Raw genomic sequence first — 56,694 nt, 5'->3', positions numbered from 1 at the left:
ACGGAATCCGGCGGCGCGAGCGGCCGCCGAACATGTCGTCCATGCGGGCCATGCCGCTGTCGGGTTCCGGCCGCGGCGCCTGCACCTTCGCCACGCGCTGCGCGAGCAAGGACGCCACGAGCTCGGCTTCCTGCTCCTCCACCGCGGAGTACGTGGTCCGCCCCAGCACGCGGCGGACCAGTTCCGGCGAAAGGTTCGGCATCAGCGCGCGGCTCACGGCAGTGTCGATCGCCGCGCCTTCGGCACCCGCGTCGGACCCGACGTGCCCGCACAGCAGGTGGCCCACCTCGTGCAGCAGGATGTGGCGCCGGTGCAGGGCCGTGGTGTTGGTGGGATAGAGGATGTAGTCGGCGCGCGCGGTGCTCATCAACAGGCCGCAGGGTCCGCCGGACGGCGCGTTCACCGGCATCAGCTCGATGGGCCGGCCGCGGCCGGCGGCGATGCCCGCCACGAACTCGGCGGCGTCGAAGGGCTCGGGCAGCGCCGGCGCCTCGGCCCGGCGACGGCACCGTCGCCAGAGCTCGCGCTGCCGGTCCGCCACCGCTCAGTCCTCCTTCTTCACGCCGCTTCGCGCGGCCTCCCTCCGGGCGATCGCGTCGATCATGTCGCTGATCGTGTCGAGCCCGTCCGGCGAGAGCGTGATGGCCCGCAGTGCCACGTCGCGGACACCGGCGTCGCGCAAGGCGCCGAGCAACGCCAGCTCTTCCGCGATCTTCACGCTCTGCTCGTCGTCGAAGAAGTATGCCGGAGGAACGCCGAAAAACTGCGCGAGCGCCTCGAGATGACGCTTCGTGGGGTTGTCGCGACGCCCGGTGCGCAGCTGCCAGAGGTACGTGGTGGAGAAGCTCTCCCCCGTCGCCTCACGGCACGCGCGGGCGACTTCCTCGTGGCTGTATTGCTCGCGGTCGGGCCGGCGCACGACGTGGAACAGCTGGTCGATCTTGTCGGCCAGTGACGATCTGTCCGGCTCCGTCATCCTGCTCCTCTTCCGCCGCGTTCATCCTAGTTGATCGCCTCGACAGACGCATCAACGCGAGCTGCGGGGCCGCGGCTGGCACTTCGGGCAGGAGTAGGACGACCGGTTCATGAACGGTTCCCGCCGGATCGCCGTTCCGCACCGGCGGCACGGTAGCCCTTCCTGGCCGTATGCGTCGAGAGATCGGGAAAAGTACCCGGATTGCCCGTTTACGTTGACGTACAAGGCATCGAAGGACGTGCCGCCCACGGCCAGCGCGGCGCTCATCACCTCACCGGCGGCGGCCAGCAGCGCGCTCCCCTGGGCGTTGGTGAGCTTGTCGGCGGGCCGGGTGCCGTGCAACTTGGTGCGCCACAAGGCTTCGTCGGCGTAGATGTTGCCGACGCCGGACACGAGGGTCTGGTCCAGCAGCGCGCGCTTGACCTCGGTGCGCCGCGAGCGCAACGCCTTCACGGCGGCGGCCGGGTCGAACCGCGCGTCCATCGGGTCGCGGGCGATGTGGGCGATGGTGGCGGGCAGCAGGTCGCCCTCGACGTCGGCCAGATCGTCGAGCGCGAGGCCGCCGAACGTGCGCTGGTCCACGAACCGCAGCTCCGGACCGTCGTCGTCGAAGCGGATGCGGACGCGCAGGTGCTTCTCGTCGGGCGTGCCTTCCGGCTGCACCAGCATCTGGCCGCTCATGCCGAGGTGCGCGAGCACGGCCTCACCGTGCGACAGCTCGAGCCACAGGTACTTGCCGCGCCGGCGCGCGGCTTCGATCACGACTCCGGCCAGGCGGCCGGTGAAGTCTTCGGCACCGAGGGCGTGCCTGCGGATCGCGCGCGGGTGCAGGACCTCGACCTTGCTGACGGCGCGGCCGGCCACGTGGGCCTCGAGGCCGGCGCGCACGACCTCGACCTCGGGAAGTTCGGGCATGGCGTCCATTCTGCCCGTCCGGTACGACAGTTCCGGACCGGCGCGGCGTCAGCCTTCGGACTTGGCCGAACCGTCGGAGCCGTCACCCAGCTCTTCGGAGAGGGCGCGCCACGCCGTTTCGGCGGCCTTCTGCTCGGCTTCCTTCTTCGTGGTGCCGGCGCCGGTGCCCAGAGGACGGCCCGCGACGAGCACCGTGGCGGTGAACTCCTTGCGGTGGTCCGGACCGGTGTCCTCCACGCGGTACTCGGGCACGCCGAGGCCGGAGGAAGCCGTGAGCTCCTGCAGGCTGGTCTTCCAGTCGAGGCCGGCCCCGCGCAGGGGCGCCTCGGCCAGCAGGCCGTCGAAGAGGTGGTGCACGAGCTTGCGCGCGACCTCGATGCCGTGGGCCAAGTACGTGGCACCGATCACGGCTTCGAGACCGTCGGCGAGGATGCTCGCCTTGTCCCGGCCGCCGGTGAGCTCTTCGCCCTTGCCCAGCAACAGGTGCGCCCCGAGCCCGCCCTCGCCCAGCCCGCGGGCGACGCCCGCCAGCGCGTGCATGTTGACGACGCTGGCGCGCAGCTTCGCGAGCTGGCCTTCCGGCAGGTCCGGGTGCGTGGTGTACAGGTGGTCCGTGACGACCAGGCCGAGCACCGCGTCGCCGAGGAACTCCAGCCTCTCGTTGGGCGGGAGCCCACCGTTCTCGTACGCGTACGAGCGGTGGGTCAGCGAAAGCCGAAGGAGCTCGGGGTCGAATTCGACCCCGAGCGCCTCGAGCAGTGTCGTGGGATCGGCCGCGGGTCCCCCGGCGGACTTACCCCCCATGGTCGGCTGCCCGATCAGGCGGGCTCGACGACCTGGCGGCCGTTGTGCTGGCCGCACGTCGGGCACGCGATGTGCTGCAGCTTCGGCTGACGGCAGGCGCGGTTGGAGCAGGGCACCAGCTGAACCGGAGCCGCCTTCCACTGGCTGCGGCGCGCGCGCGTGTTGGATCGCGACATCTTCCGCTTCGGGACGGCCACGAGTAGATCTCCTTCAGACTGTCTGCCCGCGTTCACGAGCCGAACTGACTTCTCCCGGATCGAGCTGGACGCTCGTCAGGCTTGCTCTCCGGAGCCGTGCGCAGGCTTTTCGCCCGCGTTCTCGTCGAATCGCTCGACCAGCGCGGCCCACCGAGGGTCTATCTTCTCATGCCCGTGTCCGGGCTCGAGATCGGCCCACTTGACGCCGCATTCGGTGCACAGTCCGGCGCAGTCCTCCTCGCACAGCGGCACGAGGGGAAGCGCCAGGACCACGGCGTCGCGGACGATCGGCTCGAGGTCGATCCGGTCGTCGACCAGCCGCGGGATTTCGTCCTCGTCGGTGGTCTCCTCCGTGGCCGAACCGGGGTAGGCGAACAGCTCGGTGAGGTCGACCTCGATCTCCTCGGTGAGGGGGTCGAGGCAGCGCGAGCACGTGCCGGTGGCGGTGGCGCGCGCGGTGCCGCTGACCAGCACACCCTCGACCACGGATTCGAGGAGCAGGTCGAGCTCGAGGACGGAGCCGGCTTCGAGCTCGATGACGTCGGGCACACCGAGGGCGGCCTCGAGCGGCACGCTCCGGCGCACCTCGCGGCTCAGGCCGGCGTGGCGGCCGAGCTCACGGGTGTCGACCACCCACGGGCTCTTGTCGTCGAGCTGTGCGGGGCGGGTGTTCTGGGCGGGGTTCTCTGACATCGCATACCAGGGTACGCAGGGTGCGCCAGTGCTTTCGCGCTGGTGCCGAGCGTCACTCCGGCGGGGGCTCAGACCTGGTAGTCGTACAGCGTCGGGCGGCCGCCGTTGCCGCCCAGGTTCACCGGTGAACGCAGGTGGTTGCGGCCCGAGTCGACGGTGCGCAGCGTGGTCGCGAGCAGCTCCGAGAACTCGGCGAGCTTGCCGTCCACGTACGCGTCGCAGTCCGCGCGCTGGCGGTCGGCCTCGGCGTGGGCCTCGTCGACGATGCGGGCCGACTCGGCGTGCGCGGCCTGGACCACCTCGGTCTGCGAGACGAGCCGCGCCTGCTCGACGCGGGCGTCCTCGATGGCGCGCTCGTAGGCGTCGCGGCCGGCCTGGATCATGCGCTCGGACTCGGCGCGGGAACGGTCGGTGAGGTTCTGGTACTCGGCCTGCCCGGCGGCGACCATGCGCTCGGCCTCGTTGTGGGCGTCGCCCATCATCTGCTCGGCGCGGGCGCGCGCGTCCGCGAGGATCCGCTCGGCCTCCGACGCAGCGTCGGACACCGTGCGCTCGGCCTCTTCGTTGGCGCCGGCCACCGTCTCGCCGGCTTCCTTGCGGGCGGCGTGCAGCAGGTCGTCGCGCTTGTCGAGCACGTCCTGGGCGTCGTCGACCTCGCCGGGCAGCGCGTCGCGGACGTCGTCGAGCAGCTCGAGGACGTCGCCGCGCGGCACGACGCAGCTGGACGTCATGGGCACCCCGCGGGCCTCTTCGACGATCGTGACGAGCTCGTCGAGTGCCTCGAAAACCCGGTACACGGCCACTCCCTCAAGCAGTAATCCCCGTTCGCTACCGATCAGTCTGCCCGCTTGCCGGCCTTAACCGGTGAACGCGCGCCGGACTGGGCGTGTCCTCTTGCGAACGGCTCATGACGCAGCGTGCCGTCCCACCCGGCGCGGGTGGGACGGCACGGGGCGCGTCGGGGAGTTCAGGAGTTGAGGTCGATGCGCTTGAAGGTCGAGTAGCGGTCCGGCGTGTAGGCCAGCTCGCCGCCCTTGCCCTTGATCACGCGGTCGTTCGTGCCCACCGGGAACAGCTGGTAGTAGCCCGCGGCGCAGGCCGGCAGCACGCCCTCGCGGTTCTCGTAGGTCTGGCCGGTCGCACCGCTGCGCACCTGGTTCACGACCGACTTCGCAGCCGAGGACAGGGTGGAGTAGCCGATCTTCGCCAGGCCCGAGAGGTCGCCGCAGGAGCCGGTGTCGCCGCCACCGCCGCCGTTGACGTCGATGACCTTGAAGGTCTCGTAGTGGTCGCCGGTGTAGAAGTACTCGCCGCCCTGGCCGGTGATGATCCGGCGCGTGCCGCGGTTGCTCGCACCCGGCGTGGGCACGGTGTACTCGTGGTAGTAGCCGGAGGAGCAGGACGGCAGGATGCCCTCACGGTTGTCGAAGACGACGCCGTCGTTCTTCGGGTACGGGAAGGGCCCGCCCTTCTGGATCAGGTTGTAGGTCGTCGTCGCCTCCGCGGGGAGCGAGGACAGCGACGTGTGCGAGAAGCCCGACAGGTTGCCGCAGGAGTTCTGCAGCACGGACGCCGGCGCCGCCGGGGCAGCGGGCGCCGCGACCGCGGCGGGGCCCAGCCCGAGGAATCCGACCAGCAACGCGAACAGGACGGTCGCTAAGCGCGAACGGTGGTTGGCCATTTTCGGACCGTAACCCGATCGGATGGTCGCGAGGCTGCCGTCAAGTGAACAGCTTCGAGCGTTCCCCGAAGTCCCGACGATGGTCGCAACCCGTTCGGGCGAATGCGCCGGGTGAACGTGCGAAACCGCTCGGTTGTGGTTCGTCGGCGGACCGGAAACGGGCCCGGCCCGTGCGGAACTCGACGGACCTCGTTAGCGACCCTTGCCCGAAGGCGAACCGGCGCTTGGCCGCGAGCGCCGCAGACCTTGATCAAGTCCGAACGTCCCGTGTCCGGGAACGCACTCAGCCCTGGTGCGGGAACACCTTGCGAAGCCGTTCGAACACCACGGGCGGCACGAGCCGTTCGACGTCGCCACCCAGCGCAGCGACCTCCTTCACCAGCGAGCTGGAGACGAAGCCGTAGGCCGGGTTGTTGGCCATCAGCAGCGTCTCGAGACCGGTGAGCTCGCGGTTCATCTGGGCCATCTGCAGCTCGTAGTCGAAGTCGCTGACCGAGCGCAGGCCCTTGGCGACGGCCGCGATGTCGTTCTCGCGGCAGTAGTCCACGAGCAGGCCCTGCCACGAGTCCACGCGCACATTGGGGAGGTTCGCCGTGATCTCGCGCAGCATCTCCAGCCGTTCCTCGACGCTGAAGAGGCCCTTCTTGCTCTTGTTCACCCCCACTGCGACCACTACCTCGTCGAAGAGGAGGGAGGCCCGCTCGATGATGTCGAGGTGTCCGTTGGTGGCCGGATCGTAGGAACCGGGACAGACCGCACGCCGCATGCGCGGACGCTACCAAGCCGCGACGCTGCGCGCGCACTTCGTGACTGCTGCGTCACACCTGCGATCGACGCGTGTACTCGGCCCAGTGCAGGGCGGTGTCGCCGTACTTCTTGTCGCGCGTGGGCGTGTAGGCGCCGGGCCAGTCGGGCGCGCCGTCGCGAGCCGCGCGTTCGATCACCACCAGGGCGCCGTCGGCGAGCCAGCCGCCTTCGTCGAGCGCGGCCAGCACGGACCCGAGCGCGGCGGCGTCCACGGCGTACGGCGGATCGGCCAGCACCACGTCGAACCGGGCGGGCGCGGGCGCGGCGACCACGGCCTCGACGGGCGCGGCACGGACGGTGCCGCCCAGGCCCAGCGCGCCGACGTTGCCGCGGAGCACCTCGGCCGCGCGGCGGTCGGCCTCCACGAACCAGGCATCGGCGGCGCCGCGGGAGAGGGCTTCGAGGCCGAGGGCGCCGGAGCCGGCGTAGAGGTCGAGCACGCGGGTGCCGTCGAGCTCACCGGCCACTTCGAGCGCGTTGAACAGGGCTTCGCGCACGCGTTCCGACGTCGGGCGGGTCCCCTTGGGTGGCACCTTGAGCCGCCGGCCGCCCGCCTTCCCCGCCACGATCCTCGTCACCCAGCCATCTTCGCCGAACGTCGCGGTGTGGCGTTGGGCAGGACTTGCTGAACCTCGCGCGCGCGGGCGCGTACAGTCGTTCTTCGCCCTCGTGAGGCATCGAGTCGTTTAGGAGCATTGCGTGTCGGAACCCCGGGTGAGACGGGCGGAGATCGCCGTCGAGCAGGCCCACGTGGATCGGGTCTACACCCGGCTCGCCGAGCTGCGGGCACAGGCCGAGGCGATGCGCACCAAGGGCTACGAGCTGGGGCAAGGCGCCCAGCGCGAGGCGATTTTCGAACAGGCCTCGATGCTTTTCGAGCGCGACATGATGGTCTTCCACGCCAACCAGACCCTCCAGACGCTCGACGCCGAGTACGAGGGCCTCGTGTTCGGCCGCCTCGACCACCTCGACCGCGACCACATCTACGTCGGCCGCCTCGGCATCCGCGACAACGAGTTCGACAACCTCGTCACCGACTGGCGCGCGCCCGCCGCCGCGGCGTTCTACCAGGCCACGGCCGAGGAGCCGATGGACGTGGTGCGCCGCCGCGTCATCCGCTGCTCCGGCCAGAACGTGCTCGACGTCGACGACGACGTGCTCATCCCCGACGCCGTCCCCGAGGACATGCAGGTGGTCGGCGAGGGCGCGCTGATGGCCGCGCTCGGCCGTTCCCGCGGCGAGAAGATGCGCGACATCGTCGCCACGATCCAGAAGGAACAGGACGAGGTGATCCGCGCGCCGTGGCGCGGGGTCACCGAGATCACGGGCGGCCCGGGCACGGGCAAGACGGCCGTCGCCCTGCACCGCGCCGCGTACCTGCTCTACCGCCACCGCCGCCAGCTCGGCGGCGCCGGTGTGCTCGTGATCGGGCCGTCCGGGGTGTTCACCACGTACATCTCGCGGGTGTTGCCGTCGATGGGCGAGACGAACGTGGAGCTGCGCGCCCTCGGCGAGGTGCTCGATGGCCTCGCCGCCACGCGTCAGGACACCTCCGAGCTCGCCGCGATCAAGGGCTCGCTGCGCATGCGGAAGGTGCTGCTGCGCGCGCTGCGCGACACGCCGCCGGAATCGCCGCAGGAGATGCGCATCGTCTACCGCGGCGAGGTGCTCAAGCTCTCGGCGCGCGAGCTGGAGAAGGTGCGCCGCAAGGCCCACACCCAGGGCGCCCCGCCGAACCGCGCGCGCGTGCGCACGGCCGAGCTGCTGCTGGGCGCGCTCGCCGACAAGGCCGAGGAGTACGCGAAGGCCGACGGCAAGCAGCTCGACCGCGCGGAGCTGATCAACGACCTCGGCGAGCGCATCGAGTTCCACCGCTTCCTCGTCGTCTGGTGGCCGGTCCTCTACCCCGCGCAGATCCTCAAGTGGCTCGGCGACGAGAAGCGCCTCGCCGCGGCCGCGAAGGGCGTGCTCAACCGCCACGAGATCTCCGTTCTCGCCGCCGACTTCGCCGACCGTTCGCGCGGCTGGTCCGTGGCCGACGTCGCCCTGCTCGACGAGCTGCGCGTCCTCGTCGGCCCCGAGCCCAAGCGGCGCCGTCGCCAAACCGTCCTCGAGGCCGAGCCCGAGCGCGGCACCACCGGCGGCGGCACCCACCGCCCCGAGCACTACGACGAGTACTCCCACGTCGTCGTCGACGAGTCCCAGGACCTGTCCCCCATGCAATGGCGCATGGTCGGCCGCCGTGGCAAGTACGCCAGCTGGACCGTCGTCGGCGACCCCGTCCAGAGCTCCTGGCCCGACCCCGACGAGGCCGCGGCCGCCCGCGACCAGGCCTTCGGCCTGAAGACCACCCGCCGCCGCTTCACGCTGCGCACCAACTACCGCAACTCCGCGGAGATCTTCGACCTCGCCGCCAAGGTCGTCACCGGCCACGCCCAGGCCGACGAGCTCCCCCGGGCCGTCCGCACCACCGGCATCGAACCCGAGGTCCGCCCCGTCGAGGCCGGCGCCCTGGAAGGCGCGACGCAGGCCGCGGTGAAGGAACTCCTCGGCTCCGTCGAAGGCACCGTGGGCGTCATCACGGCCATGGACCGCGTCCCCGAGGTCACCGCCTGGTTCACCGACGAGACCGACGAACGCCTCAAGGTCGTCGGCAGCCTCGACTCCAAGGGCCTCGAATACGACGCCGTCGTCCTCGTCGAGCCGATGGACCTCGTCACCGAGTCCTCCACCGGCCGCCGTGTCCTCTACGTCGCCCTCACCCGGGCGACCCAGCACCTCATCGTCCTGGCCTCCAACCCGGACTGGCTGCCCACCACCTGACCCTCCGCCCCGTCGCCCCTCAGCGGCGACACCCCGCCCGGCCCGAGATCTCGGGCCCGGGCCGTGTGACCGAATCGACCGCACTCTCGGGCCTGCGCCCACCCGCGGCGCGCGGGCCACGCAAGCACTCGCCGGGCCACGCCTCGGCCGGGTTGCGGGCGCCGGTTCGCCGTCGATCGGCGAAATCCGCGCGACCTGGACGCCCAACGCCCTCGCGCCTGCCAAAGGTTCGCGTCCCCCGACCGTGAGGCCGGCCACAAGCTGCCACGCCCCCGCTCGCGCCGACTCGTCCGCGTCCGCACCGTGTCTCCGGGGCCGTGGCCCCGGCGCTTGCGCGGCCCGGATTCGCCACCGAGCGACGAAACCGCCGAGGTGTCCGATCTCGACCGAACACCGGCCACCGGACCTTGAGTCGCCGGGAAGGGAACAGCCGTCGTGTGCGTTACTGCTTCACGTGAGTTCCCTGCCTGACGTCCCGCTGTCCGTGCTCGACCTCTCCCCCGTCTCGGACGGGCACGGGGTCGGCGAAGCGCTGCGCAACACCATCGACCTCGCCCGTCACGCCGAGCGGCTGGGGTATCGCCGCTACTGGCTCGCCGAGCACCACAACATGCCGGGCATCGCCAGCTCGGCGACGGTGGTGCTGATCGGGACCGTCGCCGACGCCACGGAGTCGATCCGTGTGGGGTCGGGCGGCATCATGCTGCCCAACCACGCGCCGCTCGTGGTGGCCGAGCAGTTCGGCACGCTGGAGGCGCTGCACCCGAACCGCATCGACCTCGGTATCGGGCGCGCGCCCGGCACCGACCAGCGCACGGCGCTCGCGCTGCGCGGCCCCGGCGGGCTGTCCGCCGAGAACTTCCCCGAGCAGCTGATGGAGCTGCTCGAGTACTTCGAGCGCGACCCGGCGCGCGGCGTCAACGCCGTGACCGCCGAGGGCAACAAGCCCCCGTTGTGGCTGCTGGGCTCGTCCGGCTTCAGCGCGCAGCTGGCCGGCCGCCTCGGCGTGCCGTTCTCCTTCGCGCACCACTTCGCGGCCGAGAACACGCTGCCGGCCGTGCAGCTCTACCGGGAGAACTTCCGCCCGTCCGAGACGCTGGCCGAGCCGTACGTGATGCTCGGCGTGTCCGTGGTCGCCGCGGAGACCGACGAGCGCGCGCAGTTCCTGGCCGGCCCCAGCGGGCTGACGTTCCTCAGCCTGCGCCGCGGCCGCCCCATCGCGATGCCGACGCCCGAGGAAGCCGCCGAGTACCCGTACACGGAGATGGACCGCGCGTTCCTCGCCGACCGGTTCGGGTCGAGCATCATCGGCTCACCCGAGACCGTCCGAAAGGGACTCGACCAGCTCCTCGCCGACACGGGCGCTGACGAGCTCATGGTCACCACCATGGTCCACGGGCACGAAGACCGCGTGCGCTCCTACGAGATCGTGGCGGACCTCAAGAATTGACGGCACGCAGAAGAGAGATCCCGGCCCAGGTGGCCGGGATTTTTCTTTTCCGCTCCCACCGAGTTCCTCGTCGTCGCTCGACGGCAACGCGGACCGGCGCTGTGCACGACACCCCTCCGTCTTGTACCATGAGCTTGATACAAGACAGGGGACCACCATGCACCTCGACTCCGCGGTCGGCGTCGCGATCGCTTGCGGTCTGCTCGGCCTGGCCATCCTGTTCGTGCTCTGGCCGGGCCAACGCCAGGGCGCGCGCCTGCTCGCCAAATGGGGCCTGCCCGACGCGACCCCGGACCAGGTGTCCGTGGCCGTGCTCTACCTGCGCCGCCGCAGGCTCTGGTATCCGTGGCTCTTCGTGGGCCTCCCGCTCGTCCCCGGCGCGGCGAACTTCGCGAACGCCAACAACCTCAGCACGATCATGCCCGTGCTCCTCCTCGGCGGGTTGATCGCCGAAGTGCTCTCGCAACGCCCATCTCCGAGCTCGCGACGCGAGGCCGTACTGGCGCCGCGCGGCATCCTCGACTTCGCGCCGCTCTGGGCGATCATCGTCAGCGCGCTGGCCGCGCTCGCTGCCGCGGTCCACCTCGCCGTGATCGGCGAATGGCCGTTGTTCGGCATCACCGTCGCGACCACCGGGGTCGCGTGGGGCGTGGTGCTCCTTGCCGTCCGACGGCCGGCTGCGGGTGATCCCGACGTCGACCTCGCGCTGCGTTGCCGCAGCGCACGCGTCGCACTCGGGCTCGCCGCCGGCGCGACCGCCTGGCCCGGCGGCAACTTGCCCTCGTTCCTGGCGTTCGTCGTCACGCTCGCCGCGTTCATCGCGATCGCCACGCCGCCGCGGAAACTGCCCGCGACCGCGGCGGCGAAGTAAATGCCGCTGCGAGTGACGGTCGATGCCGACAGCGGCGTCGCTCCCTGGCGTCAGATCCACGACCAGATCGTCCGCGCGATCGGCACCGGCGCACTGCCTGCCGACGCCCGGCTGCCGCCGATCCGTCAGCTCGCCCGAGACCTCGGGCTCGCTTCCGGCACGGTCGCCCGCGTCTACCGCGAGCTCGAAGCCGCCGGATGGGTGACCACGGCTCGGGCGAAGGGAACAGTCGTCACCGGCTCGGCCGAGCGGCCGGACCGCGCGTCACTGCTCCGCGACGCTGCCACCGAGTACGCCCAGCGCGTCCGGGAGCTGGGTGTCGATCCAAAGGAAGCCATCGACGCCGCGCGTGCGGCCCTCAGCGACGTTCCGCAAGACCAGCAGTAACCCCCGATCCCCGGCCGGCGCACACTTCGCCATTTCGCAGACCATCTCCGGTACGGCTCGGGCACACCTCCTTCTGGCCGTACTCTCTCGTGGTCGCGCACCGGGGCGAAGATCACCGCGGAAGCGGAATCCGCCTGTGGGCAAACGGGTTCAGTCCTGCAGCAGCACCCTCCCCACCGCGGCGATCACGGGCTCGAGAACCTCGAGCTCCGTGCCCACACACTCCGTGATCCCCGCGCCGATGACATCCATTTCGGACAGTGCATCGATCGCCCGGACAAGCTCGCTGACCGTCAGCCCACCGGGCTCCGGGTAGTTGACGCCGCCGAACGACGCCGGGTCCAGCACGTCGAGGTCGAGGTGCAGGTACACCTGCTCGGCGCCGGACTCGCGCAACGTCGCAGCGGCATCGTCGGTGCGCACAGCCAAACCCCGGCCGATGGCCTCTTCCTCCGGGGCGTCGAAAGCCCGTGCTCCGAACAAGGCCACGCGGCCGGCTTCGACGGCCGGGTGGGCCGCGAACTGCTCGTCGCCTTCGCCGAGCAGCGACCGCAGCACCATGCCGTGGAACGCGCCCGAAGGTGACGACGCCGCCGTGTTCAGGTCCGCGTGCGCGTCGAACCAGGCGACGCCGAGCGCCGGCCCGTAGCGGTATCGCGCGACGCCGATCGGCACGAGCTCGACTCCGCAGTCGCCGCCGATCGTCAGGACCGGGCCGCCGGGTGCTTCGAGCGCGGCGAGTTGCGCCCCTCGGTTCGTGCCAGTGAGCACGGCCCGGTTGGCGACGCCCGACACCGCGTCGGAGGTTCCGGGGTCCTGGTGGATGTGGTGCACCGGCAGGCCGAGGACGTGCCCGGCCAGCTCGGAAAGCGCGAGGCAGCCCTCGACCAGTCCCCGTGCCCGGGGGCCGATCGCGCCCTGCCACTGCGGCACCGCGTTGATCAGCATGCGCCCGACGTTAGCGCGGCGACGCCGGTCGAGACGAGCCCGAGACGGCGCGAACGGTCCATTCGCGCCGTGATGGCACGAATGGACCGTTCGCGACGGTCGAAACTGGCGCCGCGGGGCGCTACTCGAGCACGATGAGGAGGTCCCCGCCCTCGACCTGCTGAACGGAGGTGATCGCCAACCGACCGACCTTGCCCGCCGCTGAAGCGGTGATCGAAGCTTCCATCTTCATGGCCTCGATCGTCGCCACGGTCGCGCCGGCCTCCACCTGATCGCCTTCCGCCACCTGCAACGTCACCACACCGGCGAAGGGAGCCGCGATCTGCTTCGGGTTGCCCTTCTCGGCCTTTTCGGTCGCGGGGATGTCCGAGGCGATGGCACGGTCGCGGATCTGGATCGGCCGAAGCTGGCCGTTGAGCGTCGACATCACCGTGCGCACACCGCGCTCGTCGGCCTCACCGATGGCTTCGAGCTCGATGAGCAGCCGGACGCCGGGCTCCAGGTCGACCGCGTACTCCTCACCCGGGCGCAGACCGTAGAAGAAGTCCTTGCTGGACAGCACACTCGTGTCGCCGTAGGCCTCGCGGTGGGCTTCGAACTCCTTCGTCGGGCCGGGGAAGAGCAGCCGGTTCAGGGCGCCGCGCCGGTTTTCGGTGAGGTCCTTGCGGTCCTCTTCGGACAGTTCCGCCGCGGGCTTGGCCGCCGAACGGCCCTCCAGCGCCTTGGTGCGGAACGGCTCCGGCCAGCCACCCGGCGGGTCACCGAGCTCCCCGCGCAGGAAGCCGATCACGGAGTCCGGGATGTCGAACTTGTTGGGCTCGGCCTCGAAGTCCGCGGGTGAGACACCGGCGCCCACGAGGTGCAGCGCGAGGTCGCCGACCACCTTGGACGAAGGCGTGACCTTCACGAGGTGGCCGAGGATCTTGTCGGCCGCGGCGTACATGGCCTCGATGTCCTCGAAGCGATCACCGAGGCCCAGCGCGATGGCCTGCGTGCGCAGGTTGGAGAGCTGGCCGCCCGGGATTTCGTGGTGGTACACGCGCCCGGTGGGCGACGCGAGGCCGGCCTCGAACGGCGCGTAGATCTTGCGCACGCTCTCCCAGTAGGGCTCGAGGTCACCGATCGCCTGCAGGTCGAGGCCCGTGATGCGGTCGGAGTGGTCGGTCGCCGCGACGATCGAGCCGAGCGAGGGCTGCGACGTCGTGCCGGCCATGGACGCCACGGCGCCGTCGACCGCGTCCGCGCCCGCCTGGATGGCGGCGAGGTAGGTGGCCAGCTGGCCGCCCGCGGTGTCGTGCGTGTGGATGTGCACGGGGAGGTCGAACTCCTTGCGCAGCGCCGTCACGAGCTTCGCGGCGGCGGGTGCGCGGAGCAGGCCCGCCATGTCCTTGATGGCCAGGATGTGCGCCCCGGCGCCCACGATCTGCTCGGCCAGCTTGAGGTAGTAGTCGAGCGTGTAGAGGTTTTCGCGGGGATCGGACAGATCGGAGGTGTAGCAGAGCGCCACTTCGGCGACGGCAGTGCCGGTTTCGCGCACGGCTTCGATGGCCGGCCGCATCTGCTCGACGTCGTTGAGGGCGTCGAAGATGCGGAAGATGTCGATGCCGGTGGCCGTCGCCTCTTCGATGAACGCGTGCGTCACCTCGGTGGGGTACGGCGTGTAGCCCACGGTGTTGCGGCCGCGCAGCAGCATCTGCAGGCAGATGTTGGGCACGGCTTCGCGCAGCTGCTCGAGGCGCTCCCACGGGTCCTCGGCCAGGAAGCGCAGGGCGACGTCGTAGGTGGCGCCGCCCCAGCACTCGAGGGACAGCAGCTGTGGCACGGTCGCGGCGACGACCGGAGCGACGGCCAGCAGGTCTTTCGTGCGCACGCGCGTGGCGAGCAGCGACTGGTGGGCGTCGCGGAAGGTCGTGTCGGTGACGCCGAGCATCGGCGACTGCCGCAGCCAGTGGGCGAAGCCGGCCGGGCCCAGCTCGGTGAGCTTCTGCTTCGAGCCGTCCGGCGGGGTCACGTCGGCGGGCAGCTTCGGCAGCTTCGCCGTCGCGTCGAGGGTGCGCGGACGCTCGCCGTGAGGACGGTTCACCGTCTGGTCGGCCAGGTAGGTGAGCAGGCGCGTGCCGCGGTCCGCCGAGTGGCGCGCGGTGAGCAGGTGCGGACGTTCCTCGATGAACGACGTGGTGACGCGGCCTTCGCGGAAGTCCGGGTCGTCGAGCACCGCCTGGAGGAACGGGATGTTCGTGGAGACACCGCGGATGCGGAACTCCGCGACGGCGCGGCGGGCTCGGCCCACGGCGGTCTTGAAGTCGCGGCCACGGCAGGTGAGCTTCACGAGCAGCGAGTCGAAGTGTGCGCTGATCTCCGTGCCGGAGAATGCGGTACCGCCGTCGAGCCGGATGCCGGAGCCGCCCGGTGAGCGGTAGGCGCTGATCATGCCGGTGTCGGGGCGGAAGCCGTTGGCCGGGTCTTCCGTGGTGATGCGGCACTGCAGCGCGGCGCCGCGCAGGTAGATCTTGTCCTGCGAGAGGCCGAGGTCGGCCAGCGTTTCGCCGGAGGCGATGCGCAGCTGGGACTGCACGAGGTCGACGTCGGTGACCTCCTCGGTCACCGTGTGCTCGACCTGGATCCGCGGGTTCATCTCGATGAACACGTGGTTGCCCTCGCGGTCGAGCAGGAACTCGACGGTGCCGGCGTTGCGGTAGCCGATCTGGCGCGCGAAGCGCACGGCGTCGGCACAGATGCGGTCGCGCAGTTCGGGGTCGAGGTTCGGCGCGGGCGCGAGCTCGACCACCTTCTGGTGGCGGCGCTGCACGGAGCAGTCGCGCTCGTAGAGGTGGATGACGTTGCCCTCGCCGTCGGCGAGGATCTGCACCTCGATGTGCCGCGGTTCGACCACGGCCTTCTCGAGGAACACCGTCGGGTCGCCGAACGCCGATTCCGCCTCGCGGGCCGCGGCTTCGATGGACTCGCGCAGCATCGCCGGGTCCTCGACGCGCCGCATGCCGCGGCCACCACCGCCGGCGACGGCCTTGACGAACACCGGGAAACCGAGGTCTTCGGCTGCGGCCACCAGGGCGTCGACGTCGCTGGAGGGCTCCGACGAACCCAGCACCGGCACGCCGGCCTCGCGCGCGGCCTTCACGGCGCGCGCCTTGTTGCCCGTGAGCTCGAGGATTTCGGCGCTCGGGCCGACAAAGGTGATCCCCGCCTGCTCACAGGCGAGCGCCAAGTCCGGATTCTCCGACAGGAAGCCGTAACCCGGGTAGACCGCGTCGGCACCCGCCTTCTTGGCGGCCTTGACGATCTCCTCGACGGAGAGATAGGCGCGCACCGGGTGGCCGGGCTCCCCGATCTCGTAGGCCTCGTCGGCCTTCAGCCGATGGAGCGAGTTGCGGTCTTCGTGCGGGAACACGGCAACCGTGCCCGCCCCCAGTTCGTAGCCTGCGCGGAACGCTCGGATCGCGATCTCACCGCGGTTGGCCACCAGCACCTTGCGGAACATGCCCGGTCCTTCCCGTTTCGGATCGGTAGTGAAGGCACGTTACCCGGTTCTTCTCGCCCCCCGGGAGCTGAAGTCCAAGTGATGGACATCATGCGCACCGACCTGCGTGCATGATGCGGGGATCTCAGGCTCGCCGCAACAGTCAGGACGTCGGCGCGGCCAAGGTGCAGAGCAGTCGGTTGGCTGTGCCGGACGGCACGTTTTTCAGCACGTCCGGGGTCGCTGCCTGCACCAACGCCTTGGTGACGTCGGCCGGTGCGGCATCCGGGTGCAGGGATCGGTAGACGGCGGCGGCGCCCGCGACGACGGCCGCGGCCATCGACGTACCCGATAACGTGCCGACGTCCGACGAACCCGCGATCGGCGCCGGGATGTCGACGCCCGGTGCGTAGAGGTCGACGGGCGTCCCGAAATCCGAGAAAGTCGCCACCTGGTCCTGCACGTCGCTCGCCGCGACGGTGAGCGCGGCCGGGACCCTCGCCGGCGAAACTTGGCTGTCGTCTTCGCCGCCTTCGCCCGCGGGGACGACGGTGGGCATCACCGCGGCGAGGCCGGCGACGGCGTTGTCCAGCTGCTCATTGGCGACGCCGCCGATGCCGAGTACCGCGACGGCCGGCTGGTGGGCGTTCTGGGCGACCCAGTTGATGCCCGCGATGATGTTGTCGGTGGACCCGCCACCGTCCTTGTCGAGCACACGGACCGGGAAGATCTGCGCGGCCTTGGCGACGCCGTAGCTGCGACCGGCGACGATGCCGGCGACGCGGGTGCCGTGGCCGTTGGTGTCGGAGGTGTCGGTGCCGGTCGTCAGGAAGTCCTTGCCCGGCTGGACACGACCCTGGAACTCGGGGTGCTTGGCGTCGACACCGCTGTCGATGACGTAGACCGTGACGTCAGCGGCGTCGGATTCGTAGCGGTACTTCTGGTCGAGGCCCGTCCGTTGATCGATCCGGTCGAGCGCCCAGCTCGGGGGGTTCACCTGCGTGCCACCGGCCGCGAGCGCGGGCGAGTTTCCCGCCGCCACCAGCAGGAACACCATTGTCGCCGAAAAAAGACCACGAGCCGTTCGGTTCCGCATTCCTGCGTCGTATCCCGGGCGCGCGCCCACGGCAACTCGACGTCACACGATGGGCTGGTCCGTGTTTGGGCCTGAAAAACCGGTTGCCCGCTCGCCGGTGTGCGGCGAAAGTGATCATGGGATCAACCCCGGGGGAACGATGAGCGCCAACGCGTACGTCGCGGTTGTCCTTAACGAGGCAACGAGCGATTCGCCCACGTACGAACCGCTGTACCGCGAGGACTTCGTACTCGTGTACGCCGAGAGCGAAGAAGCCGCGCGCGAAGCCGTGGCCCGGCGCGTCGAAGGCGAAACGGGCAGCCACCGCAACGAGCAGGGCGAGCTGATCACGTTGCGCTGCAAGCAGGTGGTCGACGTCGCGCGCGCCCTCGAGGACGACCTCACGCGCGACGCCGACCTGTACGCCCGGCACTTTCGCGATTTCGCCGCCTATCGGCGATTCGAACCGCTGATGGCGGACTAGACCTCGGTCACGTGGCCGCTGACGGACATCGTCGGCAGGTAGACCAGGGCGTCGAAGGTCTGGACGACATCGACCTGGGTGAACATGTGGGCGTGACGCACGCTCGTCGGGCCCGCCACGCCCTTCACACGGTTGGCACGCAGGTCTACGAGGCAGGCGTCGGAGCCGGCGAGGGTCGCTTCGACGCTGTCGTCGGCCGGCGGCGGGAGTTCCTCGGTGTGGACGCGGAAGCCGAGGCGTTCGCTCTCGTCCGGGGTGAGGCCGCTGGTGGTCCCGGAGCCGGCGGTGACGCCCAGGGTGAAGTAGTCGTCGCCGAACTCCGCGGCCAGGTGCGTGCCGGCCGAGGGGAAGACCATGCCGGGCGCCGCGGCGAAGGGGACGCGCTGGAGGTGTCCGTTGTGGACCATCACGACGATCTTCGCGCCTTCGCCGTGTAACCGGCGAAGCAGCTTCACGGTCGACGCCATGTATGTGTCGCGCGAAGAACTCTGCATCGACGGCGCGACGCCCGCCATCATCGCCGCCAGTTCGCGCAGGTACATGTCGATGCGCAGGGCGCCGAGGGCGTGGTGCTCGGCGATGGCGTGGGCGTCCCGGTCGCGCCGCTGCGAGTAGACGGGTGCCAGCGATTCGAGGTGGGACAGGAGTGCGGTGAAGGCCGCCGTTGCGGCGTCGCGCGCGGGGGCGGCCATCGCCGCGTAACGGCCAGGGGCGACGGCGCTGCTGACGGACGCGTACGGCTCCGAAGCGGTGAGACCGGCCTCGACCAGCGAGACGACGTCGGGGGCGACGTCCTCGAGGTAGCGCTGCACGGCCTTCAGCGCGGGCACGGGTGAGCCGCCCGAGCTCGGGACGTCAAGGCCGGCGTAGCGGACGCCGCCGTGGCCGCGGAGCCAGGTGAGCATGTCGTGCGCCTCGGGTGAGTCGCCGAGCGAGAAGGTGAAGCCGTCTCGCCCGATTTCGGCGACGTCACCGGGAGCGCCGCGCAGCCAGCCGTCCACGAGCTCACCTTCGGCGAACCCCGACTCGAACCCGAGCACGGTGAAGCCACGTTCCTCCACGAGGTGGCGCAGCAGCCGGTTGCGGAGCTCGCCGAACTCGCGGATGTGGTGGTTGTTTTCCCCGATCGCGACGATGCGCGCGTCTCCGACCAGGTCGGCGATCGGCGAAACGTCTTCGGGCGAGAAGGGCGTGCGGAAGTCGAGGTCTGGCATACTGGGCACACTAACGCAACTGGAGTCGCACTTGGCAAGCGAATTGGCCGGAACCCGCCGACCGGGTGGGCGCACGGAGCGCACCCGCCTCGCCGTGCTGCAGGCGACGCTCGACCTGCTCGCGGAGCAGGGCTTCACGAACCTGACGGTGGACGCGGTCGCCGACCGGTCGGGCGTGCACAAGACCACGATCTACCGCCGCTGGGAGTCGACGGACGGGCTCGTGGCCGCCGCGCTGCGCCTGGGCACCGAACAACCGTGGACGGCGCCCGACACCGGTTCGCTGGCGGGCGACCTGGCGGAGACGCTGCTGGAACTCGTGCAGTACTTCACCGAGCCCGGCCTGCGCGAGCTGCCGACGGCGTCGGTGCTGGCGGCCTTCCACTCCCCGCGGGCGGCGGAGGCGCTGCACGGGTTCTACGAGGACCGCCACGGGCGCTCGGCCGTGATGGTCACCCGGGCGATCGCGCGAGGCGAGGTACCGGCCGGGACCGATGCGGCGGAAGTGGTGCGCGTGGCGAGCGGGCCGATCTTCTACCGGCTGTTCATCTCGCGCGAGCCGCTGACGGCGGCTGATGCACGGGTGGCCGCGGAGGCCGCTGCGGCGGCGGCGCGGGCTGGGGTGTTCGTGCGGGAATCGACGGGCGGAGGCGCAGCGCTGGAGGCTTGACCTCTCCCGGCGGACGCAGCTGCGGCGGTGCGGGCTGGGGTGTTCGTGCGTCACTCGGCGAGTGGAGCGCAGCACTGGAGGCTTGACCTCTCGCGGCGGAGGCGGGATCTCGTGCGGAAGTCGGCGGGAACTGCGGCTCGACCTCGGTGTCGCCGGTGAGTGGCGACGAGTTGTGGGGCGACCGGAGTGCGGGCCGGACGTGGACCCCGAGCTGTTCGAGGTACTGGACACGAAGCCGGCGTTCCTGTTCGTGCGGGCGTTGAAGTCCGGAGCCGGTGGGTGAAACCGCAGTTGCCGTTGAGGGGCGAAAGGGTCAGCCGCGAGGTGAGGTGCGGTAGCGGACTTCCTCGAGGGCGACCGTGCCGTTCGCGAGGGATTCGACCTTGGTGCGGCCGTCGAGGGTCCAGCCGGTGCGTTCGTAGAAGGTGCGGGCGCGGGTGTTGCCCGCGAGGACCCAGAGGGTGGCGGTGGAGAAGTCGGTGGCCAGGGCGGTGAGGGCGTGGGCGTGGAGGGCGCGGCCGTAGCCCTGGCTCCAGAACTCGGGCAGCAGGTAGATCGCGGCGAGTTCGCCGGTGTCCGGGGTGGCGTCGTCGTCGCGGCTGGGGCTGGAGGCGGCGAAGCCGGCGATGGTGCCGTCGGGGGTTTCGGCGACGAGGACGGTGTGGTGGGGCGCCGGGGAGGCCAGGCTTTCCGCCCAGAAGGCTTCGCGGCGGGACACCGAGAGGCCGGCGAGGAAGTCGGCCGGGAGGAGGCCCGAGTAGGCGGCCTGCCAGGAGCCGACGTGGACGCGGGCGATGCCGGGCGCATCCGCGACGACGGCGGGGCGGACGGTGGCAGCCGAACCCGGGACAGTCAGCGGGGCTGTGGCAGTCGCAGCGAAAGAGTCCGAGGCAGAGCTGGAGCCCGAGCCGGCCGAATGGCCTGAAGCAGGCACGGCGCCGGCCCCGCGATCAGCCAGACGGCCTGAAGCAGGCACAGCGCCGGAGCCGGAATCAGCCGGGCGGCCCGAAGGCTCCACAGCAGGCACAGAGCCCGAACGCGAAACTGAGCCAGAGTCGCCCGCAGCCGTCCGAGCCAAAGACACCGAGTGCTCCGAACCAGTCAACTCTTCTCCAGGTACTCCGCGCGTTCCATGTCCACCACATCGGACACCATCTGGGCCAGGCCAGGGTACGAAGAGAGCGTCGGGTCGCGCAGCACGATTTCCTGGGACTGGGCGCGCGCCTCGGTGATCACGTCTTCGTCGCGCAGGAGCGAGAGCAGTTTCAGGCCCGAGCGTTTCCCGGACTGGGCCGCGCCGAGGATGTCGCCCTCGCGGCGGAGTTCGAGGTCCAGGCGGGAGAGTTCGAAGCCGTCGGTGGTGGACTCGACGGCGGCGAGGCGTTCGCGGGTGGAGGTGCCGTCCAGGGTCTCCGTCACCAGCAGGCACAGGCCCGGCACGCTGCCCCGGCCGACGCGGCCGCGCAGCTGGTGCAGCTGGCTCACGCCGAAGCGGTCGGCGTCGAGGATGACCATGGCGGTGGCGTTGGGGACGTTCACGCCGACCTCGACGACGGTGGTCGCCACGAGGACGTCGATCTGGCCGGCGCCGAAGGCCTGCATCACGGCGTCCTTCTCGTCCGCGGGCATGCGGCCGTGCAGTGCCGCAACGCGAAGGCCCTTCAACGGCCCGCCGGCCAGCTCCGGCGCCACGTCCAGCACGGCGAGCGGCGGTCGCTTGTCGCTCTTGTCCGACGGGGGCTCGTCGCCGATACGCGGACACACGACGTACGCCTGGTGCCCCTTCGAGACCTCCTCGCGCACGCGCTCCCACGCCCGGTCGAGCCACGCGGGCTTCTCCGCCACCGGCACCACGCTCGTCTTGATCGGCGAGCGCCCGACGGGCATCTCGCGCAGCGCGGACGTCTCCAGGTCGCCGTAGACGGTCATCGCGACCGTGCGCGGGATCGGCGTCGCGGTCATCACCAGCACGTGCGGCGACGTGGAGTCCGAACCGCGCGAACGCAGGGCGTCGCGCTGCTCCACGCCGAAGCGGTGCTGCTCGTCGACCACGACGAACCCGAGGTCGGCGAACTGCACGGTGTCCTGGATCAGCGCGTGCGTGCCGACGACGATGCCCGCCTCGCCGCTCACCGTCTCCAGCAGCGACTTCTTGCGTTCCTTCGCGCCCATCGAGCCGGTGAGCAACGTCACACGCGTGGCCTTCTCCGCGGCCCCCAGCTCCCCCGCCATGCCGAGCTCGCCGAGCATCTCCCGCAGCGAACGCGCGTGCTGCGCCGCCAGCACCTCCGTGGGCGCGAGCATCGCCGACTGCCGCCCCGAGTCGACGATCTGCAGCATCGCCCGCAGCGCGACCACGGTCTTGCCCGAACCCACCTCGCCCTGCAACAAGCGGTTCATCGGGTGCTCGGTCGCCAGGTCCGCCGCGATCTCGTCGCCGATCGCGCGCTGGCCGGCGGTGAGGTCGAACGGCAGGCGCTTGTCGAACGCGTCGAGCAGCCCGCCGTCGGTGTGCGGGCTGGCCTTGGCCGGGCGCGACACCGCGGAATGGCGCCGCTGCGCGAAAATCAGCTGCACGGCCATCGCCTCGTCCCACTTGAGACGGTGGCGCGAGGTCTCCAGGTGCGCCCAGTCCTCGGGCCGGTGGATGCCGCGCAACGCCCGTTCGAGACCGGGCAGCCCGTGCTGCTTCAGCACGTCGGCGGGCATCGGATCGGCGTCGACCTCCAGCACGTCGAGGACCTGGCGCACGCACTTCGCGATCGACCACGTCGGCATGCCCTGCGCCGCCGGGTAGACGGGGATGATCTCGGCCAGGAAGTTGTCGACGGCCTCGGCTTCGCGTTCGGCGTCGAGCAGCTCGTACTCCGGGTTGGCCAGCTGCAGGGTGTCGCGAAACGCCGTGACCTTGCCCGCGAACAGGCCGGTCTTGCCCGGCGCCAGTTCCTTCTCGCGCCACGCCTGGTTGAAGAACGCGCAGGCCAGCCGGCGTTTCCCGTCGGTGATGACCATGTCGAGGATCGTGCCGTTGCGCGACTTCATCCGCCGCTTGCTGATCTTCTCGATCCGCGCCAGCACGGTCGCGTGTTCGCCCAGCTCCAGGCCGGCGATATCGGTGAGCTCGCCGCGCTCGGCGTAGCGGCGCGGGTAGTGGCGCAGCAGGTCGGAGACGGTCTCGATGTCGAGCGCACCCGACAGCGCTTTGGCCGTCTTCGCGCCCAGCAGCAGCGGCAGCTTTTCGCGCAGCCCGGCCATTTCTATTCGACCCCCATCAGCAGCACGGCTCCGGCCTGGCCACTGGCATAACTCGTCAACTCCACTTCGGGGTGCTCCAGCCGCAGCTGCTCGGCGAGCTCCGCGGTCACGCCCGGCGGGGCGGCGGCCCCGCTCAGCACGGTGACCAGCTCGCCGCCGAGCGTCAGCATCCGGTTGAGCACGCTCATCGCGGTCGCGACGAGGTTCGTCTCCGAGGCCGGCGCCGGTTCGATCAGCACCACCTCGTCGTCGACCAGGCCGATCACGTCGCCGGACTGGGCCCGGCCCACCCAGGTTAGCGACTCCTCGCCCGCGATCCGCACCTCGCCACGCCTGGTCGCCGCGGCGGCCTCGGCCATGGCGACGACGTCGTCGTTCACGCGCCGGCGCTCGTCGTGCACGGCGAGGGCGGCCAGCACCTGCACCGGCGACGTGCAGGGGATCACCACGACGTCGCGGTCGCCCGCCATCGCGTGGCCCGCCGCCGCGTCGGCCGCGGCCGTGAGGTCGAGCCCGCCCGGCAGCACCGTCACGTGCCGGCCCGCGGCCTCGTTGAACAGCCCGATCATGTCCTCGACGCCGGGTTTCCCGCCGTCCGGCACGGCCAGCACGGCCACGCCCTCGGCCCGCAGCAGCTCGGCCAGCCCCGCGCCGTGGACCACGGCCACGACCGACCGGTCCAGCCCGCCACCCGGCTCGATCGGCGTCGGCGTGACCAGCGGTTCGACGCGGATGCAGCGCGGGCGGCCCAGCTCCAGTCCCGCCTCGATGGCCGCGCCGATGTCGGCGCAGTGGACGTGCACGGCGTGGCTGCCCGACCCGTCGCCGGCCACCGTGACGCTGTCGCCGAAGCCGCTCAGCTCCTTGCGCAACGCCGGCAACCGCGCTTCCTCGACGCCGTCCAGCAGGTACATGACCTCCCACGCGTACGGCGCGGGCTCAGCGGCCGCAGGGGCTCCGACGGTGGTCGTGAGCTCGTGCTCGGGCTCGGTGGCGGTGCCGCTGATCACGCCGGCCAGCGCGTCGAGCACGGCGACGAGCCCGCGCCCGCCAGCGTCGACGACCCCCGCTTTCGCGAGGGCCGGCAGCTGCTTGGGCGTCTCCTCCAACGCGGCCGCGGCGGTCGCGGCGACGGTGGCCGCGACCTCGGCCAGCGGACGGGCGTCCCCGTGCACCGCCGCGGCCACGGAGTGCAGGACGGTCAGCATCGTCCCGGCGACGGGCCGGCTCACCGCGCCCGTCGCGATCCGGTCGGCGTGCGCCAGCGCGGCCGCGAGACCGGCGCCGTCGAGGTCGCCGCCGTCGGCCGTCCAGTCGGCGATCCCGCGCACGACCTGGGAGATGATCACGCCGGAGTTGCCGCGCGCGGCGGCCACGGCGCCCTTGGCCAGCACGGTCAGCGCCTCGGCCACGTCGGACGGCTCCACCGCGGCCAACGCGTCGCGCGCGCCGGTCATGGTGTGCAGGAGGTTCGAACCCGTGTCGGAGTCCGCGACGGGGTACACGTTGATGCCGTTGATCGCCGGGCGCAGCACCTCCAGGCTGTGCACGCACGCCGCCGACCAGGCCGACACCGCCACCACGTCCAGCACCCGCACCCCGTAACCTCCTCGCTGGTTCCCGCGAGCGTATCGACCCCGCGGCGACCCGCCCGAGACGAGTAGTTACTATGGACGAGTTGCCCAGCTGGTCTGGGCGCCATTCTTTGTCCCATATCCAGAGGAGTTCGACGTGGCTGCCGTGTGCGACGTCTGTGGCAAGGGACCCGGCTTCGGCAAGTCGGTCTCGCACTCCCACCGGCGTACCAACCGCCGGTGGAACCCGAACATCCAGACTGTGCACGCCAAGATCGGCGTGTCCCAGCACAAGCGCCTCAACGTGTGCACCTCGTGCATCAAGGCGGGCAAGGTCGTCCGCGGTTGAGGTTGCCGGTGCTCGCATAGAGCGCCTGGAACCACGAAATGGCGAGTGCTCGGTGAGCACTCGCCATTTTTGTCACCTCAGGAAGTCGGTCAGCACCGCGCGCACTGATTCGGGCGCGTTCAGCACACCGTGGTCCTGCCCGGGAATCGACTCGTAACGGGCGTGCGGCACGGTCTCGGCGACGGCCCGAGCCGCTTCGCCCATCCACGCTTCCCCGGCGCCGCCCGACAGCACGAGCACGGGGACGGCGATGGCGGCCAGACGGTCCACGGGCAACCGCGCGCCGGGACCGGTCACGGCGATGTCGTAGGGCAGCGTGTGCGCGTAGCCGGTGAACCAGTCCCACACGGGCTGGGTCTTCATCGCGGCCACGCCCTCGGCCGGCACCGCGACGCCTTCGGTCAGGAAGAGCTCCACGGCGCCGTCGCGATCGTCCGCGGCGATCAACGCGCCGAGCCGGTCCGCGAGGTCCTCACCAGGGCGTGGCCGCTGACCGTCCACGATGAACGGCGGCTCGTACACGGCCAGCTTCGTGATCGGCAGCCCCCGCGCCGCCGCTTCGAGGGCCAGGATCGCGCCCGAAGAGTGGCCGAACACGGCCGCCGCGCCCCCGACCGCGTCGATCACGGCCGACAGATCGTCGAGCTCGCGCTCCACCGAGTACACGGGCCCGTCCCCGCTCTCACCACGGCCTCGCCGATCAACGGCAACACCCTGGAACCCGGCCTCGGCCAGCACGGCGGCAAGCGCGGCCACGGTCGTCCGGTCGTTCACGGCGCCACCGACGAGCAGCACCGGCGACCCCGTGCCGTAGATGTCGAACGCGATCGGCGTGCCGTCGGCGGAAGTGACGGTGGTGGTCATGGCTGTCCTCCTGGGTGTCGTTCTCACCTTGGAGGTCGAAGCCGCCGGCCGCGACCGGACCGGCTCAGGGAAGTTTCCACTCCACCGGCGCCGCGCCCTGGTCGGCCAGCAGCTGGTTCGCGCGGCTGAACGGCCGCGAGCCGAAGAAGCCGTTGTGGGCCGAAAGTGGGCTCGGGTGCGCCGACTCGATGCACGGGATGTCACCCAGCATCGGCCGCAGGTTGCGGGCGTTGCGACCCCAGAGGATCGCCACCATCGGCTCGTCGCGGGCCGCGAGCGCCTTGATCGCCTGCTCGGTCACCTGTTCCCAGCCCTTGCCCTGGTGGGAGTTCGGCTTGCCGGGCTGCACCGTGAGCGCGCGGTTGAGCAGCAGGATGCCCTGGTCGGCCCACGGCGTCAGGTCGCCGTTGGTCGGCAACGGGTGCCCGAGGTCCTCGGCGTACTCCTTGTAGATGTTGACGAGGCTCTTCGGCAGCGGCCGCACTTCGGGCGCCACCGAGAAGCTCAGGCCGACCGCGTGGCCCGGCGTCGGATACGGGTCCTGACCGACGATCAGCACCCGCACGTCGTGGAACGGCTGCTTGAACGCCCGCAGCACGTGCTCACCCGCCGGCAGGTACGTGCGGCCCGCCGCGATCTCCGCGCGGAGGAACTCCCCCATCGCGCTGACCTGCGGGGCCACGGGCTCGAGGGCCTGCGCCCAGCCGGCTTCGACGATCTCGTGCAGCGGTCGTGCGGTCACGGCCCGCGAGCCTAGCGCGGTGCGAGCGGCGTCACCGTGGCGGGTCGAGCCGCCGCAGCTCTTCACGGAACCGCGCCCCGCGGCGCACGTACGAGTCGACCACCGTGGCGATCTGTTCGGCGGAGAACGACTTGTTCGGCCGCACCTTCGCCGGCACACCGAGCGCGATCTCGCCCGGGCCCACGTGCGAGTTGTACGACAGCACCGCGCCCGCCCCGACCATCCCGCCGTCCTCGATCACGGTTCCGTTCAGCACCACCGAACCCGACGCGATGAGGCAGCCGGTGCCGATCACCGCGCCCTCGACGTGCACGGCGTGGCCGATGGCCGACGACGGCCCGAGGATCGTCGGGTGCTTCTTGGTGCAGTGCAGGACGCAGCCGTCCTGCACGTTGGACCGTTCGCCGATCTCGATGTAGCCGTGGTCGCCGCGCAGCACCGTCTGCGGCCACACCGAAGCGCGCGGGCCGATGCGCACGTCGCCGATCACAGTGGCGTCGGGGTGGACGTAGGCGTCGGGGTGGATCGAGGGTTCGAGGTCGCCGAGCGCGTAGATCGCCAAAGCCGTCTCCCGTTGGTCACACGAGGTTCTTGCCGAAACACCGGTTGTCCGGCTCGTCCTTGTACACGCCGAAACCCGGGATCTCCCAGTAGCCCGACGAACGGTAGAGGGCGATCGCCTCCGGCTGTTCGGTACCCGTCTCCAGCACGGCCCGCAGCCGCCCCGCCGCGATCGCGGTACGTTCCAGCTCCGCCAGCATCGCGCGCGCGAAACCCTTGCCCCGCGCGGATTCCACGACGTACATCCGCTTCAGCTCCACGTCGCCGGGGCCGAACGCGGGCGCCGGCCCGTCGTGCGCGCGCCACGCGCCGGACGCCACGGGCACGTCGTCGAGGTAGCCGACGAGGAACAGTCCGCGCGGGGGCGCGAACTGCGAAGGGTCCATCGGCGTCGAGTCTTCGCTGCCGTAGCGGCGCACGTACTCGAGCTGCACTTCCGCCATCAGCTTGGTCGCGTCGGGGTGGTCGTAGGCGACCGCTCGGATCTCCACGGGCGACAGCCTAGTGCCGCTGCCAGTGCTCCCAGCCGCCTTCGTGGCCGTACTCCTTGCCGTCCACCGTCACCCCGGATCCGGGCATGGTCACGGCGCCGATCTTGCGCCAGCCCTCGGGCAGCTCGTCGAACGGCGGGAACGTGGCCGCGAGCGCGTGGTCCTCGCCGCCGGTGAGCACCCAGCGCAGCGGATCGGCGCCGAGCGCGCTGCCGACTTCCTGCAGCCGCGTGGAGATCTCGAGGTCCCCGGTGTGCACGTCGAGCCCGACGTCCGACGCCGCGGCGATGTGCCCCAGGTCGGCGAGCAGCCCGTCGGAGATGTCGATCATCGAAGTCGCGCCGGCCAGCGCGGCCTGCGGCCCGGCCGGGTACGGCGGTTCCGGGCAGCGCTGCGCGTTCACGACCCCGACCGGCGACCGGAACCCTCGCCGCAGCACGGCCAATCCCGCCGCCGCCCAGCCGAGCCGCCCGCAGACGGCGAGGACGTCGCCGGGCCGGGCGCCGGAGCGCGTCACGGGTTCGCGGTCTTCGAGGTCACCGAGCGCGGTGACACTGATCACGATCTGGTCGGCGCTCACCATGTCGCCGCCGGACACCCCGACGCCGCCGCGGGTCGCCTCGGCCCACATGCCGTTCATGATCTCCGTCACGACCTGGGCGGGAGTGTCCGGTGGACACGCGAAGCCCACGAGCACCGTGGTCGGTTTCGCGCCCATGGCCGCGACATCCGACAGGTTCACCGCCACGGCCTTGCGCCCCACCTGCTCGGGACTCGACCAGTCGAGGCGGAAGTGCACGCCCTGGACCAGCACGTCCGTGGTCGCCACCACGCGGCCGTCGGGCGCGGCCACCACGGCCGCGTCGTCGCCGGGGCCGAGCAGCGTGGCCGCCGGCTGGCGACGCCCGTTGGTGACCGCCTGGATCAGCGCGAACTCGCCCGTCCCGGCCACCGAGCCATCGTCCGGTGACACCGGTCACCTCCTGTTTCTCTCCGTGTGCGAAGCCTCGACCACCGACAGTCGGATCCCCTAGGTTTTTCCCGGGGCTGGCGATACCTTGCCTACACCGTTCCTACCTCGACTCCATCGCTACCGACGAAAGGGCACGCCGTGGTCCACGCATACATCCTCATCCAGACCGAGGTCGGCAAGGCGGCCGCGGTGGCGGCGGAGATCTCCGGGGTGCCCGGCGTCACCAGCTCGGAGGATGTCACCGGTCCCTACGACGTGATCGTGCGCGCGACCGCGGACACCGTGGACCAGCTGGGCCAGCTCGTGGTCGCCAAGGTGCAGAACGTGGAAGGCATCACGCGGACCCTGACCTGCCCGGTGGTCCACCTCTGAGACATGGTGCACTTCGGGGGTGGCAGATTCCGACACCGGCGCACCCCCGCGGGTGGTCCTCGTGGTCGCGGCCGTGCTCGTGGTCGCGCTGGCCGTGGTGGTCGCCGTCTTCGCGGTGACGAAGAAATCGGCGCTCAGCGGCGAGGGCGTCGCGAGTGGACCGCTCCCCCTCGTCGCCGTTCCCGCCCCTCAGGCGACCACGCAGGCGTGCACGACGATCGTCGACGCACTGCCCGCGACCTTGAAGTCCAACGGCCAGGACCTCGCCCGGCGCACGCTCGCCCAGCCCGCGCCGAAGGCCACCGTCGCCTGGGGTGACGGCGACGCAATCGTGCTGCGGTGCGGGCTCGACCGGCCGCCGGAGCTCACCCCCACCGCGCAGCTGCGCGTGGTCAACGGCGTGCAGTGGCTGCAGGTGACCGAAGACGCCGCGGCCACCTGGTACGTGGTGGACCGCGACGTCTACATCGCGTTGACCGTCCCGGACTCGGCCGGAACCGGTCCGCTGCAGACGGTGTCGGACACCGTCAACGCGAAGCTGCCGGTCAAACCTCTGAAGTTCTGACCGTCCGGGCGGCGATCGCCTCCAGCGAGTCGCCCGTGGTGCGTGGCCCCAGAACGGCGACGTCGACGATCAGCACCACCATCGCGACCGCCACCACGGTGAACATCCTGGTTGCGCCCTGTGCCTGCAGGATCGGCAGCAGGATGAACGGCATCGCCGCGGTGGCCAGGCGCGAAAGCGCGTAGGCCGAACCGGCGGCGGTGCCGCGCAGCGACGTCGGGAACAGCTCGCCCTGGTAGGTGTGGAACGCGTTGGAGAACACGTTGCTGGCGGCGGTGTAGCAGAAGCCGAACACCGCGATCGCCACACCGGCCGTCGAGTAGCCGAACGCGAGGCCGAACACGGCCATCGCCGCGGCGCTCGCGACGATCAGCCACTTGCGCTCGATCCTCTCGATGATCGGGATCGACAGCGCAGAACCGATCGGGTAGCCGAGGAACGTCAGCGCGCTGAACGTCAGCGAGTTCACGAGGCTGAACCCCTTGGCGGCCAGCACGATCGGCACGAGCGAGCCGAAGCCGTAGTAGCCGAACGCCTGCAGCAGCTGGAAGATGTAGAGCATCGAGGTGCGCCGCGCCCACGGTTTGCGCAGGAGCGCGGAGAAGCGCACGGGTTCGGGCGCGGGCGGTTCGGGCGCGGGTTCCGGGAGCGGTTGCGGTGCGGCGGCTTCGAGCTTGCGCACGATCTCGTCGGCTTCCGCCTCTCGCCCGCGAGCGGCGAGCCAGCGGGGTGATTCGGGCAGCGTGAACCGCAGGCCCCAGACGACGGCCGCGCCGAGCGCGCCGATCACGAACAGCCAGCGCCAGCCGTCGACGCCGAGCGGCGCATGGCCGGCCAGCGCGCGGGCGAGGAAGCCGGCGGCGGGCACGCCGCAGAAGCCGAGCGTGTACGCCCACGCGGTGGCGCGGCCGCGGGCGCGCGCGGGCAGCAGGTCGGCGAGGTAGGCGTCGGCGACGGGGAGTTCCGCGCCGATGCCGATGCCGGCGATGAAGCGGCAGACCACGAGCATCCAGACGTCGGTGCTGAACGCGCCGAGCAGCGTGAAGACCGAGTACAGGCCGAGCGTCAGCAGGAAGGCGCGGCGCCGGCCGAGCTGGTCGGCGAGCTTGCCGAGGCAGACGGCCCCCACGAACGCCCCGACGAACGCCGACGCGAGCACGTACTTCAGCGCGTCGGCCGTGACGCCGAACTCGTGCGTGAGCACGGTGCTGATCGTGGACGCGAGGAAGAGGTCGTAGAGGTCGAAGAACGTCGCCACCCCCACCACGGCGACGAAGTACCGGTGCCGGCGAGTGACCGGGAGCCGGTCGAGCCGGGATGCGATCTGCACGCAATGCCTCCTGCCCTGGCCTGGGCGTGCCACGCGCGGGTCACGTCGGCGTCACCCGGTGCCACCGGATGATCACTGTAGTGGGTGACGTCGTTCGCCGGTTCAGCGGTTGTGGTGCAGTCCTTTTCGGCAGCCGTTCATGATTTCGAAACAATGGAAACACCAAGTTGTTCCGGGCGACATCATCGGGAAATGCCGCGCCGGTGAAATTCTCCGTGATATCAGGCCGGGAATGTCAGGAGGTTTCTTTTCTTCACCGTTTCCACTTCCGCTCGACCCTGATCACCGCAGCTCCGGGTCGACCGTTTCTCGTTGTGCCCCTTGGTCTTTCGACCCGCGGTGCGCCGAGTGGACCTGTCGCGCGCCGAATTCCGCCTCGGAAAGGAATCACCAGTGCCGCCGATAACCGTGATTTTCGTCGTCTCGGGACTCGCCGTTTGGTTGAACGGCTTGGCATTTCTCGGGATCGGCGCCAAACCCGTCGAGGACGGCCCCAATCCGCTTACCACGGTCGGCTGGGTGACGCTGCTCGCCGGCGTCGTGGACCTCCTGCAGGCCGCCGTGATCATCGCGACGGCACCGCCTGCGACGGGCATCCCATTGGCCGGAATCGTCACGTTCTACGGCACCTTCTTCACCACGCTGGGGGTGACTCTCGTGCGAGGCCTGGACCTCCGGCCGGTCGGCAACCTGGCCGTGGCGGTGGCCGTGGTGCCGCTGTTGTGGTGGAAGTTCTTCGACGGCAGCTGGATGCTGCACTCGATCCTCGTGGTGTGGCTGGTCGCGTTCCTCGCGGTGGCGGCCACGACCTACGGCAAGCTGCCCGGCAAGGTGCTCGGCGGGATCCTGACCGTCACGTCGCTCTACACGTTCCTGACGCCGGCGGCGCTGCTCGCACTGGGTAAGTCGATCCCCTGATCAAGCGCACGCACAGGGTCACCCAGGTGGGTGACCCTGTGTCGTGTCAGCGAAGGCCGGTACCGCGGGCGATGGCGGTTTCGATGAGGGTCGACAGGAGCGTGCTGTAGTCGACGCCCGTGACCTCCCACATCTTCGGGTAGGCGGACTTCGTGGTGAAGCCGGGCATGGTGTTGACCTCGTTGATGACGAGGTCGCCGGCGTCGGTGACGAAGAAGTCGACGCGGGCCAGGCCCTGGCAGTCGAGCGCGCGGAAGGCCTCGACGGCCATGGCGCGCAGGCGGTCGGTGAGGGCGTCGTCGAGCTTGGCCGGGATGTCCAGCTCGGCGTCTTCGCCGAGGTACTTGGTCTCGAAGTCGTACCAGGCGTCCTCGCCCTCGGCGAGCACGCGGATCTCCGCCGGCAGCGACGCTTCCACGCGGCCGTCGGGGAACTCCAGCACGCCGCACTCGACCTCACGCCCGACGACGGCGGCCTCCACGAGCACCTTCGGGTCGGTGCGGCGGGCCAGCTCGATGGCGGCGTCCACATCGGACCAGTCGGTGACGCGTGAGATGCCCACGGACGAGCCCGCGCGCGAGGGCTTCACGAAAACGGGCAGCCCCAAGCGTTCCCGGTCACGCTGGGCCAAAGTGGACTGTCCACGGCGGAGCGCCGCGTACGTGCCCACCGGCAGCCCCTCCGCGGCGAGGAGCTTCTTCGCGTACTCCTTGTCCATGGCGGCGGCGCTGGCCAGCACGCCCGGGCCGACGTAGGGGATGTCGGCCATTTCGAGCAGGCCCTGGATGGTGCCGTCCTCGCCGAACGCGCCGTGCAGCACCGGGAAGACCACGTCGACGGTGCCGAGCACCTCGGTCGCCTGCCCGGGGTCGACCGTGCGCAGCTCGCGGCTGGTCGGGTCGCCCGCCAGCACGAGCGCGCGGCCGGACTCCACGGTCGGCAGCTCGCGGCCCTGGATGCTCAGCTCCTTCGGGTCGCCGGTGCCGAGCACCCAGCCACCCTGCGGGGTGATGCCCACGGGGAGCACCTCGTAGCGCTCCGGATCCAGGTTCGCGATCACGCTGCCCGCCGACAGGCACGAGATGGTGTGCTCGCTGCTGCGCCCGCCGAACACGACCGCCACGCGGATCTTCTCAGCACTCATGGTCGCTCACCGTACCGGGTGACCACGGCGAACGGCGCGCACCCGGCGTTGCGACGACTCCCCGGGCCCGTCCACGGGCGGGGGTGGCGGGCGCGGGCCGGGCATGATCGAGTGCTCGGCCGACGCTGGGGTGCGTCCGGTTGCAGGCGCAGCCGGGTCGTGACGGAGGCCTCGTGAGCGGTTGCCCGAGTGGACTGGTCGCGCTGCACATGAGTCACCGTGGGACCGCTCGCGCTCGACGCCGCTCACTGCCGCGAGTCGGCGGGCCTCGGCCGCGGCCGCATGGTGCGGCCAGGGCCGGCGGCACCATGGCACCGCAACGCGGAGCGCACGGCCCGCGCCGTCGGCGGCGGGCGCCGGGGTTTGCGCCGTAGCCGAGTGACTACGGCGCCGCTGGACCATTCGCGCCAGCACGCCGCTCATCGCCAGAAGCGAAGCAGCGCCACCGTTGCGACCAGCGAAGCAAACCCCGCCGCCAGCGGCGACGTAGCCTCGCGAGCGCGCCCCGCAGCACCGAGCTGACGGCCAAGGCGCCACTGGACCGGTCGCAGTACGCCGCTCGTCGGCGCAGTCGGAGATGCCTCGGACCTCGCAGCGACCGAAGTTGACCCGTCGGTGGCCATGCCCCCACGACCGCCTCGCGAGAGAAGCCCGCGGCAGTGAGCATGAAACCTGAGGTACTCCTGGACCACTCACGCAGCACGCCGCTCATCGCCAGAGGCGAAGCAGCGCCACGAGAGCCCCGCAAGAGCGGCCCGCGGCACCAAGCGCGACGACCAAGGTGCCACCAGACCACACGCGCAGTGCGGCAGCCGCCGTGGAAAGCGGCCGGCGCGACCGGTCAGCGAAGCAAACCCACCAAAGCCGGCAGGGCGCTCACCAACGCCTCCCGCGAGCAGCCCGCGTACCCGAGCGCCACGCCGTGCACCGTCGGCGTCCCGGCGAAGTGGCGCGCCAGCCCGTCGAGGCGGATGCCCTGGCGGTCGGCTTCGGCCAGGCAGCGGGTTTCCTGCGCGGCGGACGCAAAGGGGACGACGAGGTGGGCGCCGGCGTCGTCGCCGAGGATGGGGATGGCGGCGGAGGTGAGGGCGTCGGACAGGAGAGAACGGCGTTCGGCGAGTTCGCGGCGGAGTTTGCGCAGGTGGCGGCCCAGGTCGCCGTGGCGGGCGAGCTCCACCAGCACGCGCTGGCCGGCCGGCGAGGGGCGGGTGCCGGTGAGGTCGCGGTAGGCGAGCACGGCCTCGGTGACCGAGGCGGGCGCGACGAGCCAGCCGGCGCCGAGCGTGGGCGTGAGGATCTTGCTCGTCGTTCCCAGGTGGACGACGACGTCGGGCGCGAGGGCGGCCAGCATGGGCAGCGGGGCGACGTCGAAGCGCAGCTCGCCGTCGTAGTCGTCCTCGATGACGAGCATGCCGTCGGCGCGGGCGCGTTCCACGAGCTCCACGCGGCGTGCCGCGCTCATGCGGCTGCCCATCGGGTACTGGTGCGCCGGCGAACAATAAACCGCCCGCGCGCCGGCGGGGATGGCGTCGGGACGGAGGCCCTCCTGGTCGACGGGCACGCCCACCACCGTCAGCCCGGCCGAGCGGAACGCCTGCACGGCCCGCTGGTAACCCGGTTCCTCGAACGCCACCACCGCGCCGCGGCGCAGCACCGCGGCGGCCAGCTCCACGACGGCGGCCGTGGTCCCACCCGTCGCCAGGACCGAGCCGGCGGCCAGACCGCGGTGCCGCAACAGGTGTTCCGAAACGGCCGCGCGGTACTCGGGCAGGCCGGCGCGGTGGGCGCGGACCAGCGGCTCCGGGTCGGCCGCCGCCCGCCAGGCGCGGCGCCAGGCCGCGCGGTCCAGACCGGCCGCCCACGGCGTGCCCGGCGTCAGATCCAGCACGGGCGCCGTGTCGGGTTCCGGCGCGAGCGGTCCCGCCGGGGACACCGACGCGGCCGCGCGCGTCGGCGGTGTCGTCACGTAGGTGCCGGAGCCGTGGCGGCCGGCGATCCAGCCTTCGGCGTGCAGCTGCTCGTACGCGGCCGAGGTCACCGTCCGCGAAACCCCGAGCCGTTCGGCCAGCGCGCGCGTGGACGGCAGCCGGTCGCCACCGCGCAGGTGCCCGCTCGCGGCGGCCTCGCGCAGGGCGTCGGCCAGCTGCACGGCCAGTGGGGTGCTCGCCTCGCGGTCGAGGCTCACCGGTAGCGCGGTGTCGGCGTACGACAACGAATCCTCCCGAGCGAGAATCGAGAAAGTGGACTTCCCAAGTGTAGAAGAAGTGGCCGTTCAACACGTCCACTCACCCGCGCGACACTGCGGACATGACCAGCCTCTCGCCGACCCCCCGCACGACCCTCGGCCGCAAGAAGAACCGCGCGGCCACCGACCGCGCGACGCTGCACGCCGTGCTCGACGAGGCCCTGATCTGCCACCTCGGCCTCGTCCGCGACGGCACGCCGCTCGTGCTGCCCACCGGCTACGGCCGCGACGGCGACACGCTCTACCTGCATGGTTCCACGGGCGCGGCCAGTCTGCGCACCGCGGCGCAGGACCTGGACGTCTGCGTCACCGTCACGCTGCTCGACGGCATCGTCTACGCCCGCTCGGTCAACAACCACTCCATGAACTACCGCAGCGCCGTCATCCTCGGCCGCGCGCGCCTCATCACCGACCGCGACGAGAAGCTCCACGCCCTGCGCGTGCTCACCGACCACCTCTCCCCCGGCTCCTGGGACCACGCGCGTGGCGTGAACGCGAAGGAGTTCGCCGCGGTCTCCGTCCTCGCGCTCGACCTCGCCGAAGCCTCGGTGAAGCTGCGCGCCGAAGGCCCCGGCGACGAGCCGGAAGACGTGAGCGCCAACGAAGCCTGGGCCGGTGTCCTCCCGGTGAAAACCGTCTTCGGCGAGCCCGAACCGTCGGCCGATCTGCCCGCCGGCTGGAGCGTTCCCGACCACGTCGCCGGCCGCGTCACCCGGCCAGCGGCAGCCGCACGCTGAACACGGTCCGGCCCGGCCGGCTCGCGACCTCCACCGTGCCGCCGTGTTCCACCACCAGCGAGTGCACCACGGACAGGCCCAGACCGGTGCCACCCGCCGACCGCGTACGCGAGTTGTCGACGCGGAAGAACCGGTCGAAGATCCGCTGCTGATCCTCCGGCGCGATCCCCGGCCCGGCGTCCTCCACCTGGATCACCGCACGGGAATCCGCCACCGACACCGACAACCACACCAAAGTCCCCGAAGGAGTGTGCACGGCCGCGTTCGCCAGCAGGTTGTCGAAAATCTGCCGCAGCCGCACGGGATCCGCGTCGACGAAAACCCCCGCAGCACCCAGCGAAACCTTTAGCGGATGCGACGGCCGCCCCGCCCGGAACGCATCCGCGGCGGCCTCGGCGACCGGGACGACGTCCACGCGTTCGGGCCGCACCGGCGGCTCCGCGTCGTGGGCGTCGAGGCGCGCGAGCAGCAGCAGATCGTCGACGAGCACGCTCATCCGGGCCGTCTCCTCGCGGATCTTCGCCAGGTGCGCCTCGCGTTCCTCGGGTTCGTTCGCCGCCGCGTACCGGAAAAGGTCGGCGTAGCCCCGGATCGATGTCAACGGCGTACGCAGCTCGTGCGACGCGTCGGCCACGAACCGGCGAAGGCGTTCGTTGGCGGCCGTGCGAGCGGCGAGCGACGACTCGATGTGCGTGAGCATCACGTTGAACGCCGTCCGCAGCTCCGCCACCTCCGCGCCACCGCCCTCGCCCGTGGCGCGCACCGGCAGGTTCGCGGTTCCCGTGAGGTCGTGCGACGCGATGTCGTGCGCCGTGCCCGCCATGTCCGACAACGGTTGCAGGCCGCGGCGCAGCACGAGCCGTCCCACCACGACGAGGATCGCCAGCGCGATGAGGAACGCGATCACCTCGGCCAGCACCAGCTGCCGCACCGTGTTGTCCAGGTCCGCCTGCGGCGCAGCGCTCAGCAACACGGTTCCGCTGCCGGCCGAATCCGTCGCGACCGGGCACGCCCGCACGCGATACGGCCCGTCACCGTGGAGGTAGACCGTGCGGAACACGTCTCCACCAGTCGCGTCGGAAGCGACGTCGGCGAGCGGGGTGATGTCCGTCGGCAGGTTGCTGCCGGGCTGCGGGGTCGCCACCCCGCGGTCGACCTCGAACACCGCCGAGAACCACGAGTAGACGGCTTCCGGGTTGCCGTGGGAGCTGCGCAGCCCGGGCACCTGCGCGACCTGGCTCGTCCTGAGCTGTTCGTCGAGGCGGCGGTCGAGGTAGCCGTGCATGAACCCGACGGTGACGGTCCCCACGATCGCGAACACCACCAGCGCCAGCGCGCCGAGCCCGAACGCCAGCCGGGTGCCGAGCCGCGACGCGCGCCACGCGGCATACCAGCGGCGAACCCAGCGTCGCAGCCGCTTCACCGGCCCGCCCGCACGACGTAGCCGACGCCGCGCACGGTGTGGATCAGCGGTTCGGCGCCGTCGTCGAGCTTGCGGCGCAGGTGCGAGATCACCAGCTCGACCACATTGGACCGGCCGCCGAAGTCGTACTCCCACACGTGGTCGAGGATCTGCGCCTTCGTGAGCACGGACGGCGAACGGCGCATGAGGTACCGCAGGAGCTCGTACTCGGTCGGCGTCAGCTCGGCCGGCCGATCGCCGCGACGGACCTCGCGGGTGTCCTCGTCGAGTGTCAGGTCCGCCACGCGCAACACCGCGGGCCGCGGCGCCTGCGGCAGAGAGATGCTCCGGCGAAGCACCGCCCGCAGCCGCGCCATCAGCTCCTCGACGGAGAACGGCTTCACGAGGTAGTCGTCGCCGCCTCGCGTGAGGCCGGCGATGCGGTCGGCCGTCGCGTCCTTCGCCGTCAGGAAGACCACGGGCACGGCGTTGCCGTGTTCGCGCAGGCGGTCGAGCACGGTGAAGCCGTCGAGGTCGGGCAGCATCAGGTCGAGCACCACGATGTCGGGCCCGAACTCCGCCGCGCGGCTGAGCGCGGCCGCGCCCGAGCCCGCGGTCACGGCCTGCCAACCCTCGTAGCGGGCGACGGTCGCGACGAGATCGGCGATGTGCGGTTCGTCGTCGACGACGAGCAGCCGCACCGGGTTCGGGTTCTCCACCCCACCATCCTCCGTGACCACCGCGCGGGCGCGCGAGCGGAGCGCCCGGCCGACAGCCAGTCGACAGGTTCCGCCCAGATCCGCCACAGGTTCCGCGGTGACGCTGGCGTTCGTGACACCCGAGCCGAAGGGATTCCCCGTGAGTGTCCTGACCCCGATCGCCGTCCCGCCCCGCCCGGCGGTGGCGCCGCGCGTGGTCGCCAAGGCGTGGATCTTCGCGTTCCTGGCGGCCAACGTGGTGCTCGCCACGGTGTTCTTCGCCCTGGGCGACCTGTCGGACGACCCGCTGATCAGCGCCGGGCGCCTCGCCGGCATCTACGCGGCGCAGGCCATGGCCGTGCAGCTGCTGCTCGTCGCCCGCCTGCCATGGCTCGACCGCCGGCTCGGCATGGACCGGCTCACGTCGTGGCACCGCTGGACGGGCTTCAGCCTGCTGTGGCTGCTGGTCGCGCACGTGGTGCTGGTGGTCGTCGGCTACTCCGCCGTCGAGCGCACGAACGCGGCCGACGAGCTCGTGCACTTGGCGAACACCACCGAGGGGATCCTGCGCGCGATCGTCGCGTTCGTGCTCATCCTCGTGGTCGGCGCGGCTTCCGCCCGTTTCGCGCGCAAGCGGATGGCCTACGAGACGTGGCACTTCGTGCACCTCTACACCTACGCCGCCGTGGTCCTGGCCTTCACGCACCAGATCGCCGTCGGGCAGTCGTTCGCGAGCCACCCGGCCGCCCGCGCGTACTGGTGGACGCTGTGGCTGGGCGCGGGTCTCGCCGTGCTGGCCGGGCGCGTGCTCCTGCCGTTGCGCCGCAACCTGCGCCACCGGCTGCGGGTGGTCGCCGTGGTACCCGAGTCGCCCGACACCGTGTCCGTCTACATGACCGGCCGCGACCTCGACCGGCTGCCGGCTCGCGCGGGGCAGTTCTTCCTCTGGCGCTTCCTCACGCGTGACCGCTGGTGGCAGGCCAACCCGTTCTCCCTCTCGGCCGCGCCCGACGGCCGCACGCTGCGGCTCACGGCCAAGGCCGTCGGCAGCTCCAGCGCGAGCCTGCGGTCGCTGCCGATCGGCACGCGCGTGTTCGCCGAAGGACCATACGGCGCCTTCACCACCATCCACCAGCAACGGCCCAACGCGCTGCTCATCGCCGGCGGGGTCGGCATCACGCCGATCCGCGCCCTGCTCGAAGACGTGAGCGGTCACGTCGTGCTGCTCTACCGCGTGCGGACACCGGCCGACGCCGTGCTCCTCCCCGAGCTGCACGCGCTGGCCAAGACCCGCGGCGCCGTCGTGCACGTCCTCAGTGGACCGTCGGATCTGCACGGCCCCCACGGTCCGATGCTCGGTCCCGCCGCGCTCCACGCGCTGGTGCCGGACCTCGGCGACCGCGACGTGTTCGTCTGCGGTCCGCCCGGGATGACGTCGGCCGTGCTGCGCAGCCTGCGGGAGCTGCGCGTGCCCGGCACCCAGGTGCACGCCGAACGCTTCAGCCTGGCCGCGTGAGGAGCTTCCGATGAAGAAGACGATCTTCGTGGTCGCCCTGTCGATCGCCGGGTTCGTGGCGGTGTGGCGCTTCGACCCGACGCCGGCGGCGAGCGGCAGCACCGCCACGAGTGCCCCGCAGGTCAGCATGGCACCGTCCACTTCGGCCGGTTCCGGCGCCCTGACGACGCAGGGCAGCGCGGAGTCGACCGAGTTCGGCACGGTGCAGGTGCAGGTGTCCTTCTCTGGCAGCCGGATCACCGACGTCACCCTCGTGCAGCAGCCGGACAGCGGCCGCGGCGTCGACGCGATCCCGCTGCTGCGCGAGGAAGCCCTGCAGGCGCAGAGCGCGGACATCGACACCGTCTCGGGAGCGACGCAGACCAGCGAGTCGTACATCAAGTCGCTGCAGGCGGCGCTCGACGCGAAGGGCTCGTGATGGCCTCGCACGTCGAGCAGGTGATGGGTCTGCCCGTGTCCCTCGACCTGCGTGACGAAGGCGACTTCACCGGCGCCATCGCCGACGCGTTCCGATGGCTGCGCGAGGTCGACGCCCGCTTCAGTCCGTTCCGCGCCGGCAGCGAGGTCTGCCGCTACGACCGCGGCGAAACCACCGAACTCAGCGCGGACCTCGACGAGGTGCTCGGCCTCTGCGCGTACTACGAAGGCCTCTCCGGCGGCGCCTTCTCCGCCCGCCTGCCCGGCCGTGGCCTCGACCCGTGCGCCGTCGTCAAAGGCTGGGCCGTGCAGCGCGCCGCCGATCGCCTCCACGCGGCCGGCGCGCGGCGGTTCTGCCTCAACGCCGGCGGCGACGTCGTCACCGCGGGCGAACCGGAGCCCGGGCGACCGTGGCGCGTCGGCATTCGCCACCCCGAACAGCCCGAAGCGGTGTGCGCCGTGGTCGCCTCCCGCGACGGCGCCGTCGCCACCTCGGGCGCGTACGAACGCGGCGCCCACGTGCTCGACGGCCGCACCGGCCTGCCCGCCACCGGGCTGCTGAGCGTCACCGTCGTCGCCGAAGACCTCACGCACGCCGACGCGCTGGCCACCGCCGCGTTCGCGCTCGGCACCGACGGCATCGCCTGGGCCGCCGACCAACCCGGCTGCGACGTGCTCATCGTCGACGCCCAGCGGCGCGTTTACCGCTCCCCCGGCCTGGCCCTCGCCTGACGCGAGTGTCCACAGTGCACTCGGTGAGCTTCCGACCGGCGCCGATGTGATTTCGTCGTCACCGGATGTTCACGGCGGCGGTGAAACGCGAGCCCGCGAGCTGCGTCGTACTGAGCGTGCTGCGGTTGACGACGGTTGCCGGTGTGGTGTGCGTGGTGGTCGCGCCGTTCTTGTCGGGAGGCGCGACGAGAGCGAGCGGCGTGGGGCTGCTGTGGTTCGTCGCCGGAGCGGCCGTCGCCGCGCCGCTGGGGCTGGCGCGGTCGCGCAAGGTGCGGGTGGCAGCGGCGGCTCTCGGGATCGCCACCGCCGTGGCCGCCGTGGTGCGGCTGGCGCTCGACGTGCGGGGTGGCGTGCCCGGCCTGGACACCCCGGTGCTCGCCGTGGGTGCGGTGGGGGTGGCGATCGGGCTGTTCGGCTCCCCGCCGTGGCGGGTCCGTCCCGTCGGGGTGCTGGCCGCGGGGGTGGCGGCGCCGTTCGCCGCGGACCGGGCCGCCACCGCGAGCACGACCCGCGGCGTGCCGGACCTGACCCCCGAACCGGTGGCCGAGAAGCCCGGCGGCCGGCAGTGGTCGTGGCAGCCACCGGCCGACGTGAGCGCGGTGGCAGCCGCCGGGCACGGGGTCGTCGTCGCGGCCGCCGACGGTTCGGTGACGGCGCTCGACGGGCTCGACGGCAGCCGCGACTGGTCCTACGCCCGGCCGGGCGCGCACGTCCACGCGCTGCTCGCGTCCGCCGACCGGCGGACGGTCGTGGCCGCGTTCGCGTCGAAGACCGACAGCAGCAACGACCTGGTGGTCGTCCTCGACGCCGACACCGGCACCGCGCGCTTCGACCGCGTGGTGCCGTCGGTCCTGGTCGAGACCGGCGAGATCCTGGTGAGCACCAGGACCTTGACCATCCGCGACGACGCGTACGTCGGCTACGACATCCGGACCGGCGACGAGCTCTGGCGGTGGTCCGCGCCGGCCGGGTGCCGAAACCCGTACACCTTGCCCGCGCAGGCCCGGACGGTGGTGCTGGCCGCGCTGGAGTGCGGGCGTTCCGCGGGACTCGTCGCGCTCGACGAGGTGACCGGCCGCGAACGCTGGCGCCATGTGGTCGAGACCACCGGCCCCGACGGCGAACGGCTGGACATCTCCCCCGCCGCCACCACAGACGGCGCCGTCGTGTGGCTGCGGCTCGTCGGCCGCGCCGCTTCTCCCGGCTCGGTCCTCAACGGCCTCTTCGACACCGAGACCGGCCGGCTGCTGGCCCGGCCGGACGCGTCGCGGTGGGTGCGGACGGACGTGGGACCGATTCCCGTGATCGAACAGGAAAAGACGTCCGCCGCGGCGCTCGATCCCGGCACCGGCGCCACACACCCCATCGACCTCGGCGCCTGTCCCGTGCGCTCGGCCGACGCCCCCACCCGGCACACGTACCTGCGTGTGTGCCAGGACACCGGCCGCGATGTGACCCTGGTCGTGCAGGACTTCGACGGGGGCGCGCCGACCAGCCGGGAGGTGCGGACGGACGGCTCGGGCCCGCTGTCGGACCCACGGCTCGTGCCGGCGCCGGGCGCGATCGTCCTGGCCGGCAGTACGTCCGGCGGCACGCCCGCGCCCGTCGTCGGCTTCCCCGCCTGACGTCGGCGAAACCGCCTCGCGCGAGGCCGGTCTTTTCGGGCAGACTGCGGCCACACCGTCCGAGCAAGGGGAGATCGATGCCGTCCATCGTCGAGAACACGACCTTCGACTGTGCTGACCCGTATGCGCTGGCCCGGTTCTGGAGCCTCGTCCTCGGCCGGCCCGTCGCCGAGGAGGACGAGCCGGGCGACCCGGAGGTCGGCATCGAGCTCGACCACGGTGGCACGCTGCTGTTCATCCGCGTCCCCGATGGTAGCTGGAGCTGAGACGTAACCGCTACGCGAGGTCACACGGGGGGCAGACTTATCTGGGAGCTGAATCGTCGACCTCAAGCTGCAGCGTCGACGATTCAGCTCACCGAAACTTGAACTGCACTAGTCGCACATGTAGCTCGAAATGAGTAAAACCTTCATTTCAACATAATGACATTCACCGCTTGTAGGCATCGGGAATGTTCGACGGTTGTGTCCGGTCAAGTTCGACAGCAAGCGCATCTTGGCGCTCCTCGGTGGCCTCAACACTCGGCAAGCCAAGTCGATCACAGATCCTATTCCACGACCATCCACGATTTCGCGCCACTGTTATGAATGCCGACTCCGACTGATTCACCACGCGGCGCGTGCGGACAATTTCCAGCCCCCACGCCAGTAGAATTTCATCCGGAAATTCGGCTACTCCAAGCTCAGATGACACTTGCAACGCAGTAAGTTGATTTGTTGACTTCAATGCAGCAGCCCGTTCTCCGGTTGATATTTCATCCAGCCATTCATCTATCTTCGGGTTTCTTTTACTTTCGGTCATACCATAATAATGCACCTGACCTTACCCGTCGTCAAATCATTGCGACAGCAACGAGCCTGACGACACTGCGCTCCCGAATGAACGGTTGACCTTGGGATATCTGGAGCGATCCGCCGGTGGAAAGGCTAACTGGCCCAATGGTCGAGTATCAGAAACCATGCGGACGGACGTAACTCGCACCGATCAAGCACACGGTGAGGCTAGATCTTGTACGGCCAGTCCCGGGGCCATCTCGACCCCGACTGCCACGTGGTTCCCGCTTGCCCCGATCAGCGAGACTGCGCCGCCTCGCGAGTTGCCAGATCGCGTGCCGGATGCAGAGACGGACCTATCGTCGACGAGCAGGAAGCGATCAAGGCGGCTGTCGTCTACAGAGGGAAGGAGCACTTCAGCAGCGCCACCAACGCCAGCAAGTTAGACTCGCCGCAGCTTTGCCCCGAGCCCACTCCGCCTCGGCGGGCGTCGGACTGAAGGCCTCCGCCAGCGCAGGGACCGACACCACCCGCTTGACCCGCCGGTACACCGATCATTCGAAGCCACGCAGCACCTCAGGCCCAGCCAACGGATGTAACTAAGCGCACCCCGGCCCGCACTCTCCGCACCCAGCCCACACAGGCTCTCTAACGACCCCTGCTGCCCTCTCCCAGGCCCCTCTTGGCAAGTATCTCCCGTATCCCGACAGGCCCCGGGTTCTGTCATACAGGGTCAGGGCTGGTCTGGCGGTAATTCGGCTTGCCTCAAGTTCCTCCACTTGATTTTCACCCGTTCAGAGTCATACACCCGGGGCCGCCCCGGCAGCGCACGTACGACGGTCACCGATTCGACGAACAACCGCAGAAACTCCCGTTGCTCGTCCAACATCATGTCCGGCCACGCCGCGCGGGCCCCGGCAATGTCCACATTGATCATCTTCGGCGGGAGCGCCGCGTACTCCACGCGCAAACGCTGCTCGCTTTCCCCAATCGCCCGACGCGCCTCTTGCCATTCAGTTTGCGTCAACATGCCAGGCGTAGCCCACATCGCCGCCAGTTCACCGCGCCGACGATCCAACCCATCCAATTCCTTGGTGATTTCGTCCCGGCGCGCGCCGTAGTCATCCGCCTCGATCGCGCTCAGAAATTCAGGCTTGTCCAGCTCTTCCCATAAGCTATCAAGAACAAACTTTTCAGTGTTCTCCAAAAGAATACCAGTGCAACCCCGACCTCCGGCGTTCGGGTGGCAGCTCAAATACGGGACACGCCGCTTCTTGATTTGCTTGAGCGCACCGATCAATCGGTGCTCACACACTCCACATACGGCGAGCCCACCTGTCAAAAGGTACTTTCGACCAGTCGGGTTGCTCTTGCGATCGGAACTGACCAGATGGGTACCCTTTCCGTCCGCACGCGTGACCCTGCGCGGCTGCGACAACTTGAGCTTGCACGCCTGCCAGGTTGCTTCATCCAGGATTGGCTCCCAGTTCCCTCGTGCCACGATCTGCCCCTTGTACACCCGGTGCCCCGCCACTGTCGGGAGAGTGACCCAGTTTCGAACCGCGCCAGCCCGAATCGTGCCCCCGTGCGCACCAGCCAAGCCCTGCTCCCGGAACTTGGCGGCAATATTCGCTAACGACCACCCTGACAGCACCCACTCAGCAGCCTGACGAATCGCGGTCGCTTCCTCAGGAACCTGCGCATACGTCTTTGCGCCGTCGTCCTTTTTCGCATGCCTATAACCGAACGGGCGGCTCCCGGGCGCCTCACCCAACGCCGCTTTCTCCGCCAACATGTCATTGACTCGCTTCTTGAGCCGCCTTACCTCACCAGCCCCAAGAACGGCCTTAATCCCAGCGACCTCGTCACGGATTCGAACAATTCCGTCCCGGTCGGTGTGCAACTCTGCAACACCCGCCGCGTCCATCATTGCCGCCAGCTCGAACCATTGAATCTCGCGCCGCTCGATCCGGTACTGTTCCACTGCCCACAAATGCGCGATCTCGCCTCGCCCGATCGCCGCGCACAATCGGTCGTACTCGGGCCTGACAACATCGTCGGCCGCCGCCGATAGATCGTTGTCGGCAAACACCACAACCGGCACGCCTGGCCACGTCTTTGCGGCGTAGGCACGCCCCCAACGCTCCTGCGCCTGCACACCCTCGCGGCGCCCAGCCCGGTCCACCGAGATCCGGCAGTACAGTGCCACATACGCGGTGGACGAGAGATCATCGCTGGTCATAGGCTCATCCTCATGTCGGTTACGTCTTCAGTGCAACTCCCCGAGCCCAAGACCGTGAAGAACCGCCTGCACCTGTGCCTCACGCCCGAAGGCCCGCGTGACGCCGAGGTCGAGCGTCTGCTCGCCGCCGGCGCGACGATGTTCGACGACCAGCGCAACGCCGACGGCACCGGCTGGGCCGTGCTGCACGACCCGGAAGGCAACGAGTTCTGCGTGCTGCGCAGCAAGGCCGAGATGGCGGCGAAGTGACCGACTCGTTCGAGCTCAACCGCGCCAACTGGGACGAGCGCGCGGCGGTGCACGCGAAGTCCGAGTACTACGGCTTCGAGCGCTTCCGCACGGATCCCGGGTACCTCAGCGACGTCGTGCGGTTCGACCTCCCGCGCCTCGGCGACGTCACCGGGCTGCGCGGCGTGCACCTGCAGTGCCACATCGGCACGGACACGCTTTCCTTGTCCCGCCTGGGCACGCGGATGTCCGGCCTCGACCTCTCCCCCGGCTCGCTGGCGGAAGCGCGCAAGCTCGCGGACAGCGTCGGCGCGGAGATCGACTACCACGAGGCCAACACCTACGACGCCGTCGACGTGTTCGGCGAAGGCGCGTTCGACCTCGTCTACACCGGTGTCGGCGCGCTGTGCTGGCTGCCGACGATCGCCGAGTGGGCCACGGTCGTGGCTCGTTTGCTGAAACCCGGCGGGCGGCTGTTCCTGCGCGAAGGCCACCCGATGCTGTGGGGGCTCGACGACGAAGCCGAGCGCGCGTGGCCGAAATACGACTACTTCGAGCACGCCGAACCGCTCGTGTGGCACGACGACACCACCTACGTCGACACCGACGGTCCGCTCGCCAAGACCACCACGCATTCGTGGAACCACTCGCTGGGCGAAATCATCACGGCGCTGCTGGAGAACGGCCTCGCGCTCACCGCGTTCACCGAACACGACACCGTGCCGTGGAACGCGCTGCCGCACGAAATGCACCAGGTCGACGGCGGCGAATGGCGGCTGCGCGAGAACCCGCGGCGCCTCGCGGCGAGCTACACCCTGCAGGCGGCGAAGGTTTCCTAGAGTGCGGGCATGACTCGTGCTCTTGTCGCCGTCGCCGCGCTGGGCGGCACCATCTCCATGGCCCCCGGCCGCTCGATCGAAGCCGGGGTGGTGCCGCGGCTGACCGCCGAGGACCTGCTCGGCGACCTCGGCACCGACCTGCCGATGGATCTCACGGCGGCCACGCTCGCCGGCATCTCCAGCGCGTCGATGGACTACGAGACACTGCTGCGGACCCGCGATTGGGGTCTGAAGCAGGTGGCGGCGGGCGCGGCGGGATTCGTCGTGGTGCAGGGCACGGACACCCTCGAGGAGACGGCGTACTTCTTCGAGCTGACCTGGCCCCACGACGTGCCGGTGGTCGTCACCGGGGCGATGCGCAACCCGAGCCTGCCGAGCCCCGACGGTCCCGCGAACCTCCTGGCGGCGCTGACCGTCGCGGCCGAACCCCGCAGCCGCGGGCGCGGTGCGCTGGTGGCGTTCAACGACGACGTGCACTCGGCGCGCTGGGTGCGCAAGGCACACGCGAGCCACCTCGAAGCGCTTTCCTCGCACCCGGCGGGACCGCTCGGGCTCGTCGCGGAACGCTCCGTGCACTATTTCCACCCGGCCGGCGGACGTCCGGCCGCACTTGCGGTGGAAAACACGGACTTCTCGGGGCTGGTTCCGTTGCTGGAAGCGGGCATCGCGGACTCCGGCGAGCTGCTCGGGCTCGTGCTCGGCGGCGGTGCGCGCGGGGTGGTCATGGCGGCCAACGGCGTCGGCCACGTTTCGCGCGGGACCGCGGACGTGATCGCCGACGCGAAGGTGCCGATCGTCGTCGCCTCACGCACCGGCGCGGGCACGACGTTCCGCGGCACCTACGGTTTCCACGGCTCCGAGTCGAGCCTGATCCGCCTCGGCGCGACGATGGCCGGCTGGCTCGACCCCCGCAAAGCCCGCGTTCTGCTTCAGGTCCTGCTCGCCACCGGCGCTTCCCGCGAACGCGTCGAGGAGGAGTTCCGCCTGCGCGGCGACCTGGACCGCTGAGACCTCAGTCCCGGACCGGACCACCCAGCGGATCCAGGTGGTACGGCCGCATGGCGCGCGGCCCGTCGCGGTAGACGTGCACGCTGATGGCCGGGTCCGGGCCGTCGTTGCGCACCTCGTGCACGTACCCGGGCCCGAACACGCGCGACTGCCCGGCGGCCAGCGCGTGCAGCTCGGTGACCGCGCGGCCGTCGGACGAACGGCGCGCGACGGTCTCGGTCAGCCGTCCCGAGACGACCGTGAACGCGCCGGTCGAGAACTCATGGTCGTGCAGGTCGGTGTGCTGGCCGGGCAGCCAGCTCAGCAGCCAGACCTCCTGGCCGTCGCCGCGTTCCACGAGCGCGGAGAAGCGCTCGTCGGGGTCGTAGCGCAGGAGGTTCGCCCACCGTTCACGGTCGGCGGCCACCTCGAGGGCGACGCGCACGGGGTGGCGCAGGGCGGGGTTCTCGGGACGCAGCAGGGTGTTGTCCGGGACGGCGAACATGGTCGTTCCTCGCAGGAGAAAGGGGGGAGAAGCTGGGCCGGGGCTGGGTTCACCGACAACAGCGACACGACGGCATGACCGGGCGGAGGTCACAGGACCCCGGCCGCGCAGTCATCAGGCACATCGTCACGCCGACAGCGAACCAGCGCCGGCCTCGGCGGTCAACCGCTTCCCAGCCCCTGGGAGATCAGCTCCACTCGTGCTTCCGCGAACGTCCCAGCAGCTCCGCGCCGGCCCGACGCGGGTCCACACCCTCGTGGCACACGCGGTGCATCGCGTCGGTGATCGGCATGTCCACGCCCAGGCTGCGCGCCAGCTCTCGGATCGACGAGCACGACGTGACCCCCTCGGCGACCTGCCCGCCGGTGGCGGCCTGCGCCTGCTCCAGCGTGTCGCCGCGGCCCAGCCGTTCGCCGAAGGTGCGGTTGCGCGACAGCGGCGACGAGCACGTGGCCACCAGGTCGCCGACGCCCGCGAGGCCGGCGAACGTGAGCGGGTCGGCGCCGAGCTTCGTGCCCAGGCGCGCCATCTCCGCGAGGCCGCGGGTGATCAGCGTCGCCATCGTGTTGGCACCGAGGCCGAGGCCCGCGGCCATGCCGCAGCTGAGCGCGATCACGTTCTTACACGCGCCGCTCAGCTCGCAGCCCACCACGTCGGTGTTGGTGTACGGGCGGAAGTACTGGTTCGAGCTCGCCCGCTGGATCGCCACCGCGCGTTCGTGGTCGGCACACGCGAGCACCGCCGCGGCCGGTTGCGCCGCGGCGATCTCCCGGGCCAGGTTCGGCCCGGAGACGACCACGATCTCGCCCGCGTCGACCTTCGCCAGCTCGGCGATCACCTCGCTCATCCGCTTGAGCGTGCCCAGCTCCACACCTTTGGCGAGGCTCACGAGGATGGCCTCGGGCGGCAGCAGCGGCCGCCACGCCGTGAGGTTCTCGCGCAGGCTCTGGCTGGGCACGCCGAGCACCACGGCCTGCGCGCCGTCGAGCGCGGCCGCCGGATCGGCCGTCGCCGTGATGCGCTCGGGCAGCCGGGTGCCGGGCAGGTAGGACTCGTTCGAATGCCGCGTCGTGATCTCCTCGGCGACCGACTCGCGGCGCGCCCACATGGTCACGTCGCGGCCGGCGTCGCCGAGGACCTTGGCGAACGCCGTGCCCCACGAGCCGGCGCCGAGCAGCGTCACCCGCTGGACGTCGGTGGCGAAGGCGGCCATCAGGCGCCGTCCTCCGGCTTCTTCACGGGCGGCTCCTCCTGGCGGATCTCGGCGAGCAGCCGGGTGACCTCGTCCATCATCAGCTTGGTCACCTCACGCAGCGTGGAGGCGCTGCGCGGGTTGGCGTTCTCGTAGGCTGACAGGTCCAGCGGATCGCCGACCAGGTGCGTCACGGTCTTGCGCGGGAACGGCGTGAACTTCTTCGTGTAGCCGTTGTAGATCTGGTTGGTGCCCCAGCGTGCGATCGGGATCACCGGCGCGTCGTTCTGCAGCGCCAGTCGCGCGACACCGGTGAACGACTCCTTGAGCCAGCCGGCCGGGTCCTTCGTGATCGTGCCCTCGGGGTAGATCACGACGATCTTGCCTTCGGCCAGCGCCTCGTGCGCGGCCCGCAGGCTGTCGCCCGCCGCGCTGGAGTTGCGCGACACCGGGATCTGGCCCGACGCGGTCGCGATCTTCCCGAGAACCGGGACCTTGAGCAGGCTGTCCTTGAGGAAGAACCGCGGCACGCGCTTCTGGCGGTGCACGAACACCGCGTCCACCACCGGGTCGAAGTGGGAGATGTGGTTCAGCACGAGCACCGCCGGGCCCTGCCGCGGAATCTTCTCCGCGCCGATGTACGACCGCTTCCCGATGCGGGTCAGCGGGTAGAACACGAACGCGGCCAACCCCACCCAGAAGCCGCCCTTCTCACGCCGTGCCAAGTCTCCTCCTCCGAACGATCCACTCCGGCAGATCCTGCCGCGCCGGGGTTCACGCAGTCCAGGGAGGGTGCGCTCACCACACACCGCGGAGCTTTCGGGTAAAGATGGACAGGTGGACGTGGACCTGGTCGTGCCGTTGAAACACCCCCGCGTGGGCAAGTCGCGCCTGCGTGGCGCGGTCGGCGAGGCGGAGCACGCCGTGCTGGTGCTGGCGCTGGCGTACGACACGCTGGCGGCCGTCACGTCGGTGGCCGGCGTGCGGCGCGTGCTCGTCGTGGCCGCGGACCCGGCGGCGGTGTCCGAACTGGCCGGTCTCGGCGTGGAGCTGGTGACCGAGCCGGGCGACGGCGGGCTGAACGAAGCGCTGCGTCACGGTGCGGCTCTGCTGCGCGACGGCGAACCGGGCGGCATCGTCGGCGCGCTGCAGGCCGACCTGCCGGCCCTGCGCGCGGGCGATTTCGCCGACGCGCTGGCCGAGGCAGCAGGGCGGCGCGCGTTCGTCGCCGACCACCAGGGCACGGGCACCACGCTGCTGCTGTCGGCTCCCGGCGCGCCGCTCGACCCGCGGTTCGGCGCCGGTTCCGCCCAGCGGCACACCGATTCCGGAGCCGTCCCGCTGGCCGGGGCGGTGGTGTCGCTGCGCAGCGACGTGGACACTTCGGACGATCTCGAGCACGTGCGCGCGCTCGGCGTCGGCAAACGCACGGCGGCACTGCTGCCCGAGGAAACCATCCGGTTGGGATGAAGGTGTTCATTTGACCTTCACCGCGGTCTGCGCAAACTGCTGCTTCGTAGTGAACAATGGGCGTCGTGAGCACAGACGACGCCAGCACACCCGCCCGGAACGGACAGCCCGCCCGGCGGCGCAGGGCCAGCGCGGCGAAAGCTGAGGCGCCTGGAAGCCCCGCACGACACACCAGCGCAGCGAAGAAGACGCCTCCGAGCAAGAGCGCAGCTTCCGCGGACGCGGTGACGACGGCCGCCCGCGCGACCGCGGCCAAGGCGGGCGCCAACGCCGCCGGCAAGGTCAAGACCGCCAAGAGCGAGCCGAAAACCGCGCCGGTGAAAACCTCGCGGGCCCGCAAGACCACCGCGGCCACGGCCGTCGCCGCCACGGAGACCGCCCGGCCCGCGGCCCGGCGCACCTCGGCCGCGGTCGACGCCTCGGGCGACGATTTCCGCGGCGTGCCCTCGGCTCCGCCCGCCGTCACTTCCGCCGCGCCGACCGCCGTCGAGTCGCTGCCGGACGACCGGTACTTCAACCGCGAGCTGTCCTGGCTCGACTTCAACGCGCGGGTGCTCGCCCTCGCCGAGGACGAATCGCAGCCGCTGCTGGAGCGGGCGAAGTTCCTCGCCATCTTCGCGTCCAATTTGGACGAGTTCTACATGGTCCGCGTGGCCGGCCTGAAGCGCCGCGACGACACCGGCCTGTCCGTGCGCAGCGCCGACGGCCTCACGCCGCGCGAGCAGCTGGACTACATCGCCAAGCGCAACCAGGACCTGGTGGAGCGCCACATCGGCGCGTTCGAGAACCACCTGCGCCCGGAGCTCGCGAAGCAGGACATCCAGCTCGTCGGCTGGGCGGATCTCGCCGGCGCCGACCAGCTGCGCCTGTCGAGCTACTTCTCGGAGCAGATCTTCCCGGTGCTCACGCCGCTGGCCGTCGACCCGGCGCACCCGTTCCCGTACATCTCGGGGCTGTCGCTCAACCTCGCGGTGACGGTGCGCGACCCGCAGGGCGGCACGGAGCGCTTCGCCCGCGTGAAGGTGCCGAGCAACGTGCCGCGCCTCATGCGCGTGGAGACCGAACGCACCAGCCGCACGGCCACGTTCCTGCCGCTGGAGGAGCTGATCGCCGCGCACCTGGGCGAGCTGTTCACCGGCATGGAGGTGACGGAGCATCACGTGTTCCGCGTCACCCGCAACGCCGACTTCGAGGTCGAGGAAGACCGCGACGAGGACCTCCTACAGGCCCTCGAACGCGAGCTCGCGCAGCGACGCTTCGGCCCGCCCGTGCGGCTCGAGGTCGCCGAGGACATGAGCGAGCACATGCTCGAGCTGCTCCTGCGAGAGCTCGAGGTGGACCCGGCCGACGTCGTCGAGGTGCCGGGCCTGCTCGACCTGACCTGCCTGCACCAGCTGTCCGGTGTGGACCGCAAGGAGCTCAAGGACCGGCCGTTCGTGCCGGCGACGCACCCGGCGTTCGGCGAGCGCGAGACGCCCAAGAGCGTGTTCGCGACGCTGCGCGAGGGCGACGTGCTGGTGCACCACCCGTACGACTCGTTCTCCACGAGCGTGCAGCGCTTCATCGAGCAGGCCGCGGCCGACTCGAAGGTGCTGGCGATCAAGCAGACGCTCTACCGCACGTCGGGCGACTCCCCGATCGTCGACGCGCTGATCGACGCCGCCGAAGCCGGCAAGCAGGTCGTTGCGCTGGTCGAGATCAAAGCGCGCTTCGACGAGCAGGCCAACATCACGTGGGCGCGCACCCTGGAGCGCGCGGGCGTGCACGTGGTCTACGGCCTCGTCGGGCTCAAGACCCACTGCAAGGTGTCGATGATCGTGCGCCAGGAAGGCTCGACCATCCGGCGTTACTGCCACATCGGCACCGGCAACTACAACCCGAAGACCGCGCGGCTGTACGAGGACATCGGCCTGTTCACGGCCGACCCGAGCATCGGCGCGGACGTGACCGACCTGTTCAACGTACTCACGGGCTACTCGCGGCAGGACACCTACCGCACGATCCTCACGTCGCCCCACGGCATCCGCCGCGGCATCGTGCGCGCGATCGGCGAGGAGATCGAGCTCGCGCGCGCCGGGCAGGACGCCGGGATCCGGATCAAGTGCAACTCGCTCGTCGACGAGCAGGTGATCGACGCGCTGTACCACGCTTCGCAGGCCGGAGTGCCCGTCGACGTGGTGGTGCGCGGGATCTGCGCGCTGAAGCCGGGCGTCGAGGGGCTGTCGGAGAACATCCGCGTCCGCTCGATCCTGGGACGCTTCCTGGAGCACTCGCGGGTGTTCCACTTCCGCGCGGGCGGCACGCACTGGATCGGCAGCGCCGACATGATGCACCGCAACCTCGATCGCCGGATCGAAGCGCTGGTGCGCGTGAAGGACACGAAGCTCACGCAGCAGCTCGACGCCGTGCTCGACTCGGCGCTCGACCCGACCACGCGGTGCTGGGTCCTCACGGCCAGCGGCGAGTGGCAGCCTTCTCCTGGCGCCGGTTCGCAGGTGCGCGATCACCAGGTGGAGCTCGCGAAGCTGCACGGGGCCGCCGGATGAGCGTGGACGTCCGCGCAGCCGGCGCGGTGCTGTGGCGCCGTGCCGGCGACGAGTTCGAAGTGGCCCTCGTACACCGGCCTCGTTACGACGACTGGTCCTTGCCGAAGGGCAAGGTGGATCCGGGTGAGACTCTCGCCGCCACGGCCGTGCGGGAGGTGTGGGAGGAAACCGGCTACCGCGTGGTGCTGGGCCGCCATGTCGCGCAGAGCGCCTACGACGTGCCCGCCCGCGGCGGCGGTGGCGTGCTGAAGAAGACCGTCGACTACTTCAGCGGCGAAGCCGTGTCGGGGACGTTCCTGGCCAACGACGAGGTCGACGAGCTGCGCTGGCTCGACCCGGTCGCGGCCGAGCGGCTCCTCACGCGCGAGGCGGACGTGCGCGTGCTGCGCGAGTTCTGCGCGCTGCCGGTGTCGCTGATCACCGTGCTGCTCGTCCGCCACGCCAAGGCGGGCAAACGCGACGACTGGACCGGCGACGACGACCTGCGTCCCCTCTCCGACGCCGGCCAGCGCCAAGCCGAAGCCCTGCGAGCGTTGCTGCCCTGCTTCGGCCCGACCAGCGTCTTCTCGGCCCCGCGGCTTCGCTGCGTGCAGACCGTGCGGGGCGTTGCGGAGGACCTCGGCGTCGACGTGCGCCACGAGAACCTCCTCTCGGAAGAGGGCTACTGGCCCGACCCGGTCCTCGGGATCGCCCGCCTCCTCGCCATCGCCGGCGGCGGGGGCACCCCGTTGATCGCCAGCCAGGGCGGCGTGATCCCGGACCTGATCAGCGCCCTGGCCGACCGCGACGGCACCGAGCTCGCCGCCGCCCGCGGAGGCGTCGTGCCCAGCAAGAAGGGCTCCCTCTGGGTCCTTTCCTTCCTCCCGCCCTCCGGTGACGTCGGCCCGCGCCTCGCAAGCGCGGACTACTACCCGACGCCGTTGCCCGCACCCGCCCCTTCGCGGCACTGACGCAGTTCTTCTGTTCGGGCCTCCCCGCCGGCTGTCGCCGCCGCGGGGAGGCCCTTCCGCGTTTCGGGGAATGGCGGTGTTCGAATGGGCTCGAAAAGTGGGCGGGTCGCTATTCGCGGGGTGACTTGGCGGGGATTCTATAGAGATGGCTATTCCCGCCCGGGGTGCCGGCGACGGGTACACAACTCCGCCCGAACGGCCGATCAAGCGGTGGGGGTGAGGTGAAGTTTTCACTCCGCCTACCGGCTTGGGGGCGTCGGTAGAGGCGCTCAGGCTCGCCATGGCTTTCTTGTCGCGGTTCCACTGAATCCGCCTGCCGCCCCGCGGCCTTCAACGCCCTGGCGCTGCTCCCAGAGCCGGGACTCCTTGCTGCGACAACGGTCCCGGGTGAGCCTTCTTCGCTTCGTGCTGGGGAGTGAATCCGCAGCTCCAGGCCACATCTGCAGGCTCGGCCCCGGATGCCTTGCCCCGCAGCCGATCCACCCCGACGGCCCCCTCCGGCTTTGTCTGGCCTCCGACGCCGGTTCCGCCACACCGCTCCGACCGCAGGCACACGACAACGTGCGGCAAGGTCTGTGCAGCCGTCCCGGTCTCTCCGGCCCTGCCGACCACGCTCGAGCACAGGAACACCCGAGCTCCACGCCAGTTCTCGCGAGCGGCAGCAGCCTTCGCTCGATTGAAGGGCACGGCGTCCCCGCCCCTTCTGCCGCACCACCGTGGCCACGGACCAAACCCCACGTCCCGCAAGTCTCGCGCCTCCTGAGCCATTCCTGCTCTGCACCACGCCACCTCGGCTCGCCCAACCCCGCACCGAGCCGAAACCACGAACATGCAGGTACACAGCATTTCCGGCGCACCCGCACCTACTCCCTGCCGACAAGGGAAGCCCGCAGCAGCACCCCACCTCGCAGACCCGAGGCGAGCAAGCAGGGCACTCCATCCCTGGTGCACTACGCCACACCGGCCCGGGTCATTCCGGCACAGGACCGCACCCACTCCAGCAAGACGACGGAACTCCGCGGCCGCATCCCTCCGACCAACCCGCGCGGTCCGAGCGCGCAAGCACGCAGGCGGCTCACTGTTCCCAGCTCACCACACCCAACCTCGCCGTTCCGCCACAACAGCTCCCGGACAAAGGCGAGAGGACTGCGGCGACACCCCACCCCCGACCACGCGCGCAACCTCACGCGGCACCAGCCGAACACGCAGGTCCCGCACCGTAGACACCCCGGGTCGTTCCGGCATAACCGCTCCCTCGACAGACGCGCGGAGACAGCAGCGCACCCCGCCGCTCGCCCCTGCTGTCCGCACCCGTACGTGACCAGCGAGCGCGAACATGCAGGTAGCACACGATTTCCGGCACGTCGCGCCTCAGGACTCCTGCGGATCAAGAGTGCCAGGCAAGCGCAGTACCGCCCTCATTTCCTCCGCAAGTCCGCGTCCTGACAGCCGCCGTGCGGCAGACCTGCTGCCCCAGGTCGGGTCTTCACCTTGGGATGCGCGCCGATTCAACTGATCGGAAGCTGGAAGTTGACTGCGCATCCCGCATTCCGCGGCGCCCCGCTCGGGCGATGAGGGGACTCCTGTCCGCCCCAGTGATCTACCACAGCCGCCCGGGCGCCCAACGATTGCTTGCCCCGACATCGCAATGCTCGCACGGCAGCCACCCTGCGGAAGTACGCAGGCCAAACCTGATGCCGGGCCACCTGTCGCGCCAAGGTGGGCAGCCAGGCAGGCGCCCAGCGATTGCTTGCCCTCACCTCGCGATCCTTGCGCGGCAGCCACCCCGCGGGAGCACGCAGCCCAAACCCGATGCCTGGCCGCCCTGTCGCACCAAGGTGGGCAGCCGCGCCGGCGCCGCTTGCCCCGGCAACGCGATCCTTGCGCGGCAGCCACCCCCCGCGGGAGCACACAGCCGGGCCACCTGTCGCACCACCGTGAGCACCCGCGCTGACGCCGCTTCCCCTACACCGCAATGCTCGCACGGCAGCCACGCCGCGAGTACGCAGCCAAACCCGATGCCTGGCCACCCTGCCGCACCACCATAGGCAGCCGCGCGGGCGCCCAGTGATCGCTTGCCCCTACCTCGCGATCCTTGCGCGACAGCCACCCCACTGGAGCACGCAGCCCAAACCCGATGCCTAGCCACCATGTCGCACCACGGTGGTTGGCCGCGCTGTTCGTGGCGAGCACTCGGCTTATCCAGCCGCGTTCTTGTCCACCGTTCTGCACTGGGAGAACCTAGGTCCCGCAAGCCCACCATTCCTGTGCCGATCAGTGATCCCGCAGGCCAGAGCACGCGCACCGGCACATCGGCCGCCCCGGGCGACCGACCCAGTCCGCCGCACGTTCCCTGCCCAGCCGAGTATTCCCCAGCCCCAAACACCGCACCCCAACCCGACCAGAACTACCCCACACATACGGCAGGGCCCCCTCCCGAAGTGGGAGGGGGCCCTGCCGTGAAGTGCACGTCTCGGCGTGAACGCCGGGGTGGTGTTACTTCTTCTTCGCAGCGCTGGTGCGCTTGGCGGCCGGCTTGGCAGCGGCCTTCTTCGCAGCAGGCTTGGCGGCGGCCGGCTTCGCGGCAGCGGCCTTGGTCGCCGTGGCCTTGGCGGCCGGCTTGGCGGCGGCAGCCTTGGTGGTGGCGGCCTTCGCGCGCGTCGCGGCGGGCTTGGCGGCGGCGGTCTTCGTCGCGGCGGCCGGCTTCGCAGCGGCGGCCGGCTTCGCAGCGGCGGCCGGCTTCGCAGCGGTGGCACGGGTGCGCGTCGTGGTGGAGCGCGTGGTGGCCGGGCGGGTCGCCGTGGTGCGCGAGGCAGCCGCACGCGTGCCGGTCGCCGCGGTGGCGCGGGTGGTGGTCGCGCGGGAGGCGGTGGCAGCCGTGGCGGTGGTGGTGCGCTTGACGGCGGTGGCCTTCGGCAGCTTCTTCGTGCCGGAGATGACGTCCTTGAACGTCGTGCCCGCACGGAAGGCCGGCACGTT

Annotated in this window: 55 protein-coding genes and 1 pseudogene (2 of these 56 cut by a window edge); 22 read left to right on the top strand and 34 right to left on the bottom strand. The window is 70.8% G+C overall.

Annotation, left to right across the window (positions count from 1 at the left end; translation table 11 throughout):
- On the bottom strand, window positions 1–2 hold a 2-nt sliver of the coding sequence (locus AB0K15_RS44850; RefSeq protein WP_364066641.1) for an MAB_1171c family putative transporter. Its footprint begins 1,195 nt before the window's first position; just 2 of its 1,197 coding nucleotides fall inside the window; only part of the start codon is in view: it crosses the left edge, with 2 bases visible at window positions 1–2; its stop codon lies off the left edge, out of view.
- Window positions 1–541, bottom strand: partial view of a hypothetical protein gene (locus AB0K15_RS44845; protein WP_364066639.1) — the 5' portion only. It extends 2 nt beyond the left edge of the window; only the first 541 of its 543 coding nucleotides appear in the window; its start codon is at window positions 539–541; the stop codon is cut by the window's left edge — 1 of its three bases falls inside, at window position 1. Before AB0K15_RS44845 ends, AB0K15_RS44850 begins: the two co-directional genes overlap by 4 nt.
- A gap of 3 nt (window positions 542–544) precedes the next feature.
- Window positions 545–976, bottom strand: a complete 432-nt coding sequence (locus AB0K15_RS44840; protein WP_220237674.1) for a helix-turn-helix domain-containing protein — start codon at window positions 974–976, stop codon at window positions 545–547.
- Window positions 977–1,027: 51 nt separating this feature from the next.
- Window positions 1,028–1,891 (bottom strand): bifunctional DNA-formamidopyrimidine glycosylase/DNA-(apurinic or apyrimidinic site) lyase, encoded by an 864-nt coding sequence (gene mutM / locus AB0K15_RS44835; protein WP_364066637.1) that lies wholly within the window; start codon window positions 1,889–1,891, stop codon window positions 1,028–1,030.
- A 48-nt stretch (window positions 1,892–1,939) separates the two neighbouring features.
- The gene (rnc, locus tag AB0K15_RS44830) at window positions 1,940–2,695 is read right to left on the bottom strand and encodes a ribonuclease III (RefSeq protein WP_364066635.1); all 756 of its coding nucleotides are present in this window, start codon (window positions 2,693–2,695) and stop codon (window positions 1,940–1,942) included.
- 14 nt (window positions 2,696–2,709) lie between these two features.
- The gene (gene rpmF / locus AB0K15_RS44825) at window positions 2,710–2,892 is read right to left on the bottom strand and encodes a 50S ribosomal protein L32 (RefSeq protein ID WP_220237671.1); all 183 of its coding nucleotides are present in this window, start codon (window positions 2,890–2,892) and stop codon (window positions 2,710–2,712) included.
- Between the two features lie 75 nt (window positions 2,893–2,967).
- Window positions 2,968–3,585, bottom strand: a complete 618-nt coding sequence (locus tag AB0K15_RS44820) for a YceD family protein (RefSeq protein ID WP_364066632.1) — start codon at window positions 3,583–3,585, stop codon at window positions 2,968–2,970.
- Window positions 3,586–3,653: 68 nt separating this feature from the next.
- The gene (locus AB0K15_RS44815) at window positions 3,654–4,382 is read right to left on the bottom strand and encodes a DivIVA domain-containing protein (RefSeq protein WP_364066630.1); all 729 of its coding nucleotides are present in this window, start codon (window positions 4,380–4,382) and stop codon (window positions 3,654–3,656) included.
- Between the two features lie 170 nt (window positions 4,383–4,552).
- Window positions 4,553–5,266: a ribonuclease domain-containing protein gene (locus AB0K15_RS44810; protein WP_364066628.1), complete on the bottom strand. Its 714-nt coding sequence runs from the start codon at window positions 5,264–5,266 to the stop codon at window positions 4,553–4,555.
- Between the two features lie 283 nt (window positions 5,267–5,549).
- The gene (gene coaD, locus AB0K15_RS44805; protein WP_364066626.1) at window positions 5,550–6,032 is read right to left on the bottom strand and encodes a pantetheine-phosphate adenylyltransferase; all 483 of its coding nucleotides are present in this window, start codon (window positions 6,030–6,032) and stop codon (window positions 5,550–5,552) included.
- Between the two features lie 52 nt (window positions 6,033–6,084).
- The gene (rsmD, locus tag AB0K15_RS44800) at window positions 6,085–6,651 is read right to left on the bottom strand and encodes a 16S rRNA (guanine(966)-N(2))-methyltransferase RsmD (protein WP_364066622.1); all 567 of its coding nucleotides are present in this window, start codon (window positions 6,649–6,651) and stop codon (window positions 6,085–6,087) included.
- A gap of 121 nt (window positions 6,652–6,772) precedes the next feature.
- Between rsmD and AB0K15_RS44795 the strand changes: the two genes are divergently transcribed.
- From AB0K15_RS44795 to AB0K15_RS44780, 4 genes are all read left to right on the top strand, one after another.
- The gene (locus AB0K15_RS44795) at window positions 6,773–8,896 is read left to right on the top strand and encodes an ATP-binding domain-containing protein (RefSeq protein WP_364066619.1); all 2,124 of its coding nucleotides are present in this window, start codon (window positions 6,773–6,775) and stop codon (window positions 8,894–8,896) included.
- Between the two features lie 454 nt (window positions 8,897–9,350).
- Window positions 9,351–10,346, top strand: coding sequence for an LLM class flavin-dependent oxidoreductase (locus tag AB0K15_RS44790; RefSeq protein ID WP_364066616.1), 996 nt, complete (start codon window positions 9,351–9,353; stop codon window positions 10,344–10,346).
- Window positions 10,347–10,503: 157 nt separating this feature from the next.
- Complete coding sequence (locus AB0K15_RS44785; RefSeq protein ID WP_364066613.1) at window positions 10,504–11,217, top strand: hypothetical protein; 714 nt, start codon at window positions 10,504–10,506, stop codon at window positions 11,215–11,217.
- On the top strand, window positions 11,218–11,604 hold the full coding sequence (locus tag AB0K15_RS44780) for a GntR family transcriptional regulator (RefSeq protein WP_364066610.1): 387 nt from the start codon (window positions 11,218–11,220) through the stop codon (window positions 11,602–11,604). It abuts the gene before it with no gap.
- Window positions 11,605–11,754: 150 nt separating this feature from the next.
- Here AB0K15_RS44780 and AB0K15_RS44775 read toward each other — a convergent pair whose 3' ends face one another.
- The 3 genes from AB0K15_RS44775 to AB0K15_RS44765 all read right to left on the bottom strand — a co-directional run bounded on the left by AB0K15_RS44775 (window position 11,755) and on the right by AB0K15_RS44765 (window position 17,087).
- The gene (locus tag AB0K15_RS44775; RefSeq protein WP_364066607.1) at window positions 11,755–12,552 is read right to left on the bottom strand and encodes an arginase family protein; all 798 of its coding nucleotides are present in this window, start codon (window positions 12,550–12,552) and stop codon (window positions 11,755–11,757) included.
- A 121-nt stretch (window positions 12,553–12,673) separates the two neighbouring features.
- Entirely contained in the window at window positions 12,674–16,051 is a 3,378-nt protein-coding gene (locus AB0K15_RS44770) for a pyruvate carboxylase (RefSeq protein WP_364066604.1), read from the bottom strand.
- Window positions 16,052–16,193: 142 nt separating this feature from the next.
- A complete protein-coding gene (locus tag AB0K15_RS44765) occupies window positions 16,194–17,087 on the bottom strand; it encodes a S8 family peptidase (RefSeq protein WP_364066601.1) in 894 nt (297 codons plus the stop codon).
- Between the two features lie 178 nt (window positions 17,088–17,265).
- Between AB0K15_RS44765 and AB0K15_RS44760 the strand changes: the two genes are divergently transcribed.
- On the top strand, window positions 17,266–17,589 hold the full coding sequence (locus AB0K15_RS44760) for a DUF4288 domain-containing protein (RefSeq protein ID WP_364066598.1): 324 nt from the start codon (window positions 17,266–17,268) through the stop codon (window positions 17,587–17,589).
- Here AB0K15_RS44760 and AB0K15_RS44755 read toward each other — a convergent pair.
- Entirely contained in the window at window positions 17,586–18,803 is a 1,218-nt protein-coding gene (locus tag AB0K15_RS44755; protein WP_364066595.1) for an erythromycin esterase family protein, read from the bottom strand. The genes AB0K15_RS44760 and AB0K15_RS44755 overlap by 4 nt on opposite strands.
- A 31-nt stretch (window positions 18,804–18,834) precedes the next feature.
- Between AB0K15_RS44755 and AB0K15_RS44750 the strand changes: the two genes are divergently transcribed.
- Entirely contained in the window at window positions 18,835–19,473 is a 639-nt protein-coding gene (locus AB0K15_RS44750) for a TetR/AcrR family transcriptional regulator (RefSeq protein ID WP_364066592.1), read from the top strand.
- A 313-nt stretch (window positions 19,474–19,786) separates the two neighbouring features.
- Here the strand turns inward: AB0K15_RS44750 and AB0K15_RS44745 are convergent, their stop codons facing one another.
- The 3 genes from AB0K15_RS44745 to AB0K15_RS44735 form a co-directional block, all read right to left on the bottom strand.
- Window positions 19,787–20,407, bottom strand: coding sequence for a GNAT family N-acetyltransferase (locus AB0K15_RS44745; protein ID WP_364066589.1), 621 nt, complete (start codon window positions 20,405–20,407; stop codon window positions 19,787–19,789).
- A 167-nt stretch (window positions 20,408–20,574) separates the two neighbouring features.
- Window positions 20,575–22,728, bottom strand: a complete 2,154-nt coding sequence (gene recG, locus AB0K15_RS44740; RefSeq protein WP_364066586.1) for an ATP-dependent DNA helicase RecG — start codon at window positions 22,726–22,728, stop codon at window positions 20,575–20,577.
- A gap of 2 nt (window positions 22,729–22,730) precedes the next feature.
- Window positions 22,731–24,326, bottom strand: coding sequence for a DAK2 domain-containing protein (locus AB0K15_RS44735; RefSeq protein WP_364066583.1), 1,596 nt, complete (start codon window positions 24,324–24,326; stop codon window positions 22,731–22,733).
- Between the two features lie 133 nt (window positions 24,327–24,459).
- Between AB0K15_RS44735 and rpmB the strand changes: the two genes are divergently transcribed.
- The gene (gene rpmB / locus AB0K15_RS44730) at window positions 24,460–24,651 is read left to right on the top strand and encodes a 50S ribosomal protein L28 (protein WP_364066580.1); all 192 of its coding nucleotides are present in this window, start codon (window positions 24,460–24,462) and stop codon (window positions 24,649–24,651) included.
- A 72-nt stretch (window positions 24,652–24,723) separates the two neighbouring features.
- On the opposite strand, the gene AB0K15_RS44725 is transcribed toward rpmB, so the two are convergent.
- The 5 genes from AB0K15_RS44725 to AB0K15_RS44705 all read right to left on the bottom strand — a co-directional run bounded on the left by AB0K15_RS44725 (window position 24,724) and on the right by AB0K15_RS44705 (window position 28,282).
- Complete coding sequence (locus tag AB0K15_RS44725; protein ID WP_364066577.1) at window positions 24,724–25,515, bottom strand: alpha/beta hydrolase; 792 nt, start codon at window positions 25,513–25,515, stop codon at window positions 24,724–24,726.
- Between the two features lie 64 nt (window positions 25,516–25,579).
- The gene (locus AB0K15_RS44720; RefSeq protein WP_364066574.1) at window positions 25,580–26,257 is read right to left on the bottom strand and encodes a uracil-DNA glycosylase; all 678 of its coding nucleotides are present in this window, start codon (window positions 26,255–26,257) and stop codon (window positions 25,580–25,582) included.
- 31 nt (window positions 26,258–26,288) lie between these two features.
- Window positions 26,289–26,819: a gamma carbonic anhydrase family protein gene (locus AB0K15_RS44715; RefSeq protein WP_364066571.1), complete on the bottom strand. Its 531-nt coding sequence runs from the start codon at window positions 26,817–26,819 to the stop codon at window positions 26,289–26,291.
- A 16-nt stretch (window positions 26,820–26,835) separates the two neighbouring features.
- On the bottom strand, window positions 26,836–27,309 hold the full coding sequence (locus AB0K15_RS44710; protein ID WP_364066568.1) for a GNAT family N-acetyltransferase: 474 nt from the start codon (window positions 27,307–27,309) through the stop codon (window positions 26,836–26,838).
- A gap of 10 nt (window positions 27,310–27,319) precedes the next feature.
- Window positions 27,320–28,282, bottom strand: coding sequence for a thiamine-phosphate kinase (locus AB0K15_RS44705; RefSeq protein WP_364066565.1), 963 nt, complete (start codon window positions 28,280–28,282; stop codon window positions 27,320–27,322).
- 138 nt (window positions 28,283–28,420) lie between these two features.
- Between AB0K15_RS44705 and AB0K15_RS44700 the strand changes: the two genes are divergently transcribed.
- Complete coding sequence (locus AB0K15_RS44700) at window positions 28,421–28,654, top strand: Lrp/AsnC ligand binding domain-containing protein (RefSeq protein WP_285969653.1); 234 nt, start codon at window positions 28,421–28,423, stop codon at window positions 28,652–28,654.
- Between the two features lie 19 nt (window positions 28,655–28,673).
- Entirely contained in the window at window positions 28,674–29,219 is a 546-nt protein-coding gene (locus AB0K15_RS44695; RefSeq protein ID WP_364066561.1) for a DUF3515 domain-containing protein, read from the top strand.
- Here the strand turns inward: AB0K15_RS44695 and AB0K15_RS44690 are convergent.
- Window positions 29,200–30,549, bottom strand: coding sequence for an MFS transporter (locus AB0K15_RS44690; protein WP_364066558.1), 1,350 nt, complete (start codon window positions 30,547–30,549; stop codon window positions 29,200–29,202). The two genes, AB0K15_RS44695 and AB0K15_RS44690, sit on opposite strands and share 20 nt — an antisense overlap.
- A gap of 450 nt (window positions 30,550–30,999) precedes the next feature.
- Between AB0K15_RS44690 and AB0K15_RS44685 the strand changes: the two genes are divergently transcribed.
- Window positions 31,000–31,467, top strand: coding sequence for a hypothetical protein (locus AB0K15_RS44685; protein WP_364066555.1), 468 nt, complete (start codon window positions 31,000–31,002; stop codon window positions 31,465–31,467).
- Between the two features lie 46 nt (window positions 31,468–31,513).
- Here the strand turns inward: AB0K15_RS44685 and AB0K15_RS44680 are convergent, their stop codons facing one another.
- Window positions 31,514–32,611: a D-alanine--D-alanine ligase family protein gene (locus AB0K15_RS44680; protein WP_364066552.1), complete on the bottom strand. Its 1,098-nt coding sequence runs from the start codon at window positions 32,609–32,611 to the stop codon at window positions 31,514–31,516.
- Window positions 32,612–33,452: 841 nt separating this feature from the next.
- A complete protein-coding gene (locus AB0K15_RS44675) occupies window positions 33,453–34,823 on the bottom strand; it encodes a PLP-dependent aminotransferase family protein (protein WP_364066549.1) in 1,371 nt (456 codons plus the stop codon).
- 95 nt (window positions 34,824–34,918) lie between these two features.
- Between AB0K15_RS44675 and AB0K15_RS44670 the strand changes: the two genes are divergently transcribed.
- Window positions 34,919–35,593 (top strand): pyridoxamine 5'-phosphate oxidase family protein, encoded by a 675-nt coding sequence (locus AB0K15_RS44670; protein WP_364066546.1) that lies wholly within the window; start codon window positions 34,919–34,921, stop codon window positions 35,591–35,593.
- Here AB0K15_RS44670 and AB0K15_RS44665 read toward each other — a convergent pair.
- Window positions 35,565–37,007: a HAMP domain-containing sensor histidine kinase gene (locus AB0K15_RS44665; protein WP_364066645.1), complete on the bottom strand. Its 1,443-nt coding sequence runs from the start codon at window positions 37,005–37,007 to the stop codon at window positions 35,565–35,567. The genes AB0K15_RS44670 and AB0K15_RS44665 overlap by 29 nt on opposite strands.
- Window positions 37,008–37,012: 5 nt before the next feature.
- Window positions 37,013–37,714 carry a response regulator transcription factor gene (locus tag AB0K15_RS44660; protein WP_364066543.1) on the bottom strand — a complete coding sequence of 234 codons (702 nt, stop codon included), beginning with the start codon at window positions 37,712–37,714 and terminating at the stop codon, window positions 37,013–37,015.
- A 139-nt stretch (window positions 37,715–37,853) separates the two neighbouring features.
- Between AB0K15_RS44660 and AB0K15_RS44655 the strand changes: the two genes are divergently transcribed.
- The 5 genes from AB0K15_RS44655 to AB0K15_RS44635 all read left to right on the top strand — a co-directional run bounded on the left by AB0K15_RS44655 (window position 37,854) and on the right by AB0K15_RS44635 (window position 42,249).
- The gene (locus tag AB0K15_RS44655) at window positions 37,854–39,209 is read left to right on the top strand and encodes a ferredoxin reductase family protein (RefSeq protein ID WP_364066540.1); all 1,356 of its coding nucleotides are present in this window, start codon (window positions 37,854–37,856) and stop codon (window positions 39,207–39,209) included.
- Between the two features lie 10 nt (window positions 39,210–39,219).
- Window positions 39,220–39,627, top strand: coding sequence for an FMN-binding protein (locus AB0K15_RS44650; protein ID WP_364066537.1), 408 nt, complete (start codon window positions 39,220–39,222; stop codon window positions 39,625–39,627).
- Window positions 39,627–40,358 (top strand): FAD:protein FMN transferase, encoded by a 732-nt coding sequence (locus AB0K15_RS44645; RefSeq protein ID WP_364066534.1) that lies wholly within the window; start codon window positions 39,627–39,629, stop codon window positions 40,356–40,358. Before AB0K15_RS44650 ends, AB0K15_RS44645 begins: the two co-directional genes overlap by 1 nt.
- Window positions 40,359–40,483: 125 nt before the next feature.
- Window positions 40,484–41,983, top strand: coding sequence for a PQQ-binding-like beta-propeller repeat protein (locus AB0K15_RS44640; protein ID WP_364066531.1), 1,500 nt, complete (start codon window positions 40,484–40,486; stop codon window positions 41,981–41,983).
- Between the two features lie 77 nt (window positions 41,984–42,060).
- Window positions 42,061–42,249, top strand: coding sequence for a VOC family protein (locus AB0K15_RS44635; protein WP_364066528.1), 189 nt, complete (start codon window positions 42,061–42,063; stop codon window positions 42,247–42,249).
- 163 nt (window positions 42,250–42,412) lie between these two features.
- Here AB0K15_RS44635 and AB0K15_RS44630 read toward each other — a convergent pair whose 3' ends face one another.
- Window positions 42,413–42,784: a hypothetical protein gene (locus AB0K15_RS44630; protein WP_364066525.1), complete on the bottom strand. Its 372-nt coding sequence runs from the start codon at window positions 42,782–42,784 to the stop codon at window positions 42,413–42,415.
- 705 nt (window positions 42,785–43,489) lie between these two features.
- Window positions 43,490–44,998: a recombinase family protein gene (locus AB0K15_RS44625; protein WP_364066522.1), complete on the bottom strand. Its 1,509-nt coding sequence runs from the start codon at window positions 44,996–44,998 to the stop codon at window positions 43,490–43,492.
- Between the two features lie 33 nt (window positions 44,999–45,031).
- Between AB0K15_RS44625 and AB0K15_RS44620 the strand changes: the two are divergent.
- The 3 genes and pseudogenes from AB0K15_RS44620 to AB0K15_RS44610 form a co-directional block, all read left to right on the top strand.
- Window positions 45,032–45,247 (top strand): annotated as a pseudogene (locus AB0K15_RS44620) (VOC family protein); the annotation flags it as partial.
- Window positions 45,244–46,065 carry a class I SAM-dependent methyltransferase gene (locus tag AB0K15_RS44615; RefSeq protein ID WP_364066519.1) on the top strand — a complete coding sequence of 274 codons (822 nt, stop codon included), beginning with the start codon at window positions 45,244–45,246 and terminating at the stop codon, window positions 46,063–46,065. The pseudogene AB0K15_RS44620 and the gene AB0K15_RS44615, both read left to right, overlap by 4 nt.
- 9 nt (window positions 46,066–46,074) lie before the next feature.
- The gene (locus tag AB0K15_RS44610; RefSeq protein ID WP_364066516.1) at window positions 46,075–47,073 is read left to right on the top strand and encodes an asparaginase; all 999 of its coding nucleotides are present in this window, start codon (window positions 46,075–46,077) and stop codon (window positions 47,071–47,073) included.
- 4 nt (window positions 47,074–47,077) lie between these two features.
- Here the strand turns inward: AB0K15_RS44610 and AB0K15_RS44605 are convergent, their stop codons facing one another.
- From AB0K15_RS44605 to AB0K15_RS44595, 3 genes are all read right to left on the bottom strand, one after another.
- Entirely contained in the window at window positions 47,078–47,557 is a 480-nt protein-coding gene (locus AB0K15_RS44605; protein ID WP_364066513.1) for a cysteine dioxygenase family protein, read from the bottom strand.
- 187 nt (window positions 47,558–47,744) lie between these two features.
- Window positions 47,745–48,770 (bottom strand): NAD(P)H-dependent glycerol-3-phosphate dehydrogenase, encoded by a 1,026-nt coding sequence (locus AB0K15_RS44600; protein ID WP_364066510.1) that lies wholly within the window; start codon window positions 48,768–48,770, stop codon window positions 47,745–47,747.
- Entirely contained in the window at window positions 48,770–49,474 is a 705-nt protein-coding gene (locus AB0K15_RS44595; RefSeq protein ID WP_364066507.1) for a lysophospholipid acyltransferase family protein, read from the bottom strand. Before AB0K15_RS44595 ends, AB0K15_RS44600 begins: the two co-directional genes overlap by 1 nt.
- 112 nt (window positions 49,475–49,586) lie before the next feature.
- Between AB0K15_RS44595 and cofC the strand changes: the two genes are divergently transcribed.
- The 3 genes from cofC to AB0K15_RS44580 are packed head-to-tail and all read left to right on the top strand — an operon-like array spanning window position 49,587 to window position 53,715.
- Complete coding sequence (gene cofC / locus AB0K15_RS44590) at window positions 49,587–50,219, top strand: 2-phospho-L-lactate guanylyltransferase (RefSeq protein WP_364066495.1); 633 nt, start codon at window positions 49,587–49,589, stop codon at window positions 50,217–50,219.
- A 56-nt stretch (window positions 50,220–50,275) separates the two neighbouring features.
- Window positions 50,276–52,765, top strand: coding sequence for an RNA degradosome polyphosphate kinase (locus AB0K15_RS44585; RefSeq protein WP_364066488.1), 2,490 nt, complete (start codon window positions 50,276–50,278; stop codon window positions 52,763–52,765).
- Window positions 52,762–53,715, top strand: a complete 954-nt coding sequence (locus tag AB0K15_RS44580) for an NUDIX hydrolase (protein ID WP_364066485.1) — start codon at window positions 52,762–52,764, stop codon at window positions 53,713–53,715. Before AB0K15_RS44585 ends, AB0K15_RS44580 begins: the two co-directional genes overlap by 4 nt.
- Before the next feature lie 2,496 nt (window positions 53,716–56,211).
- On the opposite strand, the gene AB0K15_RS44575 is transcribed toward AB0K15_RS44580, so the two are convergent.
- The coding region (locus AB0K15_RS44575) for an HU family DNA-binding protein (RefSeq protein ID WP_364066482.1) at window positions 56,212–56,694 on the bottom strand (483 nt) is incomplete at its 5' end.

This window comes from Amycolatopsis sp. NPDC049253 (assembly GCF_040678995.1).
Taxonomy (GTDB): domain Bacteria; phylum Actinomycetota; class Actinomycetes; order Mycobacteriales; family Pseudonocardiaceae; genus Amycolatopsis.
This window is presented reverse-complemented; position numbering and strand designations above follow the sequence as displayed.

Coding starts and splice junctions, on each gene's coding strand:
- AB0K15_RS44645 (WP_364066534.1), top strand. CDS start 39,627: ATGGCCTCGCACGTCGAGCAGGTGATGGGTCTGCCCGTGTCCCTCGAC.
- AB0K15_RS44755 (WP_364066595.1), bottom strand. CDS start 18,803: ATGCCAGACCTCGACTTCCGCACGCCCTTCTCGCCCGAAGACGTTTCG.
- rnc (WP_364066635.1), bottom strand. CDS start 2,695: ATGGGGGGTAAGTCCGCCGGGGGACCCGCGGCCGATCCCACGACACTG.
- AB0K15_RS44820 (WP_364066632.1), bottom strand. CDS start 3,585: ATGTCAGAGAACCCCGCCCAGAACACCCGCCCCGCACAGCTCGACGAC.
- AB0K15_RS44630 (WP_364066525.1), bottom strand. CDS start 42,784: ATGACCGAAAGTAAAAGAAACCCGAAGATAGATGAATGGCTGGATGAA.
- AB0K15_RS44580 (WP_364066485.1), top strand. CDS start 52,762: ATGAGCGTGGACGTCCGCGCAGCCGGCGCGGTGCTGTGGCGCCGTGCC.
- AB0K15_RS44810 (WP_364066628.1), bottom strand. CDS start 5,266: ATGGCCAACCACCGTTCGCGCTTAGCGACCGTCCTGTTCGCGTTGCTG.
- AB0K15_RS44625 (WP_364066522.1), bottom strand. CDS start 44,998: ATGACCAGCGATGATCTCTCGTCCACCGCGTATGTGGCACTGTACTGC.
- AB0K15_RS44785 (WP_364066613.1), top strand. CDS start 10,504: ATGCACCTCGACTCCGCGGTCGGCGTCGCGATCGCTTGCGGTCTGCTC.
- coaD (WP_364066626.1), bottom strand. CDS start 6,032: ATGCGGCGTGCGGTCTGTCCCGGTTCCTACGATCCGGCCACCAACGGA.
- AB0K15_RS44780 (WP_364066610.1), top strand. CDS start 11,218: ATGCCGCTGCGAGTGACGGTCGATGCCGACAGCGGCGTCGCTCCCTGG.
- AB0K15_RS44670 (WP_364066546.1), top strand. CDS start 34,919: ATGACCAGCCTCTCGCCGACCCCCCGCACGACCCTCGGCCGCAAGAAG.
- AB0K15_RS44840 (WP_220237674.1), bottom strand. CDS start 976: ATGACGGAGCCGGACAGATCGTCACTGGCCGACAAGATCGACCAGCTG.
- AB0K15_RS44600 (WP_364066510.1), bottom strand. CDS start 48,770: ATGGCCGCCTTCGCCACCGACGTCCAGCGGGTGACGCTGCTCGGCGCC.
- AB0K15_RS44725 (WP_364066577.1), bottom strand. CDS start 25,515: ATGACCACCACCGTCACTTCCGCCGACGGCACGCCGATCGCGTTCGAC.
- AB0K15_RS44650 (WP_364066537.1), top strand. CDS start 39,220: ATGAAGAAGACGATCTTCGTGGTCGCCCTGTCGATCGCCGGGTTCGTG.
- AB0K15_RS44770 (WP_364066604.1), bottom strand. CDS start 16,051: ATGTTCCGCAAGGTGCTGGTGGCCAACCGCGGTGAGATCGCGATCCGA.
- AB0K15_RS44765 (WP_364066601.1), bottom strand. CDS start 17,087: ATGGTGTTCCTGCTGGTGGCGGCGGGAAACTCGCCCGCGCTCGCGGCC.
- AB0K15_RS44610 (WP_364066516.1), top strand. CDS start 46,075: ATGACTCGTGCTCTTGTCGCCGTCGCCGCGCTGGGCGGCACCATCTCC.
- AB0K15_RS44760 (WP_364066598.1), top strand. CDS start 17,266: ATGAGCGCCAACGCGTACGTCGCGGTTGTCCTTAACGAGGCAACGAGC.
- recG (WP_364066586.1), bottom strand. CDS start 22,728: ATGGCCGGGCTGCGCGAAAAGCTGCCGCTGCTGCTGGGCGCGAAGACG.
- AB0K15_RS44680 (WP_364066552.1), bottom strand. CDS start 32,611: ATGAGTGCTGAGAAGATCCGCGTGGCGGTCGTGTTCGGCGGGCGCAGC.
- AB0K15_RS44605 (WP_364066513.1), bottom strand. CDS start 47,557: ATGTTCGCCGTCCCGGACAACACCCTGCTGCGTCCCGAGAACCCCGCC.
- AB0K15_RS44585 (WP_364066488.1), top strand. CDS start 50,276: ATGGGCGTCGTGAGCACAGACGACGCCAGCACACCCGCCCGGAACGGA.
- AB0K15_RS44635 (WP_364066528.1), top strand. CDS start 42,061: ATGCCGTCCATCGTCGAGAACACGACCTTCGACTGTGCTGACCCGTAT.
- mutM (WP_364066637.1), bottom strand. CDS start 1,891: ATGCCCGAACTTCCCGAGGTCGAGGTCGTGCGCGCCGGCCTCGAGGCC.
- AB0K15_RS44775 (WP_364066607.1), bottom strand. CDS start 12,552: ATGCTGATCAACGCGGTGCCGCAGTGGCAGGGCGCGATCGGCCCCCGG.